Annotated in this window: 53 protein-coding genes, 1 tRNA gene and 1 riboswitch (2 of these 55 running past the window's edge); of the genes, 35 read left to right on the forward strand and 19 right to left on the reverse strand. The window is 56.1% G+C overall.

From position 1 onward, the window contains the following. Positions 1-566, reverse strand: the 5' portion of a protein-coding gene (gene ygfZ / locus GG681_RS12005) for a CAF17-like 4Fe-4S cluster assembly/insertion protein YgfZ (RefSeq protein WP_153548242.1). The gene continues 169 nt to the left of window position 1, outside the view; only the first 566 of its 735 coding nucleotides appear in the window; its start codon is at positions 564-566; its stop codon lies off the left edge, out of view. An 85-nt stretch (positions 567-651) separates the two neighbouring features. Between ygfZ and GG681_RS12010 the strand changes: the two genes are divergently transcribed. Then, entirely contained in the window at positions 652-1,332 is a 681-nt protein-coding gene (locus GG681_RS12010; protein ID WP_153548243.1) for a TIGR04283 family arsenosugar biosynthesis glycosyltransferase, read from the forward strand. Between the two features lie 3 nt (positions 1,333-1,335). Here the strand turns inward: GG681_RS12010 and GG681_RS12015 are convergent, their stop codons facing one another. Beyond that, positions 1,336-3,195: an ABC transporter ATP-binding protein gene (locus tag GG681_RS12015; RefSeq protein WP_153548244.1), complete on the reverse strand. Its 1,860-nt coding sequence runs from the start codon at positions 3,193-3,195 to the stop codon at positions 1,336-1,338. A 282-nt stretch (positions 3,196-3,477) separates the two neighbouring features. Between GG681_RS12015 and GG681_RS12020 the strand changes: the two genes are divergently transcribed. Further along, entirely contained in the window at positions 3,478-4,695 is a 1,218-nt protein-coding gene (locus GG681_RS12020) for a pyridoxal-phosphate-dependent aminotransferase family protein (protein WP_153548245.1), read from the forward strand. Positions 4,696-5,020: 325 nt separating this feature from the next. On the opposite strand, the gene GG681_RS12025 is transcribed toward GG681_RS12020, so the two are convergent. Together GG681_RS12025 and GG681_RS12030 are read right to left on the reverse strand one after the other, a co-directional pair. Further along, the gene (locus tag GG681_RS12025) at positions 5,021-5,221 is read right to left on the reverse strand and encodes a hypothetical protein (RefSeq protein WP_153548246.1); all 201 of its coding nucleotides are present in this window, start codon (positions 5,219-5,221) and stop codon (positions 5,021-5,023) included. 73 nt (positions 5,222-5,294) lie between these two features. Next, positions 5,295-6,428 carry a pyridoxal phosphate-dependent aminotransferase gene (locus GG681_RS12030; RefSeq protein WP_153548247.1) on the reverse strand — a complete coding sequence of 378 codons (1,134 nt, stop codon included), beginning with the start codon at positions 6,426-6,428 and terminating at the stop codon, positions 5,295-5,297. 256 nt (positions 6,429-6,684) lie between these two features. Here GG681_RS12030 and GG681_RS12035 point away from each other — a divergent pair, with 256 nt between their 5' ends. From GG681_RS12035 to GG681_RS12045, 3 genes are all read left to right on the forward strand, one after another. Next, positions 6,685-7,587, forward strand: a complete 903-nt coding sequence (locus tag GG681_RS12035; protein WP_153548248.1) for a fructose bisphosphate aldolase — start codon at positions 6,685-6,687, stop codon at positions 7,585-7,587. A 435-nt stretch (positions 7,588-8,022) separates the two neighbouring features. Continuing rightward, positions 8,023-9,048, forward strand: a complete 1,026-nt coding sequence (locus GG681_RS12040; protein ID WP_153548249.1) for a hypothetical protein — start codon at positions 8,023-8,025, stop codon at positions 9,046-9,048. A 232-nt stretch (positions 9,049-9,280) separates the two neighbouring features. Beyond that, on the forward strand, positions 9,281-10,303 hold the full coding sequence (locus GG681_RS12045) for a hypothetical protein (protein WP_153548250.1): 1,023 nt from the start codon (positions 9,281-9,283) through the stop codon (positions 10,301-10,303). Between the two features lie 167 nt (positions 10,304-10,470). Here GG681_RS12045 and GG681_RS12050 read toward each other — a convergent pair whose 3' ends face one another. After that, a complete protein-coding gene (locus tag GG681_RS12050; RefSeq protein WP_153548251.1) occupies positions 10,471-12,114 on the reverse strand; it encodes a CTP synthase in 1,644 nt (547 codons plus the stop codon). 162 nt (positions 12,115-12,276) lie between these two features. Continuing rightward, the gene (gene secG / locus GG681_RS12055) at positions 12,277-12,645 is read right to left on the reverse strand and encodes a preprotein translocase subunit SecG (protein ID WP_153548252.1); all 369 of its coding nucleotides are present in this window, start codon (positions 12,643-12,645) and stop codon (positions 12,277-12,279) included. Positions 12,646-12,891: 246 nt separating this feature from the next. Here secG and GG681_RS12060 point away from each other — a divergent pair, with 246 nt between their 5' ends. The 5 genes from GG681_RS12060 to GG681_RS12080 all read left to right on the forward strand — a co-directional run bounded on the left by GG681_RS12060 (position 12,892) and on the right by GG681_RS12080 (position 16,970). Continuing rightward, positions 12,892-13,815, forward strand: a complete 924-nt coding sequence (locus tag GG681_RS12060; RefSeq protein ID WP_328593367.1) for a DMT family transporter — start codon at positions 12,892-12,894, stop codon at positions 13,813-13,815. A gap of 128 nt (positions 13,816-13,943) precedes the next feature. Further along, entirely contained in the window at positions 13,944-14,429 is a 486-nt protein-coding gene (locus GG681_RS12065) for a phosphoribosyl-AMP cyclohydrolase (protein ID WP_153548253.1), read from the forward strand. Between the two features lie 267 nt (positions 14,430-14,696). After that, positions 14,697-15,224, forward strand: a complete 528-nt coding sequence (locus GG681_RS12070; RefSeq protein ID WP_153548254.1) for a phosphoribosyl-AMP cyclohydrolase — start codon at positions 14,697-14,699, stop codon at positions 15,222-15,224. Between the two features lie 211 nt (positions 15,225-15,435). Next, positions 15,436-16,749, forward strand: coding sequence for an adenylosuccinate synthase (locus tag GG681_RS12075; RefSeq protein WP_153548255.1), 1,314 nt, complete (start codon positions 15,436-15,438; stop codon positions 16,747-16,749). Further along, positions 16,749-16,970, forward strand: a complete 222-nt coding sequence (locus GG681_RS12080; protein WP_153548256.1) for a DUF2842 domain-containing protein — start codon at positions 16,749-16,751, stop codon at positions 16,968-16,970. Before GG681_RS12075 ends, GG681_RS12080 begins: the two co-directional genes overlap by 1 nt. Positions 16,971-17,067: 97 nt before the next feature. On the opposite strand, the gene GG681_RS12085 is transcribed toward GG681_RS12080, so the two are convergent. Continuing rightward, positions 17,068-19,185 carry a prolipoprotein diacylglyceryl transferase gene (locus GG681_RS12085; RefSeq protein WP_153548257.1) on the reverse strand — a complete coding sequence of 706 codons (2,118 nt, stop codon included), beginning with the start codon at positions 19,183-19,185 and terminating at the stop codon, positions 17,068-17,070. A 137-nt stretch (positions 19,186-19,322) separates the two neighbouring features. On the opposite strand from GG681_RS12085, the gene GG681_RS12090 reads away from it, so the two are divergent. Continuing rightward, entirely contained in the window at positions 19,323-19,982 is a 660-nt protein-coding gene (locus GG681_RS12090; protein ID WP_153548258.1) for a thiamine diphosphokinase, read from the forward strand. Here GG681_RS12090 and GG681_RS12095 read toward each other — a convergent pair. The 3 genes from GG681_RS12095 to GG681_RS12105 all read right to left on the reverse strand — a co-directional run bounded on the left by GG681_RS12095 (position 19,979) and on the right by GG681_RS12105 (position 23,097). Then, positions 19,979-20,884, reverse strand: a complete 906-nt coding sequence (locus GG681_RS12095) for a DMT family transporter (protein WP_153548259.1) — start codon at positions 20,882-20,884, stop codon at positions 19,979-19,981. The two genes, GG681_RS12090 and GG681_RS12095, sit on opposite strands and share 4 nt — an antisense overlap. Positions 20,885-21,028: 144 nt before the next feature. Continuing rightward, positions 21,029-22,402 carry an L-serine ammonia-lyase gene (locus GG681_RS12100; RefSeq protein WP_153548260.1) on the reverse strand — a complete coding sequence of 458 codons (1,374 nt, stop codon included), beginning with the start codon at positions 22,400-22,402 and terminating at the stop codon, positions 21,029-21,031. Further along, positions 22,402-23,097 carry a glutathione S-transferase family protein gene (locus GG681_RS12105; protein ID WP_153548261.1) on the reverse strand — a complete coding sequence of 232 codons (696 nt, stop codon included), beginning with the start codon at positions 23,095-23,097 and terminating at the stop codon, positions 22,402-22,404. The genes GG681_RS12100 and GG681_RS12105 overlap by 1 nt, the downstream gene beginning before the upstream one ends. Before the next feature lie 358 nt (positions 23,098-23,455). Here GG681_RS12105 and rpiA point away from each other — a divergent pair, with 358 nt between their 5' ends. The 7 genes from rpiA (at position 23,456) to GG681_RS12140 (ending at position 31,097) form a co-directional block, all read left to right on the forward strand. After that, positions 23,456-24,244, forward strand: a complete 789-nt coding sequence (gene rpiA / locus GG681_RS12110) for a ribose-5-phosphate isomerase RpiA (protein ID WP_153548262.1) — start codon at positions 23,456-23,458, stop codon at positions 24,242-24,244. Positions 24,245-24,569: 325 nt separating this feature from the next. After that, the gene (locus tag GG681_RS12115) at positions 24,570-25,058 is read left to right on the forward strand and encodes a hypothetical protein (protein ID WP_153548263.1); all 489 of its coding nucleotides are present in this window, start codon (positions 24,570-24,572) and stop codon (positions 25,056-25,058) included. Positions 25,059-25,234: 176 nt separating this feature from the next. Next, positions 25,235-26,590 (forward strand): glutathione-disulfide reductase, encoded by a 1,356-nt coding sequence (gor, locus tag GG681_RS12120; RefSeq protein WP_153548264.1) that lies wholly within the window; start codon positions 25,235-25,237, stop codon positions 26,588-26,590. Positions 26,591-26,680: 90 nt separating this feature from the next. After that, on the forward strand, positions 26,681-27,832 hold the full coding sequence (hflK, locus tag GG681_RS12125) for an FtsH protease activity modulator HflK (RefSeq protein WP_153548265.1): 1,152 nt from the start codon (positions 26,681-26,683) through the stop codon (positions 27,830-27,832). Next, the gene (hflC, locus tag GG681_RS12130; protein ID WP_153548266.1) at positions 27,832-28,707 is read left to right on the forward strand and encodes a protease modulator HflC; all 876 of its coding nucleotides are present in this window, start codon (positions 27,832-27,834) and stop codon (positions 28,705-28,707) included. The genes hflK and hflC overlap by 1 nt, the downstream gene beginning before the upstream one ends. A gap of 156 nt (positions 28,708-28,863) precedes the next feature. Next, positions 28,864-29,343, forward strand: coding sequence for a DUF2867 domain-containing protein (locus GG681_RS12135; protein WP_153548267.1), 480 nt, complete (start codon positions 28,864-28,866; stop codon positions 29,341-29,343). Between the two features lie 329 nt (positions 29,344-29,672). Continuing rightward, on the forward strand, positions 29,673-31,097 hold the full coding sequence (locus GG681_RS12140) for a Do family serine endopeptidase (RefSeq protein WP_235899926.1): 1,425 nt from the start codon (positions 29,673-29,675) through the stop codon (positions 31,095-31,097). A 113-nt stretch (positions 31,098-31,210) separates the two neighbouring features. Here the strand turns inward: GG681_RS12140 and GG681_RS12145 are convergent, their stop codons facing one another. Both GG681_RS12145 and GG681_RS12150 read right to left on the reverse strand, forming a co-directional pair. Further along, a complete protein-coding gene (locus GG681_RS12145; protein WP_153548269.1) occupies positions 31,211-31,873 on the reverse strand; it encodes a Crp/Fnr family transcriptional regulator in 663 nt (220 codons plus the stop codon). An 86-nt stretch (positions 31,874-31,959) separates the two neighbouring features. Next, positions 31,960-32,484, reverse strand: a complete 525-nt coding sequence (locus tag GG681_RS12150; RefSeq protein ID WP_153548270.1) for a peptidoglycan-binding domain-containing protein — start codon at positions 32,482-32,484, stop codon at positions 31,960-31,962. Between the two features lie 378 nt (positions 32,485-32,862). Here GG681_RS12150 and GG681_RS12155 point away from each other — a divergent pair, with 378 nt between their 5' ends. Together GG681_RS12155 and GG681_RS12160 are read left to right on the forward strand one after the other, a co-directional pair. Continuing rightward, a complete protein-coding gene (locus GG681_RS12155) occupies positions 32,863-33,186 on the forward strand; it encodes a 2Fe-2S iron-sulfur cluster-binding protein (RefSeq protein ID WP_153548271.1) in 324 nt (107 codons plus the stop codon). 17 nt (positions 33,187-33,203) lie between these two features. Further along, complete coding sequence (locus GG681_RS12160) at positions 33,204-33,977, forward strand: FG-GAP repeat domain-containing protein (protein ID WP_408057666.1); 774 nt, start codon at positions 33,204-33,206, stop codon at positions 33,975-33,977. Positions 33,978-34,026: 49 nt separating this feature from the next. Here GG681_RS12160 and GG681_RS12165 read toward each other — a convergent pair whose 3' ends face one another. Together GG681_RS12165 and purD are read right to left on the reverse strand one after the other, a co-directional pair. Then, positions 34,027-34,659 carry a LuxR C-terminal-related transcriptional regulator gene (locus GG681_RS12165; RefSeq protein ID WP_153548272.1) on the reverse strand — a complete coding sequence of 211 codons (633 nt, stop codon included), beginning with the start codon at positions 34,657-34,659 and terminating at the stop codon, positions 34,027-34,029. Positions 34,660-34,909: 250 nt separating this feature from the next. Continuing rightward, a complete protein-coding gene (purD, locus tag GG681_RS12170) occupies positions 34,910-36,172 on the reverse strand; it encodes a phosphoribosylamine--glycine ligase (RefSeq protein WP_153548273.1) in 1,263 nt (420 codons plus the stop codon). Between the two features lie 100 nt (positions 36,173-36,272). Here purD and xseA point away from each other — a divergent pair, with 100 nt between their 5' ends. Further along, on the forward strand, positions 36,273-37,814 hold the full coding sequence (xseA, locus tag GG681_RS12175; protein ID WP_153548274.1) for an exodeoxyribonuclease VII large subunit: 1,542 nt from the start codon (positions 36,273-36,275) through the stop codon (positions 37,812-37,814). A 1-nt stretch (position 37,815) separates the two neighbouring features. Here xseA and GG681_RS12180 read toward each other — a convergent pair whose 3' ends face one another. Beyond that, positions 37,816-38,211 carry a hypothetical protein gene (locus GG681_RS12180; RefSeq protein ID WP_153548275.1) on the reverse strand — a complete coding sequence of 132 codons (396 nt, stop codon included), beginning with the start codon at positions 38,209-38,211 and terminating at the stop codon, positions 37,816-37,818. A 216-nt stretch (positions 38,212-38,427) separates the two neighbouring features. Here GG681_RS12180 and ftsY point away from each other — a divergent pair, with 216 nt between their 5' ends. Genes ftsY through GG681_RS12195 form a run of 3 tightly spaced genes read left to right on the forward strand, consistent with a single transcriptional unit; the run spans position 38,428 to position 41,107 of the window. Continuing rightward, a complete protein-coding gene (gene ftsY / locus GG681_RS12185; RefSeq protein WP_153548276.1) occupies positions 38,428-39,570 on the forward strand; it encodes a signal recognition particle-docking protein FtsY in 1,143 nt (380 codons plus the stop codon). A gap of 3 nt (positions 39,571-39,573) precedes the next feature. Continuing rightward, positions 39,574-40,476: a DMT family transporter gene (locus GG681_RS12190; RefSeq protein WP_328593370.1), complete on the forward strand. Its 903-nt coding sequence runs from the start codon at positions 39,574-39,576 to the stop codon at positions 40,474-40,476. Between the two features lie 25 nt (positions 40,477-40,501). Next, on the forward strand, positions 40,502-41,107 hold the full coding sequence (locus tag GG681_RS12195; protein WP_153548277.1) for an inner membrane-spanning protein YciB: 606 nt from the start codon (positions 40,502-40,504) through the stop codon (positions 41,105-41,107). A gap of 127 nt (positions 41,108-41,234) precedes the next feature. On the opposite strand, the gene GG681_RS12200 is transcribed toward GG681_RS12195, so the two are convergent. From GG681_RS12200 to GG681_RS12210, 3 genes are all read right to left on the reverse strand, one after another. Further along, positions 41,235-41,915 carry a glutathione binding-like protein gene (locus GG681_RS12200; RefSeq protein WP_153548278.1) on the reverse strand — a complete coding sequence of 227 codons (681 nt, stop codon included), beginning with the start codon at positions 41,913-41,915 and terminating at the stop codon, positions 41,235-41,237. Between the two features lie 103 nt (positions 41,916-42,018). Then, on the reverse strand, positions 42,019-42,645 hold the full coding sequence (locus GG681_RS12205; protein ID WP_153548279.1) for a hypothetical protein: 627 nt from the start codon (positions 42,643-42,645) through the stop codon (positions 42,019-42,021). Between the two features lie 723 nt (positions 42,646-43,368). Further along, positions 43,369-44,301 (reverse strand): DUF726 domain-containing protein, encoded by a 933-nt coding sequence (locus tag GG681_RS12210; RefSeq protein WP_153548280.1) that lies wholly within the window; start codon positions 44,299-44,301, stop codon positions 43,369-43,371. Between the two features lie 135 nt (positions 44,302-44,436). Beyond that, positions 44,437-44,514: riboswitch (SAM riboswitch) on the forward strand. A 62-nt stretch (positions 44,515-44,576) separates the two neighbouring features. On the opposite strand from GG681_RS12210, the gene metZ reads away from it, so the two are divergent. The 10 genes from metZ (at position 44,577) to GG681_RS18065 (ending at position 55,738) form a co-directional block, all read left to right on the forward strand. Beyond that, positions 44,577-45,767, forward strand: coding sequence for an O-succinylhomoserine sulfhydrylase (metZ, locus tag GG681_RS12215; RefSeq protein ID WP_153548281.1), 1,191 nt, complete (start codon positions 44,577-44,579; stop codon positions 45,765-45,767). Positions 45,768-45,967: 200 nt separating this feature from the next. Further along, the gene (gene folE2 / locus GG681_RS12220; RefSeq protein WP_153548282.1) at positions 45,968-47,071 is read left to right on the forward strand and encodes a GTP cyclohydrolase FolE2; all 1,104 of its coding nucleotides are present in this window, start codon (positions 45,968-45,970) and stop codon (positions 47,069-47,071) included. A gap of 326 nt (positions 47,072-47,397) precedes the next feature. Next, on the forward strand, positions 47,398-48,081 hold the full coding sequence (locus tag GG681_RS12225; protein ID WP_153548283.1) for a hypothetical protein: 684 nt from the start codon (positions 47,398-47,400) through the stop codon (positions 48,079-48,081). 72 nt (positions 48,082-48,153) lie between these two features. After that, on the forward strand, positions 48,154-49,602 hold the full coding sequence (locus tag GG681_RS12230) for a TrkH family potassium uptake protein (RefSeq protein WP_153548284.1): 1,449 nt from the start codon (positions 48,154-48,156) through the stop codon (positions 49,600-49,602). 140 nt (positions 49,603-49,742) lie between these two features. Then, positions 49,743-50,978 (forward strand): aspartate kinase, encoded by a 1,236-nt coding sequence (locus GG681_RS12235; RefSeq protein ID WP_153548285.1) that lies wholly within the window; start codon positions 49,743-49,745, stop codon positions 50,976-50,978. Between the two features lie 433 nt (positions 50,979-51,411). After that, positions 51,412-53,652, forward strand: coding sequence for a phosphoenolpyruvate--protein phosphotransferase (ptsP, locus tag GG681_RS12240; protein WP_153548286.1), 2,241 nt, complete (start codon positions 51,412-51,414; stop codon positions 53,650-53,652). Positions 53,653-53,731: 79 nt separating this feature from the next. Further along, positions 53,732-54,253: a glutathione peroxidase gene (locus tag GG681_RS12245; RefSeq protein WP_153548287.1), complete on the forward strand. Its 522-nt coding sequence runs from the start codon at positions 53,732-53,734 to the stop codon at positions 54,251-54,253. Then, complete coding sequence (locus GG681_RS12250) at positions 54,250-54,645, forward strand: thiol-disulfide oxidoreductase DCC family protein (protein ID WP_153548288.1); 396 nt, start codon at positions 54,250-54,252, stop codon at positions 54,643-54,645. The genes GG681_RS12245 and GG681_RS12250 overlap by 4 nt, the downstream gene beginning before the upstream one ends. A 72-nt stretch (positions 54,646-54,717) precedes the next feature. After that, positions 54,718-55,374, forward strand: a complete 657-nt coding sequence (locus tag GG681_RS12255; protein ID WP_153548289.1) for an SDR family NAD(P)-dependent oxidoreductase — start codon at positions 54,718-54,720, stop codon at positions 55,372-55,374. Further along, entirely contained in the window at positions 55,343-55,738 is a 396-nt protein-coding gene (locus tag GG681_RS18065; RefSeq protein WP_153548290.1) for a hypothetical protein, read from the forward strand. Before GG681_RS12255 ends, GG681_RS18065 begins: the two co-directional genes overlap by 32 nt. A gap of 142 nt (positions 55,739-55,880) precedes the next feature. On the opposite strand, the gene GG681_RS12265 is transcribed toward GG681_RS18065, so the two are convergent. Beyond that, positions 55,881-55,964, reverse strand: a tRNA-Tyr gene (locus tag GG681_RS12265). Positions 55,965-56,083: 119 nt separating this feature from the next. On the opposite strand from GG681_RS12265, the gene rlmB reads away from it, so the two are divergent. Continuing rightward, positions 56,084-56,800, forward strand: partial view of a 23S rRNA (guanosine(2251)-2'-O)-methyltransferase RlmB gene (rlmB, locus tag GG681_RS12270; protein WP_153548291.1) — the 5' portion only. 60 nt of this gene lie beyond the right edge of the window; 717 of the gene's 777 nt are visible here — the first part of the coding sequence; its start codon is at positions 56,084-56,086; its stop codon lies off the right edge, out of view.

Consider the following 56,800-nt stretch of genomic DNA (forward strand, 5'->3'; position numbering starts at 1 on the left):
ACTTTCAGGCCTTTGCGCAGGGTGGTTTTGTGTTTCATCCGCGCGGTGACTTCCTGGCCCACATAGCAGCCTTTGCGGAAATCGACCCCATTCAATTCCTCAAACCCGGTTTCCAGAATGAAACTGTTGCTATCCAGCTCAATGCCGGTTGCGGGAATGCAATTGGCCACCCGGATCGCGTCCCAGTCGCTGCCATCATCACCTGCCTCATCGCCATATAGTCGCCAGCCCAGATCAGGGTGACGCGGATCCATCAGCGCGCCGTCAGGCGCGGGGCCGGTGCCGCGTTTCACCTGCAGCTCGCTGATCTCAATGGTTACGTCTGCACGCAGGCGATACATGTTGAGCCGCTGCGCCAGCATATCTGCCTGGCTTTCATCCGCATCAACCAGCACATCTTTGCCATCCGCCAACACAAAGAAATCTGCCATATATTTGCCCTGCGGCGTCAGCAGCGCTGCATAGACAAGCCCCTGATCGATAAGGTCGATATTGTTGGTCACAAGGTTTTGCAGAAACGGGCGGGCATCTGCCCCGCTCAGGCGGATGATTTTTCGCGCGGACATTTGGGCCTCTTTGAGTTGGCTGCGGGGTGCTTTTATCTCTGGGTGTGCTATGGGAAAGCAACAGGAAAAATTGAGGAATGTTGAAATGCCTGCGCCGATCTCTGTTGTTATCCCCACATTGAATGCGGGCGCGCATCTTTCTGCAAGCCTTGAGACGCTGATGGAAGGGCTGGCAAGCGGGCTCATTCATGAGCTGATCATTAGTGATGGGGGCTCAACCGACGATACGCTGAAGATTGCGGATGAAGCGGGCGCGCGTATTGTTGAAGGCGCGGCCTCACGCGGGGGGCAGTTGCGCCGGGGCTGTGCTGCGGCCAAGGGTGACTGGCTTTTGGTACTGCATGCGGACACCGTGCTATCTGAAGGGTGGAGTGCGGTTGTTTCGGACCATTTGCAACAGCACGCCCATCGCCCGGCGCATTTCAAACTGCGCTTTTCTGCCAGAGGCATCCGTCCACGGCTGGTGGCGGGCTGGGCTAATTTGCGCTCAAGCGTTTTGGGGCTGCCTTATGGCGATCAGGGGCTGTTGGTGCCAGCGGCGCTCTATGCGGCAAAAGGCGGCTATCCGGACCAGCCATTGATGGAAGATGTGGAAATTGTGCGCCGCCTGCCGGATATGCGTGAGCTTGCGGCCTTTGCCATCACCAGTGCCGAACGCTATCAGCGCGATGGCTGGATCCGGCGCGGATCCCGCAACCTCTGGACATTGATGCGCTACGCGATGGGAGCGGATGCGGAACGGCTCGCCGCATCCTACCGTAAATAGCGCCTAGCGGCTGAAACGACGGGCCAGTCTGCGCAGCCAGCTGGTTTCAGGTGCAGTAGCGGTTGCAACGGCTTCGGGCAGCTGCGCGGCCACGCCTTCGGGATCCACCAGGGTTTTGCCGTCTTGGAACTGCAAGCGGTACAGATCGGCATAGATGCCGCCACGCTCGAGCAGCTCTTCATGGGTGCCTTGATCGGCGATTTCACCACGTTCCATCACCACAATCTTATCAGCCGAGCGAATGGTCGACAAACGGTGCGCAATGACCAAAGTGGTGCGCCCACCTGAGAGTTTGTCGAGCGCGGATTGAACAACTTTTTCGGATTGCGCATCCAGCGCAGAGGTAGCTTCATCCAGGAGCAGGATCGGAGTATTTCGCAGCAAGGCACGCGCGATCACCACCCGCTGCCGTTGCCCGCCCGATAGCGCCGATCCACGCGGCCCCACCAATGTATCAAGCCCGTCGCTCAGCTTGGGGAGAAAGTCGCTGACATGGGCGGCATCCAGCACCTCTTGTAGTGCTTCTTCGCTTACATCGGTGCGGCCCAGAAGGATGTTTTCGCGCAGGGTCTCATCAAACAGCAGCGCTTCTTGGGTGACCACGGAAAACAGATCGCGCAGATCTTTCAGAGCCATTTCATTCACCGCAACCCCGCCAAGGGTGGCACGGCCTTCAACAGGATCCACAAGCCGGGTCAGTAGGTTGAAAATGGTAGATTTACCCGCACCGGACGCGCCAACCAAAGCAGTGGTTTTACCCGCTTCGGCCACCAGTGTCAGATTGCGCAACACCCGCGCACTGCCATATTCAAGCGAGACGTTTTCCAGCTGAATTTCCGGTAGACCTTTGGGGGCAGGTTTGGGGTTTTCCGGTTCGGTCAGCTCAATTGGGGCATCCATCAAACCTTTGATCCGTTCCATTGCCGCAGCGGCTGCCTGCCAGACCCCGCTCATGTTTGCGAGGCGGCGCATGGGATCAAACGTCAGGCCGATGGCGGTGAAAAAGCTCATGAACTGGCCAACGGTTTTCTCGCCGCCGATGATCTGCTGGCCGCCATAGAGCACCACGCCCATAACGCCAAGACCAGCCATAATATCGATCATGCCGGTAATGGAAGAGGTGCCGAATTGCGCCTTTACCTCTTGGCGGACAAATTCGTCGGTGTGATGCGCAAAGCGTTCCTCTTGGTATTCTTCCAGACTGTTGAGTTTGATCGGGACTATGCCGTGAAAGATTTCATCCAGCCGGGTTGCAAGCGATGCACCAAGATCACGGGCCCGGGATGCTTTTTTGCGCACATAGCGCTGGACTGAGGCAATAGGAATGAGCAGCATCGGCAACCCTACCAGCATGATCAGCGTCCAGCGCCAATCCACCATCAAGGCCACATAGAGTGTGGCAAAAAGCTGGGTCACATCGCGCCCCGCGCCAGTGATCACCGAGCGCCAAACCTGATTGATCGCGCCGACATCGGTTTGAATGCGCTGGATCAGTGCCCCTGGGGGGTGACTCTGGTGAAAAGAGGGATCCTGACGGATCATTCGCGCCAACATGTCGCGACGCAAATGCGCGGCCGAGGTTTGAGCAATTTTTGCGAGGATCACTTTTTGGCAGACGCTGGTGATGCCGCGAACGGAGAAAATGATCAGAAAGGCCATGCTGACCCAGAACAGCGCATCCCCATTGCCTGCCACAAACACATGGTCAAACATTGGCTGCATCATATAGGCAAGACCACCCACAGTGGAGCCTTCGATCAGCATAAAGATAAAGGCAACGCCAAGCAGCCCTATGTATGGGCGCAGGTAACCTTTCCACAGCCAACCCATCAGTTCGCGTGAAGATTTATGGGGGGTGCTCATAATGTCAGGTCGCCTCTTGTCAAACAGGGTGCTCGATCTGCCGTGGAAACGGTATGAGCTGCGCCATTTAAGCAGCTCGGGTCAGGGGTGCAAGCGCTCGACGGGTTGTTGCAGGTTCTGGTTGTGTTGTCTGCGCGCATGCCTGTGCCCAATCTCGCAGCGTAACCAAGGATGTCGTCGGATATTTCGACGCTACAGCATTTCCAATTTGACCTGTGGTTCGGGCAGGATAGGGTTCAAGGTGACATCCGGCCAACGGGCCGAAAGATAAAGGCAAAAATCATGACAGATGTTCTTTCTCTCGCCGCAGGACGACCCTATCTGGCTATTCCCGGACCCTCGGTGGTGCCCGATGAGGTGCTGCGCGCGATGCATCATGCGTCCTCCAATATCTATGAGGGGGCGCTGGTGGAAATGGTGCCCGGCATTATTGATGATCTGAAACGCGTCGCCCGTACCAGCCAAAACGCAGCCATCTATATCTGCAATGGTCACGGCCTCTGGGAAGCGGCATTGGCCAATCTGGCCGCGCCCGGGGAGCAGATGGTTGCGCTGTCCAATGGTCGATTTGGCGCGGGCTGGGTGGAAACCGCGACCAAGATGGGCATCAGCGTTGATGAAATCGAAAGCCCGATGGGCGCGCCCTGGGATCTGGCGCGGCTCAGTGAAGTTCTGCGCAACGATACTGATCATCAGATCAAGGCCGTGATGGCGGTGCATGTGGATACTTCATCGTCGGTGCGCAATGATTTTACCGCGCTGCGTGCGCTTTTGGATGAATTGGGACATCCGGCGCTGCTGCTGGCAGATTGCATTGCATCACTGGGCTGTGAACGATTTGAGATGGATGCCTGGGGTGTTGATCTGGTGATTGCGGCCAGTCAGAAGGGGCTGATGCTGCCACCGGGGCTGGGTTTTGTGTTCTTCAGCGACAAGGCTGCGGCGATGCGGGATCAGATGGCGCAGGTCAGCCCGTATTGGGATTGGAAACCGCGCGCCAACCCAGATCTGTTTTACCAGTATTTCTGCGGCACCGCTCCGGTGCAGCATCTGTATGGTCTGCGTGCAGCGCTTGATCTGATCCATGCGGAAGGGCTTGAAAACGTCTGGCGGCGCCATGAAATCCTTGCGCGGGCGATCTGGGCTGCCGCCGAGGCCTGGGGGCAGGGGGGCGATCTGCGTCTTGAGGTTAAAGATGCGGCACGGCGCTCACATGCGGTGACATCACTGGTACTGACGCCCAAGGATGCGCCGCGTCTGCGCGTGTGGTGTGAAGAAAACCTTGGTCTGACGCTGGGCATTGGCCTGCGCGAGGTGCCTTGGGGGCATGAAGACTGGCACAGCCATTTCCGCTTTGGTCATATGGGGCATGTCAGCGGCCATATGATCATGGGGCTTTTGGGCGGCGTCGAAACCGCAATGACGGCATGCGGCATTGAACATGGCGCGGGCGCAATTGAGGCCGCAGCACGTGTACTGGCACAGCCGCGGCGTGACTGAGCTCAATCCTAAGGCCCCCCTCGCGCGGCGTTACTGACCGGTTCGTCGATCAGTTCGATACTGTCGATCAGCCCGATATTGGCGCCCGATATTGGCGATGGTTGGCTAACCGGTGCACAGCGCCACAGCCCACCATTGTGCTGGAGGCTGAATGGCACAATAGATCTGTTGATTGCGGCGCACCATGGGTGAGCCGCATCAATCTATCAGTGCAGTGATGCGCGTTGGGGCAAAAGGTCTGTGCCATACCGCCAGATGGCCGTATGAAACTGCGCCCCACCGGCGCGATTTAGGTGTTTTCCGCTTTGCAGACCAGCAGTGGTGGCTAGTGCTGCTTTTGCGAGGGTGCTGCCTCATCAAGGACAACCTGCATGCGGCCGATCAAATGGTTGATCAGCACCGCAGCGGCGACCACGGCAACCATGCCAAATGCGGCCCATAAAATCATCAGCACCCAAAACAGGATCACTGATGCAAATATGCAAAAAGCGGAAAGATAGTCGGATTGGTCTTCGCGTTGCTGCATTGAACAAGCCTCCATACGATCCAGATAGAATAGGGCAAAACAGCTAATAAGCCGTGAACCCACTCTAATTGATCTAGGGCTCGCCCTTGGCACGTCCAGTGCTGCCCATTGCGTGCTTTAGTGCGATGGGCAAAAGCTGGGAAAATGTCTCCAGCTCGTCTGCGGGACCACAGGACACACGGATGCAGCGGTTTTGTGGCGCGGCAAAGGGCATGCGGACAAAACAGCCAAGTTCAAACAGCCCATCCATCACCCGTTTTGCAAATTCACCATCAAAGCCACAGTCAATGGTGACAAAATTGGTCGCCGAGGGCAGGGGCATCAGTTTGTTGTCTCTGGCAATGGTGCTGATCTGTTCACGCGCAGTGGCGATTTCTTTTACCCGTGTTGACAGCCCCTTCCGATCCTGAACCGCGGCCTGCGCTGCTGTTTGGGCCAGAAGGTTCACCCCAAAATGGTTGCGCAGCTTATCAAAGGCGCGGATCAGATTCATATGCCCCACAGCGTAGCCAATGCGCAGCCCAGCCATGCCGTAAGCCTTGGAGAAGGTACGCATGCGAATAACGCGAGGATCATCTGCTGAAATGGGCGCGGCGGTGCCAGCAGGCGCGCATTCCACATAGGCTTCGTCCAGAATGAGGAGGCAACCCTCCGGCAGATCTTCAAGCGCCGCAGCAATGGCCGCGCCGGGATGCCAGCTGCCCATCGGATTGTCGGGATTAGCGAGGTAAACCAGTTTTGCATCCACCTCACGCGCCTTGGCAAACAGCGCTTTGGGATCTTCGTGATCCTCCAGATATGGTACGGTTTCCACAACACCACCACAGCCCGCCACGTGATAGTTAAATGTGGGATAGGCACCAAGGGACGTGACAACCTTATCACCAGCGCCAATCAAAAGCCGCACCAAGATGCCCAGCAGCCCATCGATACCTTCACCAACAACGATATTGTCGATCTCGCAGCGGTGCTCTTGGGCAAGGGTGGCGCGCAGGTGAAAACTGGTGGCATCGCCGTATTTCCAAACCTCTCCAAGGGCGCGCGACATTGCTGAAACCGCTGCAGGAACCGGGCCAAAGCCATTTTCATTGGCCCCAAGGCGCGCGGCAAAAGGCACGCCGCGTCGGCGTTCCAGCTCTTCGGGGCCAACAAAGGGCACGGTTTCAGGCAGCGCGGCAACAAGCGGGGTATATCGAGGACCAGTCATAGCTGCAGAGTTAATGCGTATTGCCCCGCAATCGCAAGCATGGCACCGCGAAAAAGCCCGTGCCCTCCTGCTGTTGCCGGAGCCGTGTCAATGCGTGGAAAATCAGGTCACTGTCGCGCAGTACAGCGGGTGAAAAGCAGGCGTGAAATCGCCGAAGCCAAATTTCTACCAATGTTAGCGCAACTAAACATTGAGGGTGGGCCAATTCACGCTATAGACGGGGCCAAAGACCCCATTCTTCGGAGAGTGACACGTTATGGTTCAAGACGCATCTATTCAGCAAGAACAATTTGATCGGATTTCTACAGGCAATGGCTTTATTGCAGCGTTGGATCAATCCGGCGGCTCCACCCCCAAAGCGCTGGCGCTTTATGGTGTGAATGAAGACGCCTATTCCAACGATGATGAGATGTTTGGTGAGATCCACAAGATGCGTACCCGCATCATCACCGCGCCGTCTTTTGACAAAGCCAAGATCCTTGGCGCGATCCTGTTTGAAAAAACCATGGATAGCGCCATCGATGGTCTGCCCACCGCACAGTACCTGTGGGAAAAATGTGGCGTTGTGCCGTTCCTGAAGGTCGACAAGGGCCTTGCAGACGAGGAAAACGGTGTGCAGGTGATGAAGCCGATGCCGGAACTGGACGCGCTGCTGTCACGTGCCGTTGAAGCAGGCATCTTTGGCACCAAGATGCGTTCGGTGGTAAAAGAAGCCAACGTTGCTGGCATCAAAGCCGTTGTGGCGCAGCAGTTCGAAGTGGGTAAACAGATCGCCGCAGCGGGTCTGGTGCCGATCATCGAGCCTGAGGTGGACATCAACTCTGCCACCAAAGCAGAAGCCGAAGTGCTGCTGAAAGGTGAGATCCAGGCGCAGCTTGACGCGCTGGAAGAAGGCACCAAAGTAGCGCTGAAGCTGACCATCCCAACAGAAGCTGGTCTTTATGACAGCCTGGCCGACCACCCTGCCGTTGTGCGTGTTGTGGCGCTGTCGGGTGGCTATTCCACAGCGGACGCATGTGAGAAACTGTCGAATAACACCAAGATGATCGCATCCTTCAGCCGCGCGCTGACCGAAGGTCTGAATGCCGCGATGTCTGACGAAGAGTACAACGCGGCGCTGGGCGCGAATATCACTAAAATCTATGAGGCGTCGCTCTAAGAACGCATCAGCGCCAATCGGCACTGTCAAATCTCTGAACGCCCTTCGTGTCAATCACGGAGGGCGTTTTTAATTGCGGCTTTGCGGAGCTTCTTTGAGCTTTTTAAGCGGCAACGTCCTATAAAGATTGAATTATTTTGCAATTCCAGAGTGTTTTTAAAACGGTCAGCTCATTTGGGGTTGTTTGATCATTTTGGATAATAACGCATTGTAAATAAATAACTATACTGCAGTCTGTGAGGTGTATTCTTGCCGTTGGATTGCATGCGATGAATGTACGCTGAAACATCAGCGTCTTTAATTTTTCGCGCGATTTTTGTTTTTTCCGAGAGCTTTATTAATTCTGTTATTCAAACAAGGTTTAACTAGATTTTAACTTAGTCACCCTGTGGAAACGGGTTAATTTTGGCATCTTACTAGTTCTGAGGAAGAGTTATGAATGTATATTTGTATTGGTTCGACCGAGTTCTTGGGGTCTTTACCTGGTTGCTGGGTGTGCTGGTACCGGTTGCCCTGTTGTGGGCGCTGATTGCGCCTGAAACTGCGCAGCGCTATGTGCCCGGTGTTTCGCTTGTTGTCGCGTCTTTAGAGGGGCTGCAAGCCGATGATGCGACTGAGAAAAAGCCTGATGCGCAGACGCTGGACTTGTTGAGTGATCCGAAAAAACACCTGACGGCCTGGGGCTATGAAGCCGAAAACGCCAGCAGCGAAGATATTCTTTCCTCGGCGATACGCGATGGTCGTCTGCAGGTTGCGCGGGCTGCGATTTTCACCAATGAGCCGCTGACGGATCGGCTGCTCTATCGTGTGGTGATTCCAAATGAGTTGAAAAACGATCTGGTTGAACATGGCAATTGGGCAGAAGAAGGGGGCCTGTGTGCGCATCTGACCCCGGAAAAAGCGCTGAGCTCGGCTTTGCCGGTAAAGGATAAAAACATTGGTTTGCTGGCAGATCATTGTCCGGCGGAAAAATGGAAACTCCGCCGCGAGGTCGACGCGATCATGAAAGACATCAACCGGGTGGAAATGTTGAATCAGCTTGCTGAACAAAAGCTGGGGATTGCCCGCCAGGACTGCTACCGCTTCTTCTTCTCGACAGGGTTCAGGCAGCAGCTTGAACAGTCAATGGTGCAATATTCCCGCTCTGAGGGGCGCGAGGTTCGCGACATTGACCTATATGTGATCCGCTCTGATCTGCTGCCATTTGTCAAAACAACCCCCACCCGTGAAGAGGCGCTGGCCTGGCTGCGTTCAGAGATTGATTTTGGCAATATCGCCGCGGTGGAGGGCCAGCTTGTCAGCGGGCCGCAGCTCAAAGCGTCGATGTCACCGGTTGAAGAACGGGTACAGCAAACCATCGATGAGCTGGCGCGCGACGAATGTTATGCGCTGCGCCCGATCTACACCCCCGAACCCGAACTCGCCAGCCGCGCCCGCAGCATTCGTCCCTATCTGGAGTAGCGCGTGCGCCTGCCAATGTGGTGATAGGTAATAAAAAAGGCCGTCCCTTGGGGCGGCTTTTTTGTGCTTTGCCGGGGGAGTTTTTCAAGCTGCACAGTGTTGCGCCGCGCTTTGGTTGGCAGGGTTGATGCTTTTTATGGGGGTGCCCTACAGAACTATGCTGCCAAAACGGAGCGAGTAGTGGAAACAGATATCAGTTATATTTCACCGCTCGTAGTAGGAGTAAGAGCCAATGGCAGGAAAACAACACCACCATGTCTGGCGGATGTTGCAGCGTGGGTTTGGAGACAAGAAGGGCGCGGATCATCACATCTGGGTTTACCATAAAGGTGTTATACCAAGCCGAAAAGGTACGCGGAACTTTGGGGCCGATAGGTTCTTCTATGGGCCGGAGGGTTCGGAAACGGATGAGAGTATCACCAAATTTGAAAATTCTGTGCAGGGCAAGATACAAGACGCACGTGTACTGGACGATGGCGAAGAGTTATCTGCCATGTTTGTTGCACCGTTGATCGCGCATCTTGAAAGCAGATCGAACTTCTTACGCGCAGAACTTTCGAGCTTACTTGAACGGATTCAGTTCGTTTTGGGAGATCATTTTAGCTCAACCGCCAAATTGAAAACGATGGCGAGAGACTATCTAAAACGAAACCCGGAACAGATAAACGAACTTCTCGCAACGAATTTTGTTCCCAATAGTCAACGTGAACTTCTCTCGAAGCAGATTGAGGTCTATTTCGATCACTTGCCGACTGAAGTGTTTGAGAGTTTGCTCGATGGCATGGTAGCCGAAGCCTTTCTACTGGCAAAGCTTTTGCCCGATGTAGTCAAAGAATCTCATAATAAAGCCATTCTAGAAATCAAGTCTGAAAGCCCTCGGGTAAAAGCACTATTAGAATTTAAATACACTGTATACCGCCCGCAGGTTGGGCAATTGATTCTTCCCGACACTTGTTGTGCCTTCATCGGTCTCAAGGATTGTACGCCCTTTGCCCAGCCACAGAATGCTGTGCATACGATCATCGTACCTATTTCGTCTGAGGTCGCGATAGTTGGGCGGAAGGGAAAGGAATGGCCGTTGGAGTTGAAAACGGTCAATCGGTTGCTCGCTGGGTGTGCACATGATGCGTTTATTGCTCGAACCAATGATCCTGTACTTGCCTCTCTTTCTGGCCGGATCGGTAAATATGCAAAATTGATAGGCGACAAGGAGATCCGAGAACTGCTCTCTTTCGAAAACTTGTTATCAAAATAAGTCTTCGACCCTGTATCTCATTTGAGTTGGGGGCGCTTGGGAGGGGCGAAATCTGCTGTTGAAACGTACCCCACACAAACTGGAACGGTTGGCTTGGTGTTGTTGCACAACAAAAAAACGCCCCGGATCTCTCCGAGGCGTTTCTTTTATTCGCAATGATCGCGTGATCAAACCAACCTTGACGCGTCTTTCGCGGCGCGGACGAAATCCTTGAACAGCGGGTGTGGGTCGAACGGTTTGGATTTCAGCTCCGGGTGGAACTGCACGCCGATGAACCAGGGGTGGTCGGCCCATTCCACGATCTCGGGCAGGCGGCCGTCTGGCGACATGCCTGAGAAGTTGAGACCACAGGCTTCCAGTTTCTCGCGGTATTTGATGTCCACCTCATAACGGTGGCGGTGGCGTTCCTCGATCGCGGTGGCGCCATAGGCGGTTGCAACGGTGGAGCCCTCGGTCAGGGTGGCGTCATAGGCGCCCAGACGCATGGTGCCGCCCTTGTCGTCGCCAACAGAGCGTTCGACTTTGTGATTGCCCTGCACCCATTCCTTGAGGTGGTAGACAACCGGTTCAAAACGTTTCTGGCCTGCTTCGTGATCGAATTCCTCGGACCCGGCTTCAGCAATGCCAGCCACGTTGCGCGCTGCCTCGATGACGGCCATCTGCATGCCGAGGCAGATGCCAAGGTAGGGGACGTTGTTTTCACGGGCGTATTGCGCCGCTTTGATTTTGCCTTCGGTGCCGCGTTCGCCAAAACCACCAGGCACGAGGATCGCATGGAAGCCCTGCAGGTGGGGTGCGGCATCGTCTTTGTCAAAGAGTTCCGCATCCACCCAATCGATGCGCACCTTGACCCGGTTGGCCATGCCACCATGGGTGAGCGCTTCGGCAATGGATTTATAGGCGTCTTCGAGCTGGGTGTATTTGCCCACGATCGCCACGCGCACTTCGCCTTCGGGGTTGTAGATGCGGTCGGCCACATCTTCCCAGCGGGCGAGGTTGGGTTTGGGGGCCGGTGCGATGCCAAAGGCGTCGAGCACGGCCTGATCCAGCCCTTCGCGGTGATAGGCGAGGGGGGCCTCGTAGATGGATTTGAGGTCCTGTGCCGCGATCACACTGTCGGGGCGCACATTGCAGAAAAGACCCAGCTTTTCGCGTTCTTTCTGTGGGATTGGCCCTTCCGAGCGGCACACCAGAATGTCAGGCGCAAGGCCAATCGAACGCAGCTCCTTCACCGAGTGTTGAGTCGGCTTGGTTTTCAGCTCACCCGAGGCTTTGATGTAGGGCAGCAACGTCAGGTGCATAAAGATACACTGACCGCGCTGTTTGTCCTGCGAGAACTGGCGGATGGCTTCAAAGAAGGGCAGCCCTTCGATGTCACCAACGGTGCCGCCGATTTCGCAGAGCATGAAATCAACCTCATCTTCACCGATGGAGATGAAGTCTTTGATTTCATTGGTCACATGCGGGATCACCTGAATGGTTTTGCCCAGGTAGTCACCGCGGCGCTCTTTTTCCAGGACGTTGGTATAGATGCGCCCGGATGAGATTGAATCGGTCTTGCGGGCGGGAACGCCAGTGAAACGTTCGTAGTGGCCGAGATCGAGGTCCGTTTCCGCACCATCATCGGTGACAAAGACCTCGCCGTGCTCAAAGGGCGACATGGTGCCCGGATCGACGTTCAGATAGGGGTCGAGCTTGCGCAGACGTACAGAATAGCCACGGGCCTGCAGCAATGCGCCAAGCGCGGCTGAGGCCAGGCCTTTGCCCAGCGAAGAGACTACACCACCGGTGATAAAGATGAAACGCGCCATGAGTGTTCGGCTGCCCCCGTGAGAGTTTCAAAAACAGAGTGCCCTGTGGCTGTAAAAACCACGGTATCACGGGACTCCAGTATATATGAGATTCGCGCAGAATGCGCAAGGGAACCGCAATATGATGTTACGGTTCCCTAAGTGAATTCTAGGTCTTGTAGATCAGTCCGCGCTGGGAACCAGCGGCGCAGTATCGCCCGCAGAAGGCGGCAACAGATCGCTGCCCAAGGGGGCGGCTGGAGCTGAGGCAGGCACATCTTCTGCCGGAGGCAGGAGGCCACCATCAAACACCGAGGAGCTGCCTGCATTTCTTGCAGAGATCACAGTCAGCACAATCGAGGTACAGATAAAGGCCGCAGCAAGGATCCAGGTCAGTTTGGTCAGCGCGGTCGCAGCAGAGCGACCAGACACGGCACCATTGCCACCAGAGCTGCCCATGCCAAGGCCACCGCCTTCGGAACGTTGCAAAAGCACAACGGCAATGAGGCCGAGGGCCAGAAGAAGGTGGATGATAAGTACAACGTTTTCCATGGGACCCTGCGGCAGTTGGCTGAGTATCTGGCGGTATCTATGCAAGATTGGCGCAAGGAGCAAGAGGGAATGCAGGGGTTTTATGGCGTGCTCTGGTGAATGGAGCGATCGTGAAAAGGGCAGAGCCTGAGTTGCGCTGTTCTTATGCGCATCGTCATCCGACATATATAGGTTTTACGCGCGCCGTGTACTGTTGGGGGGTGTTATAGATGAGCCGGATCTGGCTCGCGGTATTCGGTGCATGAGGTGGGGCGTTTTATCGTGCAGAAAAACACATTTTTTGAAGGTATTGGTCTACGGCTTCTGTCGGTGTTTTTGATCACCGCCATGTCTGCGGTTGTGCATAAAGTGGCGCAGAGCGTGCCGGTGGGGCAGATCATGTTCTGGCGCTCAGGCTTTGCGCTGTTGGTGATCTGTCTTTATGTTATGTGGCGGCGCGACTTTCCGGCAGGGATCCGCACCAAGCGACCGATGCTGCATGTGACACGCGGGCTGCTGGGGGCGTTTACGATGGCGCTTTCTTTTTTGTCACTCGCCTATCTCCCGGTCGCCAACGCTCAAGCCATTGCCTATCTGGCTCCGATTTTCACCCTGCCGCTGGCGGCGTTTTTTTTGAAAGAGCGCCTGACGGTCTCGGTAATCTTTGCCGTGGGGCTGGGGTTTGGCGGGGTGATGTTTCTGTTGTGGGATACGTTGGAGCTGCCGGGGGAAGGTGCGATCATCGGCATTGGGGCCGCCTTGGGCTATGCGCTGACCATGGCGTTTGTGCGGGTGCATACCAAAACAATGACCCATAGCGAAAGCAGTACAGCAATTGCGTTTTACTTTGCGCTGACGGCCATGGTGTTTGGTCTGTGCACCGCGCCCTTTGGTTGGGAAGCAGTTCAGCGAGACGAAATAATGTACCTCATCGCCGCTGGTGTCCTTGGTGGAGTGGGGCATATCGTTTCAAATAAGGCGGTGGCGCGGGCCCAAGTTTCCACATTGGCTCCGTTTGATTTTACCGGTTTGATCTGGGCACTTGGCTTTGATCTGCTGTTCTTTCAAGTGTTCCCGAGCGCGTTTGGTCTGGTTGGCATGGTGCTTATCACCTGCGCCGCGATGGGAATTGTGCTGGTTCGCGCTCCACGAGAGGAAAGGAACAACGTAACGCGACCTTACGTGAAATAGGGCAGTTTTCCTGCCCTGAGCATTTGTTTCCACGGGGGGTTGCTATATATCGCTGGCTGCGAAAGGTGCAAAATAGGTGTGTTATTTTGCGAGCCCTGCGGTTTTGAAAATTACGGAGGACTACTAACATGGCAAATCAAACTTCGCTTGGTGCCGGGATCAGCAAACAGGCTGTTTTGGATGCACAGAAAGCCTGGGGAGATGGAATCGTCGCAATTTCAGCTGTTCATGCTGCGGGCGGTGATTTTGAGGCCCGCGCCAAACAGCATATCGAGACACTCTATGCCTACGATATCGCTGATGTCATGTTTAAGCCAACGCTTGCTTCGCAAAACCAGTTCCGTGGTACTTTTGATGCCGCGTTGAGCTATTTCATCGGTCGGGAAGGCACCGAGGACAACGGTTTTGCCATCATGGGATGGACGGATATCCGTTGGGAAAACACCGGTATCTATCTGAAAGGTGACATGGCACTCACCATGGGGAACTATTTCCTGACAGGTGCCGATGGCAACGTCACCAAGGTTGAGTATTCCTTCTCCTATATTTTGGATGACAACAACAATCTGCGCATTGTTTTGCATCACTCTTCCATGCCGTATTCCCCGGCATAAGCCTTTAGGCATAGCTAAAGCAGAGGGCCCAGTGCCCAATGAGCCTCCCAAGATTTTGGGGGGCTTTGTTGTATGTTGCGGGGAAAGCATCAGAATTTAGTGCGATATGCGCGCGATAAAGTGTATTTGATTGATCGTTATCGTTAAGTTCAACTCTTGATTGTGTATTTTATTGCACGCCGATACCCCTGCAGCATATCTTTGGCAGTGCCGCGCCGAGCCAAGCGCTCAGACGCGGACGAATTCTGTTCATCAAGGATATACGACATGACATTTCTGAAACCTCTTACCGCTGCTGCCTTTGTGGTGCTTGTATCTGGTGCTGCCTCTGCCGAAGCGATCAGCAAGCAAGAAGTGATTGATGCCCAGCTGTCCTGGGGCAAAGGGATCGAAGCCATTGCCGCGACGCATAAAGCGGGCGGCGATTTTGAGAGCCTCGCCAAAGAACATATCGATACGCTTTATGCCTATGGTCTAAGTGATGTGATGTTCAAACCCACGCTGGCCTCGCAAAAACAGTTCCGCGCGGATTTTGATGGCGCGTTGAGCTATTTCATCGGCAGCGCTGGCAGCGAAGATAAAGGGTTTGCCATCAAAGGTTGGACCAAAGTGCGCTGGGAGAACAACGGCATCTACACGAGCGATGATACGGCGATGGCAATGGGGAACTATTACTTCACCGGGCCGGATGGGGTGGAAACCAAGGTGGAGTTTTCCTTTGGATATATCAAAGATGAGAATGGTGAGCTGAAAATCAATCTGCACCACTCCTCGCTGCCCTATTCGCCGTCCTGAGGATCTTGATAAACTGCGCGTTGGTGGCCTGTGCCACCGACGCGATTATGTATGCACATCTCCCAAGTTGCGATGGCTGATCGGGCCGGTTTGGTGAATTTCAGCTATTTTGGCGTGGGTATGTAACGGTCATGCTACGTTTTGTGGTTCCCACGGCCGCGCGTGGTCGTTATATGGGCTTCGGTTTTAACCTACATGCAGAGGACCTGAGATGGCCAACGTCGTGGTAGTGGGCGCCCAATGGGGTGATGAAGGAAAAGGCAAGATCGTTGACTGGCTCAGCGAACGTGCCGATGTAATTGCGCGCTTCCAAGGCGGTCATAACGCAGGCCATACGCTGGTGATTGATGGCAAGGTCTACAAGCTGCACGCGCTGCCCTCCGGTGTGGTGCGCGGTGGTAAGCTGTCTGTTATCGGCAATGGTGTGGTGCTGGACCCTTGGCATCTGATGAATGAGATCGAGACGGTGCGTGCACAGGGTGTTGAGATCAACCCCAAGACGCTGATGATTGCGGAAAACACCCCGCTGATCATGCCGTTCCACGGAGAGCTGGATCGCGCCCGTGAAGAGGCGGCCTCTAAGGGCACCAAGATCGGCACCACCGGTCGCGGTATCGGCCCGGCGTATGAAGATAAAGTTGGTCGTCGCGCTATTCGTGTGGCCGATCTGGCGGATGAGGCGACACTGATCGCCCGTGTTGATCGTGCACTGCAGCACCATGATCCACTGCGCAAAGGTCTGGGTGTTGAGCCGATCGACCGTGACGCGCTGATTGACCAGTTGAAAGAGATCGCAGGCAAGATCCTGCCTTATGCTGCGCCGGTTTGGAAAGTTCTGAACGACAAGCGCAAAGCGGGCAAGCGAATCCTGTTTGAAGGGGCGCAGGGCGCGCTGCTTGACATCGATTTTGGTACCTATCCTTTTGTGACATCGTCAAATGTGATCGCAGGGCAGGCGGCAACCGGTGTGGGTATCGGCCCCGGCTCAATCGATTATGTGCTTGGCATTGTAAAAGCCTATACCACCCGCGTTGGTGAAGGGCCGTTCCCAACCGAGCTGCTCGACAGCGAAGGCAACCCGGATGTGGATGGCGAACGTCTCGGCACCCGTGGTCATGAGTTCGGCACTACTACCGGCCGTCAGCGTCGTTGTGGCTGGTTTGATGCCGCGCTTGTACGCCAGACCTGTGCCACGTCGGGCATCAAAGGGATCTGCCTGACCAAGCTTGATGTTCTGGATGGGTTTGAAACCCTGAAAATCTGTGTCGGCTATGATCTGGATGGTGAACGTCTGGACTACCTGCCAACAGCCGCAGACCAGCAGGCCCGTTGCACCCCGATCTATGAAGAGATGGCGGGCTGGTCCGAAAGCACCGAAGGCGCGCGCAGCTGGAATGATCTGCCCGCAAATGCGATCAAATACGTGAAACGCGTCGAAGAGCTGATCGAGTGCCCTGTGGCACTGTTGTCGACCAGCCCTGAGCGCGATGATACCATCCTTGTGACCGATCCGTTTGCTGACTGATGGCAAAGGGGCTGAAATATAAGGCTCGGCGGCGCTGGGCGTTGGTGATTTTGCTCATTGGCATGCCGCTCTACATTATTGCGGCGGTGAATGTGGTGGCGCTGTTTGAGCGCCCCCATATTCTTGTAGAGCTTTTGATCTATGTGGCGCTTGGGATCCTATGGATCTTGCCGTTCAAATTTGTCTTCCGTGGGGTTGGAAAAGACGATCCCGACACGTGAAGGATGGCATGTGAACCACTGGTTTCAGATGCTTGAATGACATAAAAAAGCCGCGGATCTCTCCGCGGCTTTTGTTGTTTGAATAGACCTTGGCAGCTTAGCCAGCCGCGCGCCCCTGCGGTTGGAAGCCGATTTCCTCTGACGCGGCAAAGCGGCCGTTTTGACGGCGAGCGATTTTGCCATCGCGCAACAGCCGACCAAAGGACCGCATGCTGTCTTCGCGGTTGAATTCGGTACCGGTTGCACGGACCTTGTTGATAAGCTCGGGGCGCGAAAACACATCCTGGCCTTTGACAAAGCTCAGATAAGATGCGGCCGCTTCGAGCATTTCATGCAGTTCAACCGCACCTGTGTCATGGGCATATTTGGCAAAGTTGCTATCTGAGGTTTCAGGTGCTGCGGGTTTCATGCTTGTGGTGACACGACGCGGGCGTACCGTCGATTTGGCCACCACTTTGGCCTCGGCTGGCTTGGGCTCATCAATGCGCTGTTCTGCCACCAGTTTCAGCGGCTGATTTTGAGCGGCCGCGGGGCGTTCGCTGCGACGGCGCACCACCGGGCGGCGTGGTTGCACCGCGCTCGCCAGATCCTTGCGGTAATCCGCTGAGGCATCTTCGGCATCATCGTTTTTGTCACCTTGAGCCGCGGAAACAGCTGCGCGCATATGGCCATAGGCCTCGCGGGAGGCGGCGGCGTCCGGATCGTCCAGTTTCTCATCAGCGGCTGCCATCAGGCGGGAAACATCGCTACCAGGAAGCTTGGGTGCCTCTGGCGCTGATGTCTCTTTGGTGCCGGTGGCTGCGAGCAGCTCAGCTTCGACTGCGGCCAGTTCCTGACGCAGATCGTCCTCATCATCAGCGCTGAGGCTGGAAGCGGGTGCCGCCGTCTTCTGGGCGGCAGCCTTCTGCGCAGCAGGTTCCGCAACGGCGCTGCGGCGTACGCGGATCACCCGGCTACGGCGAGGTTTGGTTTCTGGTGCGCTTTCTGCTGCTGGCGCGTTTTGTTTTGGCGCATCCTCAGAAACGGTGGCGACGTCTTCAGTCGCGGCTTTGTCAGCCTTCAGCTCTTGCAGTGCGCGTTCGATCAGATCGTCATTGTCGAGCCCTTCCTCGTCAGCGGGTTCACTTTCGAGTGCTGCGGAGAGGTCATCAGATTTGGTTTTCAGCGCTTCAGCGTGCTGATCTTCGGAGAACTCGTCCGCTGGGGTGCGCGACACCACTGCGCGGATGCGTTGCAGTTTGGCGGCGATGCTGTTGGCGGCGGGTTTTGGTTTTTCGGCGACTTCAACAGTTTCTGCCGGCAGAACCTCGGCGGCTTCTGGTTGCGTGTCAGCGGTTTCAGCTACCACTGCTGCGATCTGATCCAGGTCGATTTCAGGCTCTTGAACCTCATCTGGTTCAGATGCTTCAACTTCAGCTGTTTCAGTCTCAATTGTATCTGCATCAGCCTCTTCCAAGGCACCTTCTGCAAAATCGAGGTTGTCGTCTTCCTCTGGGGTTTCTTCTTCCTCGGCAGCTTCTTCGTTAACCTGTGCGCTGTCAGCTGCTGCACTGTCAGCGTCAAAGAATTCCACGGTGGAATCGGCAATGATCGGGTAGTTGCTTTCGACGGCTGCTGCGGCAGTCTCTTCTTGCGCGTCGTCCTGGGCGGTCTCGCTGGGCACCTCTGCAGACACCTCTTCTTCCAGGGGCTGCTCAATAGACGCTGCAGTGTCCTCAGAAACGGGCGCAGGCTGCTCTGCCTCCAGCGTTTCAGGCTCCGCAAGCGCTGCAGATGTCGCGGCTTTTGCCGGGGCTGTGACCGTTTCTGCCGCAGGCTGGGTCTGAGGAGCTTCGATTTTTGCGGTTTCAACCGGTGCTGTCTCGACCTTTGCCTCAGCAACCGGGGTGTCCGCTGCAGTCACATCCGCGACAGGCGTTTCTGCGACTGGCGCCACGGCCGGTGCATCGGAGGTGGTTTCGCTGGCTGCGCGCAGGTGGATGCCAGCGTTCGAGGTGCGGGCCTCGACCTGGCGGGCAATTTCACGCTGGGCGATACGGGCCAGCATGTCTGCATCCGGTTGCGGTGGCTCAGCACCAAAATATCTGTCGTCTGAGGCGAGGTCGCGGAAATATTCAGCGATCGCCTTCATGGTTCCAAAGGAATCCTCAAACCCCTCCAACGTACAGGAGAAAGTTCCGTAGGACACCGTCAGTACTTTGTTGTTCTGTACCATTTCTTAGCTCGTCCTCGCCAAAGTCATGTCATTCATCTTATTGGTCAGAACGACAAATTCTGCCCGAATCCGTGCAATTGATCGTATCATTTTGTGTTCACATTGTGGCTCGTTTCCGAATCTGCGAGAAACTGTTTATGGCTATGCTGATTGTTGAACAGGACCAGGCGGTAACGCTGCTGGGCGGTGGCGCGGTGGATTCGGAAGATCTCAGGCTTGCCCTGGGGCTTGCACCACGGTTTGTCGCCGTTGACGGTGGCGCGAATATGGCGCTGGAACTGGGGGTCAAACCCGAAGCAGTGGTGGGGGATTTCGACTCCATTTCCGATGGCGCGCGTGCGGCATTGGGCCAAGCACGCATGGTTCACATTACCGAGCAAGACACCACAGATTTTGACAAAGCTCTACGCCATATCAACGCGCCATTGGTGATTGGAGTGGGGTTTCTGGGCGCGCGGATTGATCATCAATTGGCTGCGTTGAATGTGCTGGCGCAGCCACATCCAAGCCCCTGTATCTTAGTCGGTGAACATGAGGTTCTGTTTCATCTGCGCAGGCCCATTGCGTTGGATATGGCGGCAGGTGACGTGGTGTCGCTTTATCCGTTGCAACGGGTTCAGGCGCGCTCTACCGGGTTGGAATGGCCCATTGATGCGCTGACTTTTGATCCGATAAGCCAAATCGGCACATCCAATCGCGCTTTGGGGCCCATCAGCCTGACACCTGCGGGGCAGGGGCTGATGGTGATGTTGCCCAAACACTACCTAAAGCCGCTGATAGATATCTATCTGTCTTAGGCTTCTGCTGGCTGTGTGAGGCTGACCTGGCGTTCGCGCCAGACCGCATAAAGCCCAGCCGCCATTGTGACCATGATGCCCAGACCCGCCAATGTGTTGGGGAATTGGTTGAACACCAACCAGCCGATCAACGTGGCAATCGGGATCTCAAGATATTGCATCGGGGCTAGCGTAGCTGAAGGCGCATAGCGCAGGCTCCAGGTCATCAGCAGGTGCGCAAGCGTTCCCAGAATACCAATGGAGAGCAGCAACCCCCATTGTTGTTGTGTTGGAGCCGGAAGTTGCAGTGCGTCAACCTGCCAGTTTTGCCCAACGCCTAGGATTGGGATCAACAATACGCAGGCAACAACGCCGGACACCGCCTGCAAACCCAAAGGATCGGTGGCTTTGGCGACCTTACGTGTGATCAAAACAAAGAGTGCAAAAATCACAGCTGTTGCAACAGGCCAGAGTGCGGGTAGCCCCACATCGACAAAGCTTGGCTGTACCACCATCAATGTACCAAGAAACCCAACCGCGCAGGCGCCCAGTCGATGGGGGCCGATGGCTTCTTGCAGAAAGATACGCCCCAAAAGCAGCAGGATAAACGGGCAGACAAAGGCAATCGCCACCGCATCGGCCAGCGGGAGATACTGCAAACCGGTGAACATGGTTGCAATGCCCAGCATGTGTAAAACTGTACGTAGCACCACAAGGCCCATCAATCCCGCCGGAATACGCCAATGGCGTTTGCTGATCCAGATCAGCGGAAACAGGATCAAACTCTGTATAAAAAAGCGGACGAGCAGAACTTCTCCAAGCGGGGTATCGCTTAGCAGTTTGGCTACGGCATCCCCCATGGGGGCAACCAGGCAAAAACCAAACATGAGGGCAATGCCACGGACTGGACGGTCAACTATCATGAACGCACGCTAGCGAGTTAGAATTTTCCAAACAAGCAAAAGTTGTTCATGTTACATATGTATTAGGCCCGACTGTAAGTATGCCCAGGCTGCTTGCACAGTCTGGGCATACCTATTCTTAAGGTTGGTGAAGGTCCGTGTGGATCAGCAGTTAGGAATATTCACCGCAAGCCCGCCAAGCGAGGTTTCCTTATATTTTTCATGCATGTCTGCCCCGGTCTGGCGCATGGTCTCAATCACGGAATCCAGCGGAACAAAATGCTCCCCATCGCCGCGCAGGGCAAGTGAGGCGGCCGAAACCGCTTTGATCGCGCCAAGCCCATTGCGTTCAATGCAGGGTACCTGAACCAGACCGGCAACCGGATCGCAGGTCATGCCCAGGTGGTGTTCAAGTGCGATCTCTGCTGCGTTTTCCACCTGTTCCGGCGTGCCGCCCATAACGGCACAAAGCCCGGCAGCCGCCATGGCCGAGGCAGAACCAACTTCGGCCTGACAGCCTGCTTCCGCGCCAGAAATTGACGCATTGAATTTCACCAACCCACCAATGGCTGCGGCGGTGAGCAGGAAATCTTCGATATGGCGTTCAGATGCGCCGGGCACGTGATCAAGGTAGTAGCGGATCACCGCAGGCAGCACGCCCGCCGCGCCATTGGTGGGGGCGGTGACAACCTGACCACCTGCCGCGTTTTCTTCGTTCACGGCCATGGCATAGACGCTCATCCAGTCGTTGACGGTGTGCGGCGCAACCAGGTTCATGCCACGTTCCGCCAGAAGTGTTTCATGGATCTTCTTCGCGCGTCTGCGCACGTTAAGCCCGCCGGGCAGGATGCCGTCGCGTTCAAGCCCGCGGTTGATACAATCATTCATCACCTGCCACAGGCGTTTGGTGCCCGTTTTCAGATGGGTTGCATCCTGACGTGACAGCTCATTGGCGCGTTTCATTTCGGCGATGGATTTGCCGCTCGCCTTGGCCATCTTCAGCATTTCCAAAGCCGATTTGAACGGGAAGGGTACTGGCGCACCGTCATCAGTGTCTCCCCCATGGGCCAGCTCATCCTCGGTCAGTACAAAGCCGCCCCCAATGGAATAGAACACCTCCTGCATGACCACATCGCCTTCGGCGTCGGTGGCCATCAGGATCATGCCATTGGCGTGGCCCGGCAGCGCGCGATCATAGTCAAAGATCAGATCAGTTTTGGGGTTAAAGCGCAGTTTCGGCAGATCCGGTGGACACAGCTGGTGCGTCTTGGCTAGCTCGGCCAGGCAGGCTTCGGCCTTGTCATCATCATAGCTGTCGAGTTCAAACCCCGCGAGCCCCAGGATAGTGGCGCGGTCAGTTGCGTGGCCCACGCCGGTAAAGGCAAGCGATCCATGCAGCGAGGCCTTGAGGCCAGCGGGTTCAAACGGCGCTTCGCGGATCATCTGCAAGAACCGTGCGGCGGCCACCATAGGGCCCATCGTGTGCGAAGACGACGGGCCGATGCCCACTTTGAACATGTCAAAAACGGAGAGAAACATTAAAGAGCGGCTCCTTCTGGCGGGCAAGCATAGTGCGGCATGCTAAAGGGGGTGGGGCCGAGGCCCTCGGCGTCAATTGCGGCGCGGACTGCGGCGCGGTGTTCCAGGCGTTCACATAAGGCATGAAGCGCCGGATAATCGGTGAGGTCGAACCAGCCGGTTTCCCCCTGCGGATAGAGCGCGGACCAACGCAGGCAGGTGGCAACATAGTAATCCAGAACCGAAAGCCTGTCTGCCCCGAGGATGCTGGAGTTCCCTGCAAGCTCATCGAGCAGCCCAAGATGCGTCTGCAGTCGGGCGGACGTGCGTTTGCGCAATTCCGGCTGCGTGTCTTCGGGCCCGTAGCGATGCAGGTAGAACTGCATGATCAGGTCTGGGTGCAGCGTGTTTGAGATGAAAAACAACCATTTGAGGAACGCAGGCCGGTCTTTTTCGCCACTTTGAGGCGCCAATGCCTGATGCGTTTCGCTCAGATAAAGCAAGATTGCGCCAACTTCAGAAATGGTCCCATCTGGCGTCTCCAGCGCGGGGATCTTACCGCTCGGGTTCACGGCGAGATATTCCGGCGATTTCTGCGCCGAAACCGTGCGGTCCACCAAATGGGTCTCATAGGGCAGCTGTAGCTCTTCCAGCACCAAGCGAATGATCAGCGAGGCGTTGTCTGGAGCATAAAAGAGGCGATAGCTGGGTTTCATGTGATTACCCTACTCAACGGCGTGCAGGTGGTATGGTTTGTTTGCGACGTTTCCTATAGGAAACACGTACAGTTTTTACGCTTCATTGCAAGGGTGGTTTCGCTTAGGGCTTTGCCCAAAGCGATCGGCGCTACACCGTTTGCGTGCCGTTCAAGCCAACGATGAGTTGGGCCTATGGGGGGCAGGCTCTTGGAAGGGGGACTGGGGGTCTATGCAGGCGCATAGGTGACTGCCTGCAAAAGGGCACACGCATATATTTGGTATATCGTATTTTTGCGTATAGCGCTCCTATGAGTGCTCGCTTGAGAGGCTATAAACGCCTATGTATCAATTGACAGCAAGCGATGGAGTATACGCGATGAGCAGCGATCTTTCCCCTATCGACAAGGCAAAATTTGTCGCAGCCAAACGGGCGGCAGATATGGTGGAAGATGGTATGCGACTGGGGCTGGGCACCGGGTCTACCACCGCTTGGCTTGTGCGGTGTCTGGCACAAATGGTGCAAGAGGATGGGCTGAGGATTTCAGCGGTGCCAACCTCAGCACGCACGGCCAATATGGCGCGCGAGCTTGGTCTCAACGTGGTCACATTGGATGATGCCAAGTGGCTGGATCTTACCATCGATGGAGCAGATGAGTTTGATCATGATCTCAACCTGATCAAAGGTGGCGGTGGCGCGCACCTGCAGGAAAAGATCGTTGCAACCGCGTCTGATCAGATGGTGGTGATTGCCGATGCGGGCAAGGCTGTTGATACGCTTGGCGCTTTTCCCTTGCCGGTTGAGGTGCTGCCTTTTGGTTGGCAGACCAGCCAGGCCCTCTTGGAAGAGACGCTGGTCTCGATGGATGTTTTGGGGCGCACGTCCACGCTGCGGATGAACGGTTCTGATCCATTTATTAGTGATGAGGGCAATTATATCCTAGATCTCCACCTCAATCGGATCGGCAATGCCCGCCAGCTGGCGTTGGTGCTCAATCAAATCCCCGGGGTGATCGAGAACGGCCTCTTCATCGATATCTGCGACCGGGTGGTGATCGGTCACGGCGATGGCACAGTGGTGGTGCGTGACATAAATGAAGGCACCGAGGAGCGGGATCGGCTTGATTTTGCAGAAGAAGACAATCTGTTTGGTGATTTGATCGACTGAACAGATGTGTAGGGGCCTGTTTTGTACTCCGAGCGCAGTTGCAAGTTTGGCTTGCGGGGGCAGCTGCGCATATTGGCCTGCCTCTGTATCGGTTCAACGTGAGTGGTGCGCGCACCTGGTGCAGTGTTTCTGTGTCACACCAGTGGGATAATTTCCTTAATCTGTGAAATTGATCATCTTTTAGTTGTAATTACCTGTGTCATTTTTCATGATGAGGCACTTGTAGTAAAGTGATCGTCGTGCCGAGCTAATGCCTTCTCATCCCACAAAAAAACACAAAGACGCACCACAAGTTGTTGTGACGCGGCACCGCGGTGGTCTGCAGATGTGGTTATTGATCTTTTGCGCAGTGCTTTGGGTCGGGCTCTTTTTGCTACAACTCTATTTTGTGTCCATGCATGGTACGGAGTGGGCGCCGGATCGCATTGCCGTTTTGGGTTGGCTTGTGGGGGCCGCGATCATCGGGGTGCAGTATCATCTGCTCCCGGGTTCGGGGCCTGAAACAGTATTGATCGTGTCAGATTTTGGCATTCAATCCGCAAATCACCACTGGAATGGCATGTGGGTGCGCTGGCGGGATGTGGCCTGTATCGAGGCCTATGATCCGCGTCGGGGCGGGTTGCGCTCTCCTGCGAAGCTTGTGTTCTGGGATAACGACGGCAACCGCGCCAGCCTGCCGCTGATTATGCCTGAGCGCGACAATGCACAGCGGCGCGCGTTTTTTGCCGCGCTCAACCACTATTGGCCGGGCTGGGATCGCCCCTGCAGCCAGCAGCCCAGAGGGCGATGTGACAGGCCGCATGATCTGCACTGAGGTGCAGATTTTTACATCCTCTTCACAAGTTTGCGACTATCTGGGCAAAACACAGCGTTAAATCTGGTGCATTGGCTGCAGCTGGTTGAAACCTGGGTCAAAACGCCCAACTGGGCGTATGGCAATTGGTGTTCCAGTGTGGGATACGTCTATAGGACTTTGAAGGGGCAATGGTCATGAGCTTTGACTACGATCTGTTTGTAATTGGTGGCGGTTCCGGTGGTGTGCGCGCGGCGCGGGTGGCTGCTGGTGGTGGCGCCAAGGTCGGCCTCGCCGAAGAGAGCCGCTATGGCGGCACCTGCGTTATTCGCGGCTGTGTGCCAAAAAAACTGATGGTTTACGCCTCTGAGTATCCAAGCATGGTCGAAGATGGTCGTGCCTATGGCTGGGACATCACCGAAAACGGTTTCGACTGGAATGCGTTCAGCGGCAAATTGAATGCCGAGCTTGACCGGTTGGAAGGGATCTACCGCAACCTTTTGGCCAATTCCGGCGTGGAAAGTCATGATCAGCGGGCCAAGCTGTTTGATGCACATACCGTTGAACTGGCGGATGGCACCAAAAAAACTGCCAAACATATTCTGGTGGCAACAGGCGGCTGGCCAACAGTTCCTGAATTCCCCGGTCATGAGCTGGCGATCACCTCAAATGAGATCTTCCATCTGAAACAGCTGCCCGAAAACATCCTGATCGTGGGCGGCGGCTATATCGCATCTGAATTTGCAGGCATCATGAATGGGTTGGGTGTTAAAACCACGCAGTTCTATCGCGGCCCACAAATTCTGCGCGGCTTTGACGATGAGGCGCGCAACACCGTTGCCGCGGGCATGATCGAAGCAGGCGTTGATCTCCAGGTTGAGACTAATGTGGTCTCCATGGTGAAAGACGGCGACAAGATCCGCGTCACCGATACTAAGGGGCGCGAAACCAGCTTTGATGTGGTGATGTATGCCACCGGTCGCGCACCCAATTCCAACGGGCTTGGCCTTGAAGAACTGGGGGTTGAGCTTGGCTCAAAAGGTGAGGTTAAGGTTGATGCCTATAGTCAGACCAAAGTGCCTTCGATCTATGCGGTGGGTGATGTGACGGACCGTGCAAACCTCACCCCGGTTGCGATCCGCGAAGGCATGGCTTTTGTCGAAACCGTGTTCAACGGCAACCCCACCAGCCCGGATCACGATCTGATCCCAACGGCGATCTTTACCCAGCCAGAAATGGGCACCGTGGGCCTTTCAGAAGAAGACGCGGCCAAACAGGAGCCGATCGAGGTCTATTCCACCTCATTCAAGCCAATGCAGCAAAGCTTTGCTGGGCGTGCAGCCAAGGTGATGATGAAACTGGTGGTTTCCAAGGCCTCGCGTAAGGTGCTGGGATGTCACATTGTTGCGCCGGGCGCGGGTGAGATGATCCAGCTTGCGGGTATCGCCGTAAAAATGGGCGCAACCAAAGAAGATTTTGATCGTACTGTTGCAGTTCACCCAACCATGTCGGAAGAACTGGTAACAATGAAAACACCGGTGCGTGAAACTTGAAAATTGAAAAAAAACGTTCAGGTTACAGAGAGGCCGCCATGCGGGCGGCCAATCACCTGAACGGTGGAACTCTTAAGGGATAGGAGACATATGGCGGGCAATAATGGTGGCCCCTGGGGCGGCGGAGGCTCTTCTGGGGGAGGTAACCGGGGCAATAACAACGGAGGCGGCAACAACAATGGTGGCCGTCGCCCGGATGATCCCCAGATCCCCGAAATCGATGAGCTGATGAAAAAAGGCCAAGAGCAGCTGCGCGTCCTGATGGGCGGTCGCGGCGGCGGAAACGGCGGCGGCTCACGTGGTGGTAATGGCGGCGGTGGTGCTCCACTGTTTACCAAAGGCACCGCTGCACTTGGTGCGGTTGTCGCGGCCGGTCTCTGGATCTTTGGCAGCATCTACACCGTGAAACCAGAAGAACAATCGGTTGAATTGTTCCTGGGTGAATATTCACAAACTGGCCAGCCTGGTCTGAACTTTGCGCCCTGGCCTCTGGTTACGCGCGAAGTGCTGCAGGTTCGGGTTGAGCAGGTCGAAAACATCGGCGCAGGCTCGCGTGGTTCTGACGCCGGCTTGATGCTGACCGGGGATGAAAACATCATTGATGTGGATTTCCAGGTGGTTTGGAATATTTCGGATCCAGCGAAGTTCCTGTTCAACCTTCGGGATGCGCAGACAACGATTAACGCGGTTTCTGAATCGGCAATGCGTGAAATTATCGCCCAGTCCGAACTTGCACCGATCCTCAACCGCGACCGTGGTGTGATCCGTGACCGTCTGGAAGAACTCATTCAGGCTACGCTGGATAGCTACGATTCCGGTGTGAACATCGTCCGGGTTAACTTCGATGGCGCCGATCCGCCAGAACCGGTAAAAGATGCCTTCCGCGAAGTGCAATCTGCTGGTCAGGAACGCGACCGTCTGGAAAAGCAGGCTGATGCCTATGCCAACCGCAAACTCGCGGCGGCACGTGGTCAGGCTGCGCAGACTCTGGAAGAAGCCGAAGCCTACCGTGCACGCGTTGTGAACGAAGCTTCGGGTGAAGCCAGCCGTTTCACCGCGGTTCTGGAAGAATACACCAAGGCGCCAGAAGTTACGCGCAAGCGTCTTTATCTGGAAACCATGGAAGAGGTTCTTGGCCGGGTCGACAAGATCATCCTGGATGAGAACTCAGGCGGAAACTCTGGCATTGTGCCTTACCTGCCGCTCAATGAACTGCGCCGTTCTGGCTCGGAGGGCAACTGATGCGTAAATCTAATCTGTTGATCGTTCTCCTTGCTGGGGCGCTGTTCCTGGCTCTGTCTTCGATCTTTATCGTGGACGAACGCCAAAAGGCGCTGGTACTGCGTTTTGGTCGTGTGGTTCAGGTTCAGGAAGATCCGGGGCTTGCGTTTAAAGCGCCGTTTATCGATGAGGTCGTGCGCTATGACGACCGCATCCTGAGCCTCGAAGTTGGCCCGCTGGAAATCACCCCGCTTGATGATCGTCGTCTGGTGGTGGATGCATTCTCACGCTACCGCATTTCAGATGTAGATGCATTCCGTCAGGCGGTTGCGGGCGAAGGTGTCTTTGGTGCGGAACGTCGTCTGGACAAGATCATGCGTGACCAAACGCGTGAAGTTCTGGGTTCTGTAAGCTCAAACGACATCCTGTCTTCTGATCGTGCCGCGCTTATGCTGCGGATCCGCAACGGTGCAATTGCACAGGCGCGCTCTCTGGGCCTTGAGGTGATCGACGTGCGCCTGAAACGCACCGACTTGCCGCAAGCCAACCTGGAAGCCACCTTTGCCCGTATGCGTGCAGAACGGGAACGTGAAGCCGCAGACGAGATCGCCCGTGGTGAAGAAGCAGCCCAGCGTGTACGCGCACAGGCGGATCGTACCGAGGTTGAGCTGGTCTCTGAGGCCGAACGCGAAGCCGAGGTCATTCGCGGTGAAGCGGATGCGCAGCGCAACGGCATCTTTGCCGAGGCCTATGGTGCGGATGCGGAATTCTTTGAATTCTATCGCTCGCTCAATGCTTATTCCGCGGCGCTGCAATCTGGAAACTCTTCTATGGTGCTGTCACCTGACAGTGAGTTCTTCAACTATTTGAAGTCTGCGACAGGCAACGGCCAGTAAGGCTTCACCAGTTTTGAATGTTTGAACCGGCCCCGTTTGGGGGCCGGTTTTTTTGTCGCAATTGCATCTGCGGGGATCATCCCCATTTCGCGGTGAAAGGGCGTGAGGCATGAATTGGCGCTGCCCGTTTTTTATGTGTTTTAGGAGGTATATGGCATGGGCGCGACAAACATACAGGAGATCAGCTACCCGCTGCCGAGCAGGCATTTGGAACAAGCCAATTGGGTTGATTGTTTCGAAGTCAAAAGCGGAGAGGCGGGTATGGATGCGACCAGAGCTGTTGCGCGCATCTTTGATGCGCCACCGCCGCGTTGGGTGCGTGCCCTCACCAGTTTGCGCAATAAAATCGTGGGCCTGGTTGGGCTAGAGGGCGGTGAAATCTCAATCGATGGGGAAAAACTGGGCGCTTTTCCCGTCTTGTATCGCGGGCCAGATGCGGTGGTTTGTGGCTTTGACGACTGGCATCTGGATTTCCGTGTTGTGGTGGAAACCCCCAAAAACGGTGCGGATCAGCGGGTGCGATTGGCCACATTGGTGCGGCGTAAACATTGGTTTGGATATGTCTATCTCTTTCTGATCACCCCATTTCATAAGGCGATTGCGCGTACATTGCTGTTGCGGGCAGCGCAGCCTTGATAGTGAGGTTTTGGGATGTGCGGGGCGTGGCGCTTGCCAAGTCTACTTCAATGGTCGCGGTTTACACCGACGCCGCACTTATATCTGTCTCAACTTGTTTCAACCGCTTTCACTTCGTTTTGAATTTGTGCAACATGCGTTGCAGGGCGGTTTGGAGACACTACATTGCTTGAGCATGTCATACGGCGATGCATGGGCCGGGGTTTTCTGTTCCTCATTCTGCCATCGACCGTTGACCAAAGATGAATTTGGCTATGACAAGGAGTAGTTCCGTGCAGCCACAAGTTACTTTTGCACAAGATTCAAACGGGCCTAGCGCACCCTGGCGCATGTTGAGCATGGCGCTGATGGCCGTGGCACTGATGTTGCTTCAGGCGATGGGCGCACAGGCGCGCCCCGAGAGCCTTGCTCCGCTTGCACAAAAGGTGAGCCCAGCTGTTGTAAACATCACCACCTCGACAGTGGTTGAAGGTCGTGTAGGGCCGCAAGGCATCGTGCCCGAAGGCTCACCGCTGGAAGATCTGTTCCGTGATTTCCAAGACCGTGGTGGCGAAGACCGCCGTGCGCGCCGTTCCTCTGCGCTGGGGTCGGGGTTCGTGATTTCCGAGGATGGTTTCATTGTCACCAACAACCACGTGATTGAAGGTGCAGATGAGATCGAGATTGAATTTTTCCCCGGCGAGGGCCAGCCAAGCGAGCTGTTGCCTGCAACCGTTGTGGGCACCGATCGCAATACCGATCTGGCCCTGCTGAAAGTCGAAGCGCCAATGCCGCTAAGCTATGTTCAGTTTGGTAATAGCGATGAGGCGCTGGTAGGTGACTGGGTTCTGGCCATGGGCAACCCGCTGGGGCAGGGCTTCTCTGTGTCTGCAGGGATTGTTTCGGCCCGTAACCGAGCGCTTTCGGGTCAGTATGACGACTACATCCAGACCGATGCAGCGATTAACCGCGGCAACTCCGGTGGTCCGCTGTTTAACATGGATGGCGAAGTGATTGGTGTGAACACTGCCATCCTGTCGCCCAATGGCGGTTCAATCGGGATTGGCTTTTCCATGGCCTCCAACGTGGTCAGCAAGGTTGTGGCACAGCTGAAAGAGTTCGGCGAAACCCGTCGCGGCTGGCTTGGTGTGCGCATTCAGGATGTGGATCCTGATGTGGCCGAAGCGATGGGGCTGGAAAATGCCGCAGGCGCGCTGGTAACCGATGTGCCGGAAGGGCCAGCCAAGGTAGCAGGTCTGCTGTCTGGTGACGTAATCCTGACCTTTGATGGCGTTGACGTTGAAGATACCCGTGGCCTGGTGCGCCAGGTTGGCAATTCCGAAGTGGGCAAAACCGTGCGTGTGGTTGTCTTCCGTGACGGCAAGACCGAGACCCTGCGTGTAACCCTGGGCCGCCGTGAAGACGCAGAGCGCAATGAGCAACCCGAAAATGGCAGCCCTTCTGAGCCTGAGACCAGCGAAAAAGAGCTGCTGGGCCTGACCATTGGTAGCCTGACCGAAGAGATGCGCGGTGAACTCAATGTCGAGAGTGACGTTGATGGGCTGGTGATCCTGTCGGTTGATGAAGCATCAGAAGCCTTTGAAAAAGGCCTGCGTGCGGGTGACGTGATCACCGAAGCCGGTCAACAGACCGTGGGTGACATTGCTGCGCTTGAGCAACGCATCCAAGAGGTCAAAGATGCAGGTCGCAAGTCACTGCTGCTGCTGGTGCGCCGCAATGGGGATCCACGCTTCGTTGCGCTGAACCTCGACTAACATCGCGTGGGAGCTTTCTGGCTCCCGCGTATTGGCCCGTATTATGGGGCCGGAATGAGAAAGGCCGCAGCACAGATGCTGCGGCCTTTTTCGTTCTGATGATCTGGTCGGGCTTAAATCATATCCAGTTCGGCCAGCTCTTCGAGCGCGGCATGATCGAGAATTTCAACACCACCGCGGCGAATATCCAGAATAGAGTTTCGTTTCCATCCGGCCAGCGTTTTGGACACCGCTTCGCGGGTAGCGCCCACATATTCTGCAAGCTCTGCCTGCGACAGTTTCAGCCAATCGTTCTGCCCTTCTGGCGACAGGTGCAGAAGTTTACGCGCCAGTCGTACCGGCAGTGGCAAGAAGACCTGTTCATTGAGCTGGGTGCTCATCCAACGCATGCGCTGCCCAGCAAGCCGCAACATGTCTTCGGCCAGCTCCGGGTGGTTTTGCAGCTGGGTCAACACGTCTTTGCGATCAAGCCTGCGCAGGGTGGACCGTCCGACAGAGGTGGCGGTCGCTGTGCGCACCCCCGGATCAAACAGCGCAATTTCACCGAACACCGCACCAGCAGAAATCCGATCCAGAATATGCCTACGCCCGGTGGACGACAGGATCGACAGTTCCAGCTCACCATCGATCACCGCATAAAGCGCGGTGCCTTCGTCACCTTGTTCAAACAATGTGTCGCCGGGGGCGAGCTGCATTTCCTGCGCCTGACGGTTCAGAGTCTCGCGCAGCCTGTCTGAGGCGCCGGAAAGAAATCCGGTTGTAGGAAGTTCCGCCATGGGCGCTCCTTGTGATGGCAGATGGGCCATGGGTTGGTCGAAGGCCGACCTGTTATACTGCAGCACAGGCTGATGTCGCGCCCAGGTTAACGTGCAACTGAAATCAAACCAAGTTTGCGCGCATTTTCAAGTGACAAGGTGCCGCTTTCAAGGCCCTGACGCCTTTGATACTTTAAAATGGCGTCTTTTGTGGCACGGTCGCGCTGACCAGTGACCGGGCCACTATAATGCCCACGTGCGCTCAGCGCCCTTTGCAGCGAGGCAAGCAGATCCGGAGACAGTTCAGCCGGGCACAGGGTTTCAAACCAGCGCTCCTGGCGCGGCTGGGTCACCACCTGCCGGGTCACCGTGCGCACAACTGCTGGCTCGACCACCAGACCATTGGCATCTGTCTGCGCCGGAGAGATGATCTCCTGCTGGGTCAGCGTGGCAATCCGTGCGGGAATGATTTCAGTGTCCCAGCACGTGCCTGCTGCGGCGCCGGGCGGGGCTTTTACAGCTGCGCTGCGCACAGTTTGCCCCGGCGGCAACGTGGCCGTGCAGGCGCTACAGCACAGCACAAGGCTTGCGATCCGCAGTCCGTTTGCAAAAGTGGCGGGAATAAACAACATGTGATTATGAGATAGTTCTGCGTGGTCGCTGCTCGTTTTGCGCGAGGTTAGACGATGTTGTTAGCCAGCGCAAACAGCCAATGTTGCGGCGCGCTCGCAAAGCAAGCGCAAATGCAGATCTGCCGAACTGAGCGTGCTTGGTGTGATTTGGGTTTGATGGGCACATATTCGCTTTTTCGCAGATCTCATCCGGATGAGAGAGATGCGAAAACGACGTGCAGATGGTTGATCTTTCTGGGGGAATGTCACCATATACAGGATGAATTTGGGCATGAGCCTAGGCAATTGCAATTTTGTCCGTGTAGCTGTTGCATCACGGGCTGTATCAGGGGCATCGGGCCTCATCGTTTGCAAGTACCGAGGAAGGGAAGACGAACAATGGCGAAAATCACCTACATCGAACACAGCGGCACAGAACATGTTGTGGAGGTGGCCAATGGGCTCACCGTGATGGAAGGCGCGCGTGACAATAATATCCCCGGCATCGATGGAGATTGCGGCGGGGCTTGCGCCTGTTCGACGTGCCATGCCTATCTGGCACCGGATTGGGTGGAAAAAGTACCCGCCATGGATGACATGGAAGAAGATATGCTGGATTTCGCCTTTCAGCCCGAACCGCCACGTTCGCGCCTGACCTGTCAGCTTAAGGTGACGGACGCGCTGGATGGTCTGGTGGTGCACATGCCTGAAAAACAGATGTAACAACGGAGATATGGAAGATGCCGGTTTTTTCGACAGAGGTCTGGAATAAAGCGCGGCGTCTACCGCATCAATACAGGCCAGCTCTTGCGCGCCGCGCCGGGCTGATGTTGAGCCTGTGGCTGATGACGGCTGGGGCTGTTGCCGCCGAAACGGTAACAGCTGCAAGCTTTGATCAGCCGACCCGCCGCTATGCACATGGGGTGCTGGGGGATGCCATTGAATATGGCAGCCTGCGGATCACATCTGCGGCGGGATCAATTGAGGTGGTCTTGCCCAAAGATCACGTCTTTGAAGATCTGGCACCACGGCTGGTTGATATTGATCTTGATGGTCAGGCCGAGGTCATGGTGGTGGAAACGGATATGGCGCGCGGTGCCCAGCTTGCGATCTATGATCACAGCGGTAAAAAGATTGCAGAAACGCCGCACATCGGGCGTTCAAACCGCTGGCTTGCGCCGATTGGGGCTGCGGATCTGGATGGGGATGGCCTGGTGGAGCTGGCCTATATCGACCGCCCGCATCTGGCCAAAACCCTGCGCATCTGGCGCTATCAGGATGGCGCACTGGTGGAAGTCGCCGCGCTGCGAGGGCTGACAAACCACCAGATCGGTCAGGATTTCATTACCTCAGGTCTGCGCCGCTGTGGCGATACTGTTGAGCTGATCACCGCTGATGCCCATTGGCAGTCCGTCGTGGCCACCGTGCTACAGGCAGATCAGCTCAAGAGCCGGGTGATTGGCGCGTTTCAAAAAGATCCGGAACTGAAACGCGCTTTGGCCTGCGATGACTGAAACGCGCACGCGCTTATGAGGGCTGAGGGCGGCTGTGATCGTTGCGGGGCTAGCTTCCCACCACATGGCCGCCGGAAATATCGCCCAGTGATGAAAACAGCGCAGCGGTATTGTTTACCCCTACTTTGCGCAAAAGCCGCGCCCGGTGGACTTCTATGGTGCGGTGGCTGAGGCTCAGCTCGCGGGCGATTTCCTTGCTGGTCATCCCCTGCGCGAGCAGCGTGTAGACTTCGCGTTCGCGTCGCGTCAGCGGGTGATAGGGGCGGCTGGCGGATAGGTCGGCAAAGCTCCAGACCGCATGTGCCAATGGGCTATTGGGGGTAAAGCTATGGCCGCGCACCCGGACCCAGAACAAATCCCCATCTTTACGCCGCATCACCCGTTCATCCCAATAGAGCGTGCCTTTTCTCAGGCATTCACGGCCTCGGTGGGTGATGTTTTCAAACTCGGCTCGTGAGGGGTAGAGAAACGCAAAAAGTTCGCCAATCATCTCCGCACGTTCATAGCCAAACATCTCGCAAAAGCGGTTATTGCATTCGCGCAGAACGCGATTTTCAGTCACCACCAGGCCAATAGGAGCCATATCAAATGCGGCTTCAAGCAGGGGGCGGGCTGGGATCTGGGGCGCAGTCTGGGTGGTATCCTTTTGGGGGGAACCTGGCTGGGATGTCGCTGCGGCCATCGGTACTCCATCTGCTAGAAAAACAAAACGCGGGTGGAAGAAACTATAGCGGCGCAGGCGTATGAAAAAAGCGCGCGGTCAGGAAATTTGCGTGAAACGTCGCGTTTCTGAACCTGTTTTATTGATGTTTTGTGGAGTGTTGCGGCGTCTTTGCGAAAGGCATCTTTGAGATGTGCGCTGACGACTGTGCGAACTGCAGGCAGCGTAAAATGCCGCCTGCAGTTCAATGTGTAAATGGGCGCGTATCAGATCAAAGCGCGCGCCAGCCGATATCGCGGCGGACAAACCCTTCCGGCCAGTCGATCTGATCCACCATCGCATAGGCGCGATCACGGGCTTCTTGCAGATTGTCGCCGCGCGCAGTGATGTTCAAAACGCGCCCACCAGTGGCCAGAACCTTGCCATCTTCGGCTTTGGTGCCCGCGTGAAATGCCATGTTTTCGCTGTCTTCTGGCAACGCATCCAGGCCCTTGATCTCGGTCCCTTTTTCATATGAACCGGGATAGCCATTTGCTGCCATCACCACAGTGATGGCGTGGTCGTCGGCCCAGTTCACCTGCGCGTCTTTCAGGCGACCTTCGGCGGTGGCTTGCAGCAGATCCAGCACCTGACCGCCCAGGCGCATCATCAGCACCTGGCATTCCGGATCGCCGAAACGCACGTTGTATTCCACCAGACGTGGCTGATCGTCTTTGATCATCAGACCGGCATAAAGAACGCCCTGATAGGGCATGCCGCGATCCGCCATGGCTTTCATCGTGGGTTTCACGATCTCTTCCATCGCTTTTGCTTCGATCTCAGCCGACAGCACCGGAGCAGGGGAATAGGCTCCCATGCCGCCGGTGTTCAGGCCGGTGTCACCTTCGCCCACGCGTTTGTGGTCCTGCGCGGTGCCGATCGAGAGCACATCTTCGCCGTCAACCAGAACAAAAAGCGAGGCTTCTTCGCCTTCCATGAACTCTTCGATCACCACTTCTGCGCCGGCACCACCAAAAGCGCCGCCAAACATGTCATCAATGGCGTCCAGCGCGGTTTGTTCATCCATCGCCACAATCACGCCTTTACCCGCTGCCAGACCATCGGCCTTGACAACAATCGGCGCGCCGTTTTCGCGTACATGTGCCTTGGCGGCCTCTGCATCGGTGAAATGGCCATAGCCTGCGGTGGGCGCATTGGCCGCGTCGCAGATTTCCTTGGTAAAGCTTTTGGAAGCTTCCAGCCGCGCTGCATCTTTTGACGGACCAAAGACCAGAATGCCCGCTTCGCGCAGGCGATCCGCCACCCCTTCGGCCAGCGGGGCCTCAGGGCCCACAATCACAAAATCAATGGCCTCTTCCTCGGAAAAACGCGCAACCGCGCCGCCATCAAGAATATCCAGATCCGCACATTCGGCGATCTGTGCAATGCCTGCGTTTCCCGGTGCCACAATCAGCTTGTCGCATTTTGGGTTCTGTTTCACGGCCCATGTCAGCGCATGTTCGCGCCCGCCGCTGCCGAGGATGAGGATATTCATTGCGCTGTCTCCGATCTGCTTGGCCTTGCTTGCGGCGTGTCATATGCTGCGCGCGAGCCTAAAACAAGAACCCATCCCATTCGCCGAGCCCTGATCCCCCATGTCTGACCTGTTTGATGATCCCCAGCCGGGGCAAAATGCTCCTGAATTCACTGTCTCCGAACTTTCCGGTGAGGTGAAGCGCACATTGGAAGGCTCTTTTGGTCGTATTCGGGTGAAGGGCGAGGTTGGCCGTGTGTTCAAAGCGCGCTCAGGCCATCTGTATTACGACATCAAGGATGAAAAATCCGTTCTGGCCTGCACCACCTGGAAAGGGCAAGTCGCGGGATTGTCGGTTGTTCCCGAAGAGGGGCTTGAGGTGGTTGTCACTGGTCGGCTCACTGCCTTTGGGGCGCAGTCCAAATACAATATGAATGTGGATGAGGTTGCGGTTGCCGGGCAGGGCGCGTTGATGGCGCTTTTGGAAAAGCGCAAGAAACAGCTTGAAACCGAGGGGCTGTTTGCGGATGCGCGCAAAAAACCGCTGCCGTTTCTGCCCCAGTTCATTGGGGTTGTGACCTCACCCTCGGGGGCGGTGATCCGCGATATTCTGCATCGTTTGCGCGATCGTTTTCCGCGCAAGGTTCTGGTTTGGCCGGTGGCGGTACAGGGGCAGAACTGCGCGCCAGAGGTCGCGCGCGCCATTGAAGGGTTTAACCAGCTCAGCCCCGGTGGTGCACTGCCGCGTCCGGATTTGATTATTGTCGCCCGAGGCGGTGGTTCAATCGAAGACCTTTGGGGGTTTAACGAGGAAATCGTTGCCCGCGCAGCTGCCGCCAGTGAGATCCCGCTGATATCAGCCGTGGGCCATGAAACCGACACCACCTTGATAGATTTCGTGTCCGATAAACGCGCGCCCACACCCACGGCGGCGGCGGAGCTGGCGGTGCCAGTACGGCTTGATCTGTTGGCGTGGACGTCGGAGCAGGGCGCGCGGCTTTCGCGCGCCGCCGGTCAAACAGTACAACTGCGCCGCCAGCGCCTGAATGATCTCTCCCGCGCTTTGCCGCGTCCTGAAGTGCTGCTGGAAACGCCGCGTCAGCGGCTGGATCGGGTGGCAGACCGTCTTCCCAATGCGTTGATCTCTGGCGTGCAACGGCGTCGCGTGGTGCTGAGCGAACGCGCCGCAGCGCTGCGCCCTAGCACCCTGCGGGCCTTTGTTGGTACCCGTCAGGATAAGCTGCGCAACCTGTCGTCGCGTCTTTCAACCCGGCCGATTGAGCGCGATCTCACCCAAAAACGCGAACGCCTCAACACCCTTGCGCAACGCATTGAAGCGGCGCAGAAAACCCGGCTTGATCGTCGCGCGCAGGCGCTGGTGGCAACTGGGCGACAGCTCGAAATCCTCAGCTACAAAGCAACGCTTGAACGCGGCTATGCGGTTGTGCGCAATGATGCGGGTATTGTGACACGCCGCGCAGACGCAGAGGCATCAGCCGCATTGAGTATTGAATTTGGCGATGGTGTGTTTGTTGTTGGCGAGGCTGGCTCCGCGCCGAAGCCTTCAGCCCCCAGTCTTGGTGAAACCACGTCAGCAAAGAGCAAACCAGCAAAACCCAAACCGGTGAACCCCGCAGATACGGGGCAGGGCAGCCTGTTTTAGGCTACACCCCCACATCCGGGCCGGGGCAGATCTGTTCCCGCCCGTTTGCCGCAGCTTCATTCAGCTCGGTTCGGCCGCTCTCATCTTCGATGATCGCACTGAGCCCGCTGTCGCTTAGGTTCATATTCCAGCACTGGGGGGTGTCATTGCCATCATAGACGAAACAGATCTGTGCACCGACCGGGAACCAATGGCCTTCCTTGCAATCGCCATCCAGATAGGACCAGCGCACGCGTCGGTTTCGCAGGTAGGTTTCTGCGCCGTAAGGCTGGCCGTGGGAATTGAAAAACAGCGTTTTGCCTTGTGTGTAGGCGTCAAAGGCCTGCCCGGTCAGTGGCTCCGCCAAAGAGCAGGTGGCACAGGTTGAAAATAAAGCAATAAAAATAGAATCGCGCATGAAATGACTTTGGCAGATTTTGCGCCACTGCGGGTGAATTTATGTGTCCGGCTGCTCTAACAGGCGTCCTGTGGTCATATTGCATTGCGCGTTTACGGGGCGGCTCGTGCAAAAACGCAAACAGGTATAGGTTTTTTCTCATCCATTGGCCCCATGGCTTTGCATGTCGCGTCATTCCGCATTAGGTGGAATGCAAACCATGATCTGGAGTGCTCAATGGCGTTTTTCTCAAAGCTCAAGGAACGGATGTTCAAATCTTCTTCGAAACTGGAGAAGGGTCTTGATGCGATTGTGGAAGAGGGCGCGGACAGTGCGCCAGCTGCGCCTGAACCTGAGGTTATTCCTGCGCCCAAGGTCGAAGAGGCACCTGCCCCCGCAGAACCTGTTCAACCTGCCGAGCCCGTAGCGCCCGTAAAGCCGGTTGAAACCGTCAAAGCGGAACCCAAGGAAGAACCGAAAGAAGCCAGCAAAGGCCCCGGCCTTCTGGGGCGTCTCATCGGTCGCGGCACCAAGGATGAGCCGCGCCGGGTGCTGGATGATGATATGCTCGAACAGCTCGAAGAGTTGCTGATCGCGGCTGATATGGGGGTTGATACCGCCTTGCGCGTGACCTCCAACATGGCAGAGGGGCGTCTTGGCAAACGCCTGTCCAGCCGTGAAATCAAGGAACTCTTGGCGCAAGAAGTGTCGCGGGTGATGGAACATGTGGCCAAACCCATGCCGATCTATGAAAAACGCCCGCAGGTGGTTTTGGTGGTTGGTGTGAATGGTGCGGGTAAAACCACCACCATCGGCAAGCTTGCCAGCCAGTTCAAAGCCGCCGGGAAATCGGTGGTGATTGCTGCCGGTGATACCTTCCGCGCCGCCGCCGTGGAACAGCTGCAGGTCTGGGGAGACCGCGCAGGCGTACCGGTGCTCACCGCGCCGGAAGGGTCTGATCCTGCAAGCCTTGCATTTGACGCCATGACCAAAGCCGAAGCAGAAGGTGCGGATCTTTTGATGATCGACACCGCAGGCCGGTTGCAAAACCGCGCCGATCTGATGGAAGAGCTGGCCAAGATCGTCCGCGTTATCCGCAAAAAGGATGAAACCGCGCCGCACAACACGCTGTTGGTGCTGGACGCAACCACTGGGCAAAACGCGCTCAATCAGGTTGAGACCTTCCAGAAACTTGCGGATGTGTCGGGGCTGGTGATGACCAAGCTCGACGGCACCGCCAAAGGTGGTGTGTTGGTGGCGCTTGCGGATAAGTTTGGCCTGCCGATCCACGCGATTGGCGTGGGAGAGCAGATCGACGATCTGCAGCCCTTTGATCCCGAAGAATTTGCCGCAGCACTTACAGGCCTTGATAAGAGCTAAGATGTGAGCGACTGGCTGATCTCTTTGGAAGGGACCGAGGCCGGTCACCAGTTGGCACTTGTGCTTGCGCTGTCCGCTGCGTTTTTACATGCGGTCTTTGGCGCGCTGCAAAAGGGGCGTCATGATCCGTGGCTGTCGCGCGGGGCGATTGATTTTGCCTATTGCGTGATGGCTGCGCCTTTTGCGCTGTTTGTAGTGCCCTGGCCCGAGCCGCATATGTGGCTGATCTTCCTGGGCGCTTTTGTGATCCACACGGCCTATAAGCTTTTGCAGGCCTTTGCTTATACCAAAGGCAGCTACACGGTGGTCTATCCTGTGGTGCGTGGCACCGGGCCCTTGTTTGCGGTGATTGGCGCATTTTTGATCTTTGATGAGGTGTTCACGCTGATCCAATGGCTTGGCGTGCTGGTGCTGCTTGCTGGGATTTTTGGGCTCGCGCTTTACAACTACCTGTTTCTTGAAAGCAATCGTGACACGCTGGGTGTTGCGCTGGCACTGGCGGGCGTTACCGGCCTGTTTGTGGCGCTTTATACCACCTATGACGCTTATGGTATTCGCGCAACCGCGGATCCTTTTACCTTTCTGGCGTGGTTTTTCATGATTGATGGGCTGGTGTTTCCGGGGATCGCCGCGCTGCGCTGGGGTGCTATGGCCGCGCGCCCAGCCCTGCCACCGCTGATGTTGCGTGGCTTTGTTGGTGGATTGGTGGCTTTTGCCTCTTTTGGCTCAATTATGATGGCCACACGACTGGACAAAGTTGGGGAAGCCGCCATCTTACGCGAAACCTCCACCGTGTTTGCAGCCTTGATTGGCTGGGTGGTGTTGAAAGAAACCGTTGGACCAAGACGATTGATCCTGATGGCGCTCATTGCGCTGGGCGCGGTGATTGTGGAAATGGGCGGCTGAGTGCTGCAAAACTGGAAGTGAACAGATGAGCGAGAAAAAAACTGCCTCTTGGATAAAGCCCGCGCTGGAGTTCGGCCCGGTGTTGTTGTTTTTCATCGGCTATCTCAAGCTGAAGGATGAGGTCTTTACCATTGGGGGCACAGAATACGGCGGCTTTATTGTGGTGACGGCGCTGTTTGTACCTTTGATGGTGATCTGTTCCGGGATCTTGTGGAAACTCACCGGGCATCTGTCAAAAATGCAGATCGCCACGATGGTTCTGGTGGTGGTCTTTGGGGGGCTGTCAATCTGGTTCAATGATGAGCGGTTTTTCAAGATGAAGCCGACCATGATTTATCTGCTCTTTGGCGGTATTCTGGGCGTGGGGCTCTTGCGCGGGCGCAGCTATCTGAAGGTGGTGATGGAGGAAGCCTTGCCGATGCAGGATGCGGGCTGGATGATACTGACGCGGCATCTGTGTTTTTTCTTTCTTGCGCTGGCCGTATTGAATGAGCTGATCTGGCGGACCCAAAGCGAAGAGACTTGGGTTTATTTCAAGACCTTTGGTCTGTCTGCAGCGATGTTCGTCTTTTTCATGGCCCATGCCAAAGTGTTTCAGACCTACGGGATTGAGGACAGCGAAGAGGGTTGAGCTCCCGCCTGCAGTGCGATCCTTGCGGATCTGCTGCGGTTGGGCCTGGCCGCGCCTTTGGCGCGGCTAAACCTGACGCGCCAGAGGCGCGACATTATTATTAAGAAAGGCGTGGCAAATGTCGCGCCTATTTTGTGAAGAGATCCTGGACTACCCAGCTGTCAGAACGGTCCTTGCGCAGATCCGCATGCAATGCGCGCCCACGGCGCAGAGCAGGGCGCTGCCAGAGGTCTTGTAGCCAACGTGCCAGATTTGGTTTGTCGCTCAGATCCTGCTCTTGCCCCTGCCACAGCGATGCCCAGGGCCAGATCGCCATATCTGCGATCGTATAGCTGTCTCCCGCCACAAATTCACGATCCGAAAGCCTGCGATCAAGCACGCCATAAAGCCGGGCAACCTCTGTGCGATAGCGGTTCTTGGCGTAGGTGATGTCTTCGGGGGCGTATTTGAGGAAATGATGCGCTTGTCCGGCCATTGGGCCGAGTCCGCCCATCTGCCACATTAGCCATTGTTCGACTTCGGCCTGCGCCCGCGGGGTATCGCCCCCAAATTGGCCGGTCTTACGCACAAGATATTGCAAGATCGCACCGCTTTCAAACAGGCTGACCGGCGCGCCATCCGGCCCCTCAGGATCCACAATGGCAGGCATGCGATTGTTGGGCGCGATGCTCAAAAACGCAGGCGCAAACTGGTCACCCTGGCCGATATCAATCAGCTGGGTGCGATAGGGCAGGGAAAACTCTTCCAGTGCGATGGAGATTTTCCAGCCGTTGGGTGTGGGCCAGTAATAGAGATCAATAGGCGTCATAAGGTACCGCTACGTGAACTTGATATGCCCAGCAGGTTAGTTCCACTTTGTGTTTGTGAAAAATGATATTTCGTTGATCTATCACCCAAATGGGCAGGATCGGCTACGACTTGCGACGCAGCAGAGCAAGCCCACCCGCCAATGCACCAAACAGCAAAAAGCCCGTCGCAGGCAGCGGGACTGGCGCGATTGATCCATTATTTGATTGTTGGGCGACCACAAAATTGCCCGTGCTGCTATCGCTCCCGGTATTGGAGGCAATCAGCCCACAGGCAATGGGATCGCAGCCTGGCAGAGAGGGCTGGCTGCTGACCAAAACGGTGGCCCCAGTGACCACGTCTGAGGCGAGAAGCCACTCGTCCACCCGAGGCAGCGCATCTCCCAGAATGGGAGTGCTGTTGAGATCGACCAGCAAGCCCAGAAGATTGGTGAAGGTGAAAGCCGCCACGCGTGAGTTGCCCGAGAAACGCCCGGTAAACGACTGGACCTCGTCAAAACGGCTGCCCAGCACATTGTCGCCGTCAAGATCCACGGCCTCAAAAAAACCACTGAGTTTAGCGCCTTCGGAGTAATTTTGTTCGAAATAATAAGTGGCTGCTGGGGCAGAGTTGGCTGCAAAAAGTAGTGTTATTGCCGCTGAGAAAATACGCGTTTTCATATCGAATCCCTTCACCATCAGCGCAATTGAAAGCTTGCAGTGATTTAAATTATTAACTTGTTTTGGCCACATTTGCGAGGATTCAGATTATTTGCAATGATTATTGGCGTTATTAACTTTTTAAATAAGATATTAATGAATTGTTAATGGTTTATTAATGAGTTGAGTGGCTCTCCTGGTTTCTGTTTTTATTTGACCTAATGCATTTTCTATTTTTAAATTAATCGAGCTAAGTTATTAAAAATGTACAATTTAACTGTCTGCATGAAGGGAGAGCTGTCCTGGGGTCCCTAGGTCGCGCTGTTCATTCCGTCCAACGCAGTGATGTGTAGTCAGCAGAGACAGTGAGACGAGAAACTGTATTCTTATTGAGGCAGTGGACTGCGGATGAGACGGGTCGAATCGACAAGAGATTGGCTTAAGCGAACAGAATTCACCCAACGCGCGCCAAAACTGCTACAGCCTGCCGCGAAGACAGGCGTTGGTGTCTGCCGCAGAGACTTTTTCAGACCGAAGAGATGCGATCGACCACGGCGTGTGACGCCGTAGTATTAATGATCTGGCGAAACGGATGACCGATGTAGAGTGCGGCGCCCCATCAATTAAGGTGTCACCGGCAGCGTAGGGAGCAGTTTCTTACGCCCCGCTCATGAAAGGCTGAACGCATCGCGCGCACTGCGAGCAAACATGGCGATGTTAATTTAATCACCGCGGTCTGTACGTTTTTGCACTGTGGGATCAAAGGGGTGTTGTTCCCATCCCGAGCCAAATGCAAAACGAATGTAGCCTGTGCCCCTAGAGCTGTTGCCAGAGTGGCCGAGGTTCAGGTTGTGGGCGCGGTGCAAAAATGCGCGACCAACGGGTGTCGAGCTGCTCGGGCAATTCCTGACGCAACACTGCCAGCGGCAGATCAGCAGGTTTGCGCATGAGTTTTTTGTAAAACCCTAACGTTCCCGCGCGGGTGTATGATGACCAATGGCAGATCCGGCGCTGTGGTTTGGCGATGCTGCTGCCGTTGCGGGCCAGCGTTGCCAGCGTTTCAAGACAGTCGATCTGTAACGTCAGCGCATTACGTGCCGCGAGACCTTGACCAATGGCGCGCTCTCCTCGTTTGGGGGCGCGTGTCAGCAGCTCAAACAGGTAATCATAAGGGTCGTTTTCGCGGCTGGTGACATTGAACAACTCCACGCTGCGCCCAGCAGGTGTTTCCAACGCGCGCAACGCCCGGCTTTGATAGCTGGCACCTGTCAACGACAGGATTCGATCAACAGCATTTTCCGGCAGGTGATGCAGCGCCTCAAAGGCAACTTCCGCCCCCAGAGAGTGGCCAATGATATGAATTGGGCGGGTTGGGTTTTTCTGCTGAAGATGCGCAATTACCTTGGCCATGGCACGTCCGGCCTGGATCGCGCGGCCTTGTGCCTGTTGCAAGGTGCCGCGAGCACGCCAGCCAAAGGCAATCGCCAGACCCTCATCCGCATGTCCAAGCCCAAAGCCAAGCTGGCGCGGCCATGACGGTGACTTCCACGGCATATGATCCGGATCGAGCGAGAAAATATGACGATGCGGACAGTGTTTGCGGCTGTAGGGCTGATACTTAAACCCATGCACCATCAAAACGACGGGGCCGCTGCCCTGTGCTGCCTGATCCAGAACTGTATCTATTGAGGCGGGAGAGCCATGAAGATGAGGGGTCTCGCCAACCGCATTAATCCGAAGCACTGCCATCTTACACCTCAGCGATAAGATTGTTGCGCAATTGGGTAAGGCGGGCAGGTGACGTGCACATGACGCCGCCGTGACAGCTCGGTAACGATGTGGAGGCTTGACGCATTGGTGATCGCGGCGTAGCAACAACATGTCCGCAAGGACCGTGGTGATTTGTAGCCGGATTGCGGACCACGTTAAATCTGCCGCTAAAGAGGTCAGGACGAGAAGGACTCCCTTTCGCTTGGCCGAAACGGGAGTTTTTTTATGCGCGCCAATGCGCAGGAGATAACACAATGAGCGAGAACTGGAACAGCCGCACCAAATTGGTTCATGGGGGCACGCGCCGCAGCCAATATAATGAGGTCAGCGAAGCAATCTTTCTGACCCAGGGTTTTGTTTATGACACCGCCGAGCAAGCCGAAGCGCGTTTTGTCGAGATTGGCGAAGATGAGTTCATCTACGGCCGTTATGGCAACCCAACCGTGGCGATGTTTGAAAACCGCATTGCGATGCTTGAGGGGGGCGAAGATGCATTTGCCACTGCATCCGGCATGGCCGCGGTCAGCGGTGCGCTTACCTCGCTTTTGAAAGCGGGCGATCATGTGGTGTCGGCCAAGGCGCTGTTTGGCTCTTGTCTGTTCATTCTTGAAGGCGTTCTTGCCCGTTACGGCGTTGAAGTAACCTTTGTGGATGGCACCAACCTGGACGAATGGCGCGCGGCTGTGCGCCCGGATACCAAGGCGGTGTTTTTTGAAAGCATGTCAAACCCCACGCTTGAGGTGATTGATGTGGCGGCCGTGGCCGAGATCGCCCATGCGGTCAGCGCAACCGTTGTGGTGGACAATGTGTTTTCCACTCCGGTGTTTTCCAAGGCGATCGAACAGGGTGCGGATCTGGTGATCTATTCCGCCACCAAACATATCGACGGGCAGGGGCGCGCGCTGGGTGGGGTCATTATCGGCTCCAAAGAGCTGATCCGCGGCACGGTTGAACCCTACATGAAGCACACCGGTGGCTGCATGAGCCCGTTTAACGCCTGGGTCATGCTGAAAGGGCTTGAAACCATCGATTTGCGCGTGCGGGCACAGGCGGAAAGCGCGTTGAAAATTGCCACCGCGCTGGAAGGGCACGCAGCTTTGGAGCGTACCATCTACCCTGGTCTGCCAACCCATGCACAAAATGCACTGGTGCAGAGCCAGCTTGATGGCAAGGGCGGCACCGTGTTGTCGCTTGATCTCAAAGGTGGCAAGGACGCCGCGTTCAAGTTCCTCAATGCGCTGACAATTCCGGTGATTTCCAACAATTTGGGGGATGCGAAATCCATTGCAACCCATCCGGCAACCACCACCCACCAGCGTTTGAGCGATGAGCAAAAAGACGATCTGGGCATCACGCCGGGTCTGGTGCGTTTCTCTGTGGGTCTGGAAGATGCAGATGACCTGATCGCAGACCTGTCTCAGGCACTTCAGGTGGCGCAGAGCTAAGCCATTTAGAACGATCACTAAACCGGTGGAAAAAGGGGGCGCGCGCTCCCTTTTTTCGTGTGTTTTTTGGCAGATAGGTCCGGGATGTCAGAACGAATGGCTGCAATGCCGTATTTTTCGCATCCCTTTTGTATTTTATGGCGTATTGGGCTACACAGATAAACCTGCGCAACCAAAGCTGCTATGAGGGGATCCTACCCATGAATATCCATCCCAGCGAACTGGCTGAAACCCCGGATCGCCGGGCGGCTGAGGCGGCCTTGGACGTGCTGCGCCAATGGGCCAAAACGGTGAGCGCGGTTGAAATTGCCGAACTGGATCCCGCTGTGGCGCGCCTTCTGCCAGATCGCGCAGTGTCAAACTACCCGGATCTTGCGCGTGACTACCCGGCAGATTTTGTCGCCGATGCGGAATACCGTGCCACGCTGCCGGATCTGCAAAATGGCCCCGCAAGCCTCATTCGGGGTGCCAAAGAACAGATCCAACATGTGGGCATTTCCAATTTCCGCCTGCCGATCCGTTTTCACACCCGTGATGGCGGAGATCTGACATTGGAAACATCGGTCACTGGCACTGTGTCGCTTGATGCTGAGAAAAAGGGCATCAATATGTCCCGCATCATGCGTTCTTTTTACAAGCATGCTGAAAAAACGTTTTCTTTTCATGTTCTTGCTGATGCGCTTGATGATTATCTCACTGATCTTGGCAGTCTGGATGCCCGCCTTCAGATGCGGTTTTCGTTCCCGGCAAAGATCAACAGCCTGCGCTCCGGGCTGAGTGGTTATCAATATTACGACATCGCGCTGGAGCTTGTGCATATCGATGGGGTGCGTCAGGCGATCACCCATCTGGATTATGTCTACTCCTCCACCTGTCCCTGTTCGCTGGAACTGTCGGAACATGCCCGTCAGGCGCGCGCCCAGCTGGCGACACCGCATTCGCAACGCTCGGTGGCGCGCATTTCAGTGCTGTCGGATCCAAGCGCGGGTATCTTGTGGTTTGAGGATCTGATCGATCATTGCCGTGTCGCGGTGCCAACCGAGACGCAGGTGATGGTCAAACGTGAAGACGAACAAGCCTTTGCCGAGCTCAACGCCGCCAACCCGATCTTTGTCGAAGATGCGGCGCGGCTGTTCTGCGAAGCGCTCAAAAACGATTCGCGTATTGCAGATTTCCGCATTGTTGCCAGCCATCAGGAAAGCCTTCACAGCCATGATGCAATCAGCGTGCTGACGCAGGGGCCAACATTTGCAACGCGCAGTCTGGATCCGCATCAGTTCTCCAGCCTGATCCACCAGGGCTGAGTACGGCGCTTCAACATAAATAACAGATGCATCGCCTGCTTCCTTGAAGTGGGCGATTTTGTGCTGGCGTGACGGGGCGCTGCCAAGAGTTTCAGCGTTCAGAAAAAGTTTTTGCTGCAACGCGGCATTTTTTACGCTGTGTTGCGCGAATTTGCTGCTACGCTTTTTCCAAACCTTTGGGGTGATCCGCGCTTCAAAGGCAGTTGGAGGGGGTGGATTGTTCAAACAGATCTGTCACACTGGCATCGGTATGGATGCTCTATGTACAGCTGCTCTCTTCTTTTGTTTCGACGCCCCAAGGGTGGGTACGACGTAAGGAGAAGACCATGATCCGTTTTTCATTTTTCCCAGAACAGACGCACTCTCCACAGCAGTGGTTGGGCTATATGGCAGGCAATCAGATGAAACTCTGGCAGGATATGGCGGATGCCATGCTGCAGGCCCCGACTGAGCAGATGCGTCAGGCGCAGGCCGTTGCCAAACTCTATCAGGCGTTCTGGGGGCTGACGCCAAGCGTAACAACCAGCGCGCCGGTGGCGCCTGTTAAACCCGCAGCCAAGCCAAGCAGCAAGGCGCCTGCAAAAAAGGCGACGACCGCGCGCAAGCCAGCATCAAATGCAAGCGCTTCCGCAGAAACCACAGCCAAAACTGCCGCCAAAACCGCAGCGCCAAAACCTGCTGAAAAAGCGGCCGAACCTGCCCCCGCTCGCAAGCCCGCAGCGCGCAAAGCAGCAGCGCCGAAACCCGCAGCTAAACCGGCAGCCAAACCTGCGCCTGCTGCCCCAGCGGCACCCAAACCCGCGCCTGCCAAGCCAGCCGTCGCAAAAACCGCCGCAGCCAAACCCACAGCGACAAACGCACCAACGGATAAGCCAACAGAGGCATTTTCCAGCCGTCGTGAGCCCGCAACGCAGGAAAAATCTACGCCAAACCGGCGCACAACCCGCTCCCCGTCCAAGCCACAGGCAATGCCAGCTGAAAAACCTGGCCCCAAGGGATCGTCTGATTAATCCTACTGTTCATCCTCATCCGGTTAATCAATGACTTGACAGTTTGAGCGCGCAGCGCCAACGCTGCGCCTCATGTTAGACCTACGCCCCATTGGATATGTGATCGGCCTGTTGGTCAGCATTCTGGGATGCACCATGGTGTTCCCGATGCTGGTCGACATGTTCGACGGACAGGGACACTGGCCCGTGTTTCTGGAGAGTGCGATGATTTGCATTCTTGTTGGCGGCGCCTTGGCGCTGTGTTGTGCCAATGGGGTGGGGCAGGGGCTGGATATCCGTCAGACCTTTATCCTGACCACGGCGGTCTGGGCGGCGCTGCCGGTGTTTGGGGCGATCCCTCTGGTGCTTGGTGCGACGGATCTGCGCTTTGTTGATGCGTTTTTTGAAGCCATGTCGGGCCTCACAACCACTGGATCCACTATTTTGTCCGGGCTGGATGATCTGCCTCGCGGGCTGCTGCTTTGGCGTGCAACGCTACAGTGGCTGGGCGGCATCGGTATCATTGTTGTCGCCATGGTGTTCCTGCCCGAGCTGCGCGTGGGTGGTATGCAGATCTTTCGATCCGAAGCCTTTGATACAATGGGGAAGATCCTGCCCCGTGCGCAGGCCATCGCGGGGCAGATTTCACTGATCTATGTGGCGATCACCGCCGCATGTGCCGTGGTCTATGCCGGGCTTGGCATGGGCCCTTTTGATGCGATCTGCCATGCGATGACCACCACCTCCACCGGTGGGTTTGCCAATTATGATGCGTCCTTTGGCACGTTCTCTGGTCCAGCCGAATATGCCGCATCTGTCTTTATGATCCTCGCCGCGCTGCCGTTTGTGCGCTATGTGCAGTTGATCAACGGTCAGACCACACCTTTGCTCAAGGATGCCCAGATCCGTGGCTTCCTGATGACGATTGGGGTGCTGGTGTTGGTGACCACCGTGCTCTTGGTGTCGATCTTTCCCCACCATCCCGAGCAAGCGCTGCGCGAAGCGCTTTTTAATATCACCTCGATCATCTCGGGCACCGGTTACGCCAGCGTGGATTACATGAACTGGGGTAATTTCCTGATCATGATGTTCTTCTTTATCGGTCTGATTGGCGGCTGCGCGGGCTCAACAGCATGTTCGGTAAAGATCTTCCGCTACCAGCTGCTGATCGCCTCTATCCGGGTGCAGATTCAGAAGATCCGATCACCACATGGGGTGTTCTTTCCCCGCTACGAAGGCCGCCCGGTGGGGCAAGATGTTCTCAGCTCGGTGATTTCATTCTTTATCTTCTTTGTGCTGACACTGGGCATCGTGGCCTGGATGTTGACGCTGACCGGTCTTGATTTTGTCACTGCGGTGTCTGGTGCTGCGACGGCGGTGGCGAACATTGGACCCGGGCTTGGCGATATCATTGGACCGTCGGGTAATTTTGCGCCCTTAAACGACACTGCAAAATGGATCTTGATCGTGGCCATGCTGATCGGACGGCTCGAACTTCTGGCGGTCTATGCAATGTTGACCGTGCGGTTTTGGCGTTCCTAACCTAAGCGCGTCTGAAATACGTATGAAAACAGCAGTGTAAGGTGATTGTATTGCTACAATGCCTCAAGCTTGCGAATGTATTGTACCAGGTTTAAAGACACGCGATACTTTTCAACAAGAGCGCACGGGAGGTTTGTCAAATGCCCGTTCTAGTGATGAAATTCGGCGGGACTTCCGTCGCCAATCTGGATCGCATTCGCCGCGCCGCCAAACGCGTTGGCGTAGAAGTGGCAAAAGGCTACGATGTGATCGTTATTGTCTCGGCCATGTCCGGCAAGACAAATGAGCTCGTGAACTGGGTTGGTGAAACGTCACCGCTTTATGACGCGCGCGAATATGATGCGGTGGTGTCTTCTGGTGAAAACATAACCGCGGGCCTGATGGCGCTGACGTTGCAGGAAATGGGCGTGCCCGCGCGCAGCTGGCAGGGCTGGCAAGTGCCGCTCAAGACCAACTCGGCCCACAGCCAGGCCCGGATCGAAGAGATCCCAACCGACAATATCACCGCCAAATTCGGCGAAGGTATGAAGGTTGCGGTTGTGGCAGGCTTCCAGGGCATCAGCCCCGAAGGCCGTATCACCACCCTTGGCCGCGGCGGCTCAGACACCACGGCTGTGGCGTTTGCGGCGTCCTTTGGCGCGGAGCGCTGCGACATCTACACTGATGTGGATGGCGTCTACACCACCGATCCACGTATTTGCGCCAAGGCGCGCAAACTGGATAAAATCGCCTTTGAGGAAATGCTGGAACTTGCGTCGCTGGGCGCAAAAGTCCTGCAAACCCGCTCTGTTGAATTGGCGATGCGCTACAAGGTGAAACTGCGCGTCCTGTCTAGCTTTGAAGAACAATCCGACGAGGCCGGCACCCTGGTCTGCGACGAGGAGGAAATCATGGAATCCAATGTTGTAAACGGCGTCGCCTATTCCCGTGACGAAGCAAAAATGACCCTGATCTCGGTGGCTGACCGCCCCGGCATCGCGGCGACCATCTTTGGCACCCTGTCTGAAGCAGGCGTCAACGTGGATATGATCATCCAAAACATTTCTGAGGAAGGTCGCACCGATATGACCTTCTCCTGTCCAACCGATCAGGTTGCGCGTGCTGAGCAGGCGTTGCTGGCGATCAAGGATCAGGGTGAGCTGAATTACGCCGAGCTGGTGGCCGACACTGAGGTCGCCAAAGTCTCTGTTGTGGGGATCGGCATGCGTTCGCAATCCGGTGTCGCAGCGAAGATGTTCAAAATCCTCTCTGATGAAGGTGTGAATATTCAGGTTATCACCACATCCGAGATCAAAATCTCGGTTCTGATCGATCGCAAATACATGGAACTGGCGGTTCAGTCGCTACATGATGCGTTTGAGCTGGAAAAAGCCTAAAACTTTAGACGTCTGACGCTCTCTTGTGCAGGCAGGCGTCAGCCACTTTCGATGAAAACGCCGCAATTTTGGTTGTGGTTTGGCACATATCTGAGCGTTCCTTGCAAAAAAACGCATATATTTTGTGCGGTATTCTGCAAGGGACGCTTTTCCTTTTGCGCATTGCACATGTGAATTCCCCAAAATCAATTTTTATAATAAAAAACAAAGTCTAGCGACGGTTTGCCCAAGGGTCACATGCTGCAAAGCAGCGAGGAAATTGCTTGCATCCGGCGGCACGCACTCGCACATTACCGCGAGTTCAGCGTGTTCTGGTGGAGGCCTTGGGGAATGCGTTGATTGGAGGGGGCTTAGATTGCAACGATGCTTTCCAAAGTCACATGACCATTATGATAATGGGCTGTTGAATACGTGAGTCCTGGAAAGGGTCAGAATGTCCGAGACAACTGAAACCGAAAGCCGCAGGCTGCTTGGCCGTCTGCGCGAGGCGCTAGCTGGTCACGATGCCGGTCAGGCCCGTCTGGACAGTATCACCCATCTGATCGCGGATAGTATGGGCTCGCAGGTGTGCTCGATCTACCTGTTCCGCGATGCTGAAACGCTTGAGCTTTGCGCCACCGAGGGGCTTAACCCCGAATCCGTTCATGAAAGCCGCCTGCGCATCGGTGAAGGTCTGGTGGGCCGCGTCGCCAAAACCGGCAAAGTGGTTAATACCGCCGATGCGCCCAATGCGCCCGGTTTCCGCTATATGCCTGAAACGGGCGAGGAACGGTATTCTTCCTTCCTTGGGGTGCCAGTGCAGCGCCTGGGTGAGATGCTGGGCGTGCTGGTGGTGCAATCCAAAGAGGCGCGTGAATTCTCGTCTGATGCGGTCTACGCGCTCGAAGTGGTTGCTATGGTGCTGGCCGAAATGACCGAGCTTGGCGCCTTTGTCGGTGAGGGCGCGGCGCTTTCGCCGCTGCACCAGAATCCGGTACTGTTCAAAGGGGTTGTGGCCCAGGAAGGTGTGGCCGAAGGCCATGTCTGGCTGCATGAGCCCCGCGTGGTGGTGACAAACCCGATTGCCGATGATCCCCATCGCGAAAGCGAGCGTCTGAATGAGGCCGTCGACACCCTGCGGGTGAGCGTCGATGAAATGCTGGAAATGTCGAAAAACGGCGACAAGGAACAGCTGCAGGTGCTTGAGGCGTATCGCATGTTTGCCAATTCCAAAGGCTGGATGCGGCGCATGGAGGAAGATATTGCCCGCGGTCTCAGTGCCGAAGCGGCGGTCGAAAAAGAGCAATCTCTGGCCCGTGCCCGTATGGGGCAAGTGCAGGATTCGTATCTGCGCGAACGGCTCAGCGATCTGGATGATCTCTCCAACCGTCTGCTGCGGATCTTGACCGGGCAGGGCAAGGAAACCGGCGCTGAAATGCCAGCCGATCCCATTCTGGTTGCGCGCAATATTGGCCCCGGTGAGCTGCTTGAATATGGTCGCGGCCTAAAGGGCATCGTGCTTGAAGAGGGGGCGGTTAGCTCTCATGCGGCCATTGTTGCCCGTGCGCTGGCGATCCCGCTGGTGGTTCAAACCAAACGCATGACCACTGAGGCGCTCAACGGCGATTATGTGGTTGTGGACGGCGAAGTGGGGCAGGTCCACCTGCGCCCCGATGACAGCGTGCGCAGCGCGCTGCGTGATAAGATGGCGATGCGGGCCAAGGCGCAGGAACGCTATGCCTCGATCCGCAACAGCCCAGCGGTCACCCGCGACGGGCAGCGCGTGCGTATGGTGATGAATGCGGGTCTGATGGCTGATCTGCCCTCGCTCGAAAGCTCGGGGGCCGAAGGGGTTGGGCTGTTTCGAACCGAGCTGCAGTTCCTTGCGCGCAGCAAAATGCCAAGACGCGGCGATCTGGTGACGCAATATAAATGTGTGCTGGATGCGGCCAAAGGCAAGCGCGTGGTGTTTCGCACCCTTGATATCGGCTCTGACAAAGTGCTGCCCTATATGACGCCCACCGATGAGCCAAACCCGGCAATGGGCTGGCGCGCGCTGCGGGTTGGCTTGGATAAGCCCGGTATGATGCGGATGCAGCTGCAGGCAATGATGCGCGCAGCAGAGGGCCGGGAGCTGTCGATCATGTTCCCCTTTGTCGCCCAGGCGGATGAATTCCGCATGGCACGTGCTGAGATCGACAAAACCGTTGAGCGTGAACGCAGGCTGGGCCATCTACTGCCTGCACGCATTGATGTGGGGGCGATGCTGGAAACGCCATCGCTGGCCTTTGCGCCGCAGAAATTCTTTGACGAGGTGGATTTCATCTCAATTGGTGGCAATGATCTAAAGCAGTTCTTCTTTGCCGCTGATCGCGAGAATGAGCGCGTGCGCAACCGGTTTGATACGCTCAATGTGAGTTTTCTCAGCTTTATTGAACGCATCGTAGAGCGTTGCGACATCTCCAGCACCCCGCTGAGCTTTTGTGGCGAAGATGCGGGTCGTCCGGTTGAAGCTGTCTGTTTTGCGGCGATGGGTATGCGCAGCCTGTCAATGCGCCCGGCCTCAATTGGTCCGGTGAAATCCATGCTGATGAAGGTCGACCTGGATGAGCTGCGCTCAATCATCGCTGGTGCGCGTCACCGTGGGGTGCAATCGGTGCGCCCGGCTGTGACTGACTATATCCGCGATCTATAATCCGCTAAAGGCATAATATCTGCGGCTATACTGATCCCAAATGGCACCTCCGCCGTATCCCAATACAGGAGGTGCCATTATGTTGCGGATTGTTTTGATGCTGATGTTACTGGGAGGTGCGCTGCCAGCGCATGCACTTGATCTGGATGCGCCCTTTGAGGCGATCGAAGGTGGCGAACTGTCGTTGTCGCAATGGCGTGGTCAGCCGGTTTTACTGGTCAATACCGCCTCGCGCTGTGGCTTTACGGGTCAGTATGAAGGGCTGCAGGCGCTGTATGACAGCTACCGCGACCAGGGGCTGGTGGTGCTGGCGGTGCCTTCAGGGGATTTCCGTCAGGAACTGACAAGCGACGCCGAGGTCAAGCAGTTCTGCGACACGCAGTTTGGCCTCGATATCCCGATGACCACCATCACCTCGGTCAAAGGCGACGCTGCACATCCGGTTTATAAAACCCTGAAGGCTGAGGCTGGCTTTGTGCCGCGCTGGAATTTCTACAAAGTGCTGATCGCGCCAGATGGCACCGTTGCAGCGACCTATGGTTCGATGGTCAAGCCCGGTTCCGCCAAGATCCGCCGCGATATAGAAGCGCTGCTGAAATGAGCACAGCCGAAGGTGATCCTGTGACCGTGTTTTATGATGGCGCATGCCCGCTTTGTCAGGCCGAGATCGCACATTACAAAAAACGCGATCGCGATGGGCGGCTCCACTTGGTTGACGTGTCCGATCAAAGCTTTGCCGGGGATGCCAGATTGTCGCGGGCTGAGGCCAGCTCCCGTTTTCACATTCGCACCGCCGCCGGGCAGCAGTTTTCGGGCGCACGCGCGTTTGTTGAAGTATGGCGCGCGATTCCAGCCTGGCGCTGGCTGGCAAAGTTGGCGCGTGTTCCGGGTGTGATTGCCCTGATGGAGCGGCTCTACCGCCTGTTTCTGCGCGTCCGCCCACATATGGTTCGGGTCTTTACCTGGCTCACGCGCACGGGCAGACATGGCTGATTAGGGCACCGTGTTTGGGCGCGCGTCACAGTTTTTAGACAGCCGCATGCAATTGAATGAAAGCAGGTGAAGATGAACACATTGGTGATTGGTGCATCTGGTGGAATCGGCAGCGCCCTGGTGCAGGCCCTGCGGGCACGTGGTGATACGGTGACAGCGCTGTCGCGCGCAGAGGATGGATTTGACATCACAGACGAAGATAACATTCAAACGCAGCTGTCGCGGTTTGATGCGCCCTTTGATCTGGTGATCGTGGCCACAGGCATCCTTGCCGCTGAGGCGGGGCCCGAAAAGACCATCCGCAATCTCACGGCCGCAGAAATGCAGCATCTTTTTGCGGTAAACACCATTGGCCCCGCTTTGGTGTTGAAACACCTGCGCCCGCTGCTGCCCCGTAAAACCGCCGCCAAAGTCGCCGTGCTGTCAGCGCGGGTGGGCTCGATTGGTGATAATACGCTTGGGGGGTGGTATTCGTACCGTGCGTCCAAGGCGGCGCTCAATCAGGTGATAAAAACCGCCGCAATTGAGCTGGCGCGCACCCACAAACATCTGACCTGCGTTGCGTTGCATCCGGGCACCGTCGCCACACAGTTCAGCAGCGCATACCTCTGCCATAAAAACGTGCCTCCCGCAAAGGCCGCGGGCAATCTGCTGGGTGTCATTGATGGCCTGACCCCCAATGACAGCGGCGCATTCTATGACTGGGCCGCAAAGCCCGTGCCATGGTAGCGCTGGTGGCCAGTGCCTGTCAGGCGGATCCCGGTTGCGATGTGGTCTTGGTGGCCGCTGTGCGGGGCTGACTGTAGCGCGTGCGACTGTGTTGGATCCCGGCGAATACCGTCTGTCAGCGCGCCGCGATCACGCCTATGCCCACCATATCCAGCGCCTGATGATGACCGGAAATTTTGCCCCGCTGGCGGGGGAGGGTGCCAGCTCGTTCAATTCGCTCTATTGGGATTTTACGCAGCGAAATCGTAAAAGCCTGGGGGCAAGTCCGCGTCTTGGCCATCTGTATCGCACTTGGGATCGTATGAGTGCCGACACACAAAATGACTATCTCGAAAGTGCGCAAAATTTTTTGTCCACGCTTTAACCCAATTGCGCGAAACGGGACCAAACAGAGCCATCCACACAATAGGCGTGCAGCGCGCGTCACGATCTGTGCGGGTCTATATTGCATGAAGTCTTTTGAAACCAAACCACTAACTCGATCTCTTGAACTCAGAGAGAGTTAGTGGTGGGCGACCCTGGAATCGAACCAGGCGTGCGTCTCCGCGAGGGAGTTACAGTCCCCTGCCACACCTTGCGGCCTGTCGCCCACTGTCAGGTGAGTGTTGCACCTAACGTGGAGGCGTGATTAATACCGCTACCTGCGGGCGTCAACACGAAAAGCACCAAAAAACGTGCTGACCTCAAAATTTTTAAGGCGGAGACCAAAATGTCTAAAAAACCCAAGTGGGTCGTGGAAAAAGAACAGGCCAAAAAGGCGGCAGCGGCTGAAACGGTTTGGCTGTTTGGTCTGCATGCGGTGCGTGATGCGCTGATGAACCCAAAGCGCGAAAAACTGCACCTGATGGTGACGATGAATGCACGCGATAAACTGGCCGATGCCATCGCTGCCAGCGGCATGGAGCCCGAAGTGGTCGACCCGCGCAAATTCAAAGCGCCGATCGATCCCAATTCCGTCCATCAGGGCGCTGTGCTTGAAGTGAAGCCTCTGAACTGGGGCGGGTTGGTTGAAAACTGCATCGGAGCAGAGGCCCCACGGGTGGTTCTGCTTGATCGGGTGACAGATCCACACAATGTGGGCGCGATCCTGCGCTCGGCCGAAGTGCTGGGCGCCAGTGCTGTTATTGGCACCCGTCACCATTCTGCGCCTGAAACCGGCGCCTTGGCCAAAACCGCCAGCGGTGCACTGGAACGTCAGCCCTATCTGCGTATGCGCAACCTCGCGGACGCCATCATCGAGCTGCAATCGATGGGCTATTACGTGCTTGGTCTTGATGGCGAAGCCGAAGAGACCATCGAAAGCGCGGTTGAAGGGCGCAGCGGCGATCCCATCGCGCTGGTCTTTGGTGCCGAAGGGCCGGGATTGCGGCAAAAAACCAAGGAAACCGTGGATAAGCTGGTTAAAATCGACGCGGCAGGCGGCTTT

The organism is Tritonibacter aquimaris (assembly GCF_009617595.1).
GTDB classification, from domain to species: domain Bacteria; phylum Pseudomonadota; class Alphaproteobacteria; order Rhodobacterales; family Rhodobacteraceae; genus Epibacterium; species Epibacterium aquimaris.

Coding starts and splice junctions, on each gene's coding strand:
- GG681_RS12010 (WP_153548243.1), top strand. CDS start 652: ATGCCTGCGCCGATCTCTGTTGTTATCCCCACATTGAATGCGGGCGCG.
- GG681_RS12015 (WP_153548244.1), bottom strand. CDS start 3,195: ATGAGCACCCCCCATAAATCTTCACGCGAACTGATGGGTTGGCTGTGG.
- GG681_RS12020 (WP_153548245.1), top strand. CDS start 3,478: ATGACAGATGTTCTTTCTCTCGCCGCAGGACGACCCTATCTGGCTATT.
- GG681_RS12025 (WP_153548246.1), bottom strand. CDS start 5,221: ATGCAGCAACGCGAAGACCAATCCGACTATCTTTCCGCTTTTTGCATA.
- GG681_RS12030 (WP_153548247.1), bottom strand. CDS start 6,428: ATGACTGGTCCTCGATATACCCCGCTTGTTGCCGCGCTGCCTGAAACC.
- GG681_RS12035 (WP_153548248.1), top strand. CDS start 6,685: ATGGTTCAAGACGCATCTATTCAGCAAGAACAATTTGATCGGATTTCT.
- GG681_RS12040 (WP_153548249.1), top strand. CDS start 8,023: ATGAATGTATATTTGTATTGGTTCGACCGAGTTCTTGGGGTCTTTACC.
- GG681_RS12045 (WP_153548250.1), top strand. CDS start 9,281: ATGGCAGGAAAACAACACCACCATGTCTGGCGGATGTTGCAGCGTGGG.
- GG681_RS12050 (WP_153548251.1), bottom strand. CDS start 12,114: ATGGCGCGTTTCATCTTTATCACCGGTGGTGTAGTCTCTTCGCTGGGC.
- secG (WP_153548252.1), bottom strand. CDS start 12,645: ATGGAAAACGTTGTACTTATCATCCACCTTCTTCTGGCCCTCGGCCTC.
- GG681_RS12065 (WP_153548253.1), top strand. CDS start 13,944: ATGGCAAATCAAACTTCGCTTGGTGCCGGGATCAGCAAACAGGCTGTT.
- GG681_RS12070 (WP_153548254.1), top strand. CDS start 14,697: ATGACATTTCTGAAACCTCTTACCGCTGCTGCCTTTGTGGTGCTTGTA.
- GG681_RS12075 (WP_153548255.1), top strand. CDS start 15,436: ATGGCCAACGTCGTGGTAGTGGGCGCCCAATGGGGTGATGAAGGAAAA.
- GG681_RS12080 (WP_153548256.1), top strand. CDS start 16,749: ATGGCAAAGGGGCTGAAATATAAGGCTCGGCGGCGCTGGGCGTTGGTG.
- GG681_RS12085 (WP_153548257.1), bottom strand. CDS start 19,185: ATGGTACAGAACAACAAAGTACTGACGGTGTCCTACGGAACTTTCTCC.
- GG681_RS12090 (WP_153548258.1), top strand. CDS start 19,323: ATGGCTATGCTGATTGTTGAACAGGACCAGGCGGTAACGCTGCTGGGC.
- GG681_RS12095 (WP_153548259.1), bottom strand. CDS start 20,884: ATGATAGTTGACCGTCCAGTCCGTGGCATTGCCCTCATGTTTGGTTTT.
- GG681_RS12100 (WP_153548260.1), bottom strand. CDS start 22,402: ATGTTTCTCTCCGTTTTTGACATGTTCAAAGTGGGCATCGGCCCGTCG.
- GG681_RS12105 (WP_153548261.1), bottom strand. CDS start 23,097: ATGAAACCCAGCTATCGCCTCTTTTATGCTCCAGACAACGCCTCGCTG.
- rpiA (WP_153548262.1), top strand. CDS start 23,456: ATGAGCAGCGATCTTTCCCCTATCGACAAGGCAAAATTTGTCGCAGCC.
- GG681_RS12115 (WP_153548263.1), top strand. CDS start 24,570: ATGTGGTTATTGATCTTTTGCGCAGTGCTTTGGGTCGGGCTCTTTTTG.
- gor (WP_153548264.1), top strand. CDS start 25,235: ATGAGCTTTGACTACGATCTGTTTGTAATTGGTGGCGGTTCCGGTGGT.
- hflK (WP_153548265.1), top strand. CDS start 26,681: ATGGCGGGCAATAATGGTGGCCCCTGGGGCGGCGGAGGCTCTTCTGGG.
- hflC (WP_153548266.1), top strand. CDS start 27,832: ATGCGTAAATCTAATCTGTTGATCGTTCTCCTTGCTGGGGCGCTGTTC.
- GG681_RS12135 (WP_153548267.1), top strand. CDS start 28,864: ATGGGCGCGACAAACATACAGGAGATCAGCTACCCGCTGCCGAGCAGG.
- GG681_RS12140 (WP_235899926.1), top strand. CDS start 29,673: ATGTTGAGCATGGCGCTGATGGCCGTGGCACTGATGTTGCTTCAGGCG.
- GG681_RS12145 (WP_153548269.1), bottom strand. CDS start 31,873: ATGGCGGAACTTCCTACAACCGGATTTCTTTCCGGCGCCTCAGACAGG.
- GG681_RS12150 (WP_153548270.1), bottom strand. CDS start 32,484: ATGTTGTTTATTCCCGCCACTTTTGCAAACGGACTGCGGATCGCAAGC.
- GG681_RS12155 (WP_153548271.1), top strand. CDS start 32,863: ATGGCGAAAATCACCTACATCGAACACAGCGGCACAGAACATGTTGTG.
- GG681_RS12160 (WP_408057666.1), top strand. CDS start 33,204: ATGCCGGTTTTTTCGACAGAGGTCTGGAATAAAGCGCGGCGTCTACCG.
- GG681_RS12165 (WP_153548272.1), bottom strand. CDS start 34,659: ATGGCCGCAGCGACATCCCAGCCAGGTTCCCCCCAAAAGGATACCACC.
- purD (WP_153548273.1), bottom strand. CDS start 36,172: ATGAATATCCTCATCCTCGGCAGCGGCGGGCGCGAACATGCGCTGACA.
- xseA (WP_153548274.1), top strand. CDS start 36,273: ATGTCTGACCTGTTTGATGATCCCCAGCCGGGGCAAAATGCTCCTGAA.
- GG681_RS12180 (WP_153548275.1), bottom strand. CDS start 38,211: ATGCGCGATTCTATTTTTATTGCTTTATTTTCAACCTGTGCCACCTGC.
- ftsY (WP_153548276.1), top strand. CDS start 38,428: ATGGCGTTTTTCTCAAAGCTCAAGGAACGGATGTTCAAATCTTCTTCG.
- GG681_RS12195 (WP_153548277.1), top strand. CDS start 40,502: ATGAGCGAGAAAAAAACTGCCTCTTGGATAAAGCCCGCGCTGGAGTTC.
- GG681_RS12200 (WP_153548278.1), bottom strand. CDS start 41,915: ATGACGCCTATTGATCTCTATTACTGGCCCACACCCAACGGCTGGAAA.
- GG681_RS12205 (WP_153548279.1), bottom strand. CDS start 42,645: ATGTGGCCAAAACAAGTTAATAATTTAAATCACTGCAAGCTTTCAATT.
- GG681_RS12210 (WP_153548280.1), bottom strand. CDS start 44,301: ATGGCAGTGCTTCGGATTAATGCGGTTGGCGAGACCCCTCATCTTCAT.
- metZ (WP_153548281.1), top strand. CDS start 44,577: ATGAGCGAGAACTGGAACAGCCGCACCAAATTGGTTCATGGGGGCACG.
- folE2 (WP_153548282.1), top strand. CDS start 45,968: ATGAATATCCATCCCAGCGAACTGGCTGAAACCCCGGATCGCCGGGCG.
- GG681_RS12225 (WP_153548283.1), top strand. CDS start 47,398: ATGATCCGTTTTTCATTTTTCCCAGAACAGACGCACTCTCCACAGCAG.
- GG681_RS12230 (WP_153548284.1), top strand. CDS start 48,154: ATGTTAGACCTACGCCCCATTGGATATGTGATCGGCCTGTTGGTCAGC.
- GG681_RS12235 (WP_153548285.1), top strand. CDS start 49,743: ATGCCCGTTCTAGTGATGAAATTCGGCGGGACTTCCGTCGCCAATCTG.
- ptsP (WP_153548286.1), top strand. CDS start 51,412: ATGTCCGAGACAACTGAAACCGAAAGCCGCAGGCTGCTTGGCCGTCTG.
- GG681_RS12245 (WP_153548287.1), top strand. CDS start 53,732: ATGTTGCGGATTGTTTTGATGCTGATGTTACTGGGAGGTGCGCTGCCA.
- GG681_RS12250 (WP_153548288.1), top strand. CDS start 54,250: ATGAGCACAGCCGAAGGTGATCCTGTGACCGTGTTTTATGATGGCGCA.
- GG681_RS12255 (WP_153548289.1), top strand. CDS start 54,718: ATGAACACATTGGTGATTGGTGCATCTGGTGGAATCGGCAGCGCCCTG.
- GG681_RS18065 (WP_153548290.1), top strand. CDS start 55,343: ATGACTGGGCCGCAAAGCCCGTGCCATGGTAGCGCTGGTGGCCAGTGC.